Genomic DNA, 57,671 nt, shown 5'->3' with positions numbered 1-57,671 from the left:
AAAAGAAAAATGACTTACCTAATCACGCATAAGCCAGTATCCTTGCTCATCATTATTTTCTATCAGGACAAGTCCATGCTCACCCAAGATGTTACTGAAGAGCTGAAACAGATAATAGACAGCCTGCACCAACAGGGGAAACAGCCAACAACCGCGTTGATCAAAGCTCGCCTGTCATCGCCAGTCCCCATGCCAGCGATTATTGCAGCGGTAAAAAGTTGGAAAAACACCAAACATGTCCCCAAGGTTGAGATAGCCCGTCAACAGGGATCGGAACAGGAACGGATTCAACAACTGGAACAGCTGGTGCAGCAGCAGGCAGAACAGATACAGGCACTCAGTACACGAATTCAGGCGCTGGAAGAGAAATGACGATGAAGATATGGGTTGATGCCGATGCATGCCCGAAAGTAGTACGGGAAACCCTGTTCCGTGCCGCAGAACGAACCGGAGTTGAGTGTACCTTTGTTGCCAACCACTTTATCCCCGTTCCCTCCAGAGCTAATATCCGCAGCATTCAGGTACAGGCTGGGTTTGATATTGCCGACAACGAAATCGTACAGCGCTGCGAAGCCGGGGATCTGATTATCACCGCCGATATCCCGCTGGCCGATGAAGTCATTAGCAAAGGGGCACTGGCACTCAGCCCGCGCGGTGAACTCTATACCCGAGAGACCATAAAATCCCGTCTGAATATCCGCGACTTTATGGACACCATGAGAGCCAGCGGAATCCAGACCGGCGGACCGGCAGCTCTGTCGCAGACCGAACGCCGGGAGTTTGCTAATCATCTGGACAGAATTCTGGCTAAGCGGAAGTAAGCCTTTTTCTATTTAAGAAAATCCCAGGACAGGTTGGATACGATCCGGCACTGGTCACACTTAAAATGAAAAATATCGTGAATGGGCTGTTCCAGTGCCCATTCACCGCCACATATCGGACAGCAGCGTTGCTGTTCATCCCACAGGCTGGTGCCTCCTACCCGGTACAGATAATAGTAGGTCGGGATCTTGGTAATATATTCAATACGTCCCCGTACATCCCAGCCACGACGAAACAGATCACTGTCAACATCAGCAATCTCCCGCAATGCTGCATGTTCAGCTTTACAGGCACCGGCCATCTGCAATTCATCACACGCCTGCCATTCCGTCTGCCATTTAATCACCGTCTTATGGTCACCGTTCAATGTCGGCGGATTACGGTACAGAGGAATCGGCAGCAGAGTCTCCCCGCTTCTTAACGGAGAGCAGGTATGCACATACGTGGTATAAAGCACCTGCCATTCCGGCAGCTCATCCTCAGCAGCCTGTTCCGAATTCAAATCCCGCCCTAGCAGGCGTACTTTCGGAGCCAGCAGACAGGCATCCGACAAATTTTTCAGACAAAACCTCACATAATCCGAATGATTATCCGGGTGCAAAGCATCCTCTTCAGGGCAAACTGCCCGTACACTAAATACACCGTCCCCCATCACCACAGGAAACTCTCTTCCCAGCACTTGTCCGTTATAACGCAAAGCCTCCATCAGACCGTTGATACTCTTATCTACCGCGCTGATCGTGGTATCATCAAAACATTCAAATACGATTTCAACTACGTACATCGCCTTATACCTCTGGTTCCAGTCCGGTCAAAAAATCACTTACTGAGTCTGCCAGCACCTCTCTTTGCGATGTCCCCAGACGCTCAAAAATCACCTGCCCGGTCAGATTACAGATAGAGATTACATCCAGCTCAGCCTCAGTCGCTGCAATGAATACCGTTGGTTTCAGCTTCAGTCGCCGCTGGGTGATCAGATGACCCAGAATATTTTCCTGCAAACGGATAAAATCCTCATCATTCCAGACCTGTAACAGAGTCAGTGCATTACCTTTCCAGCTGCCTTCCATGTCCGCAGAATACTGACTACCAAAAAAAGCTTTAATATCATCATGCAGGGTCAGTTCTATGCCCCGCTCCAGATTGGAAAAATCAGCCAGAACCGGACGAACGACCGGGTGCCAGTACACTTTCCCATCTTTTGACTCATCAACACATACTGAAGGCAAACCGGCAAGTTCTTCACTAGCGGGAAGCGTCTGATACGCATCCTGCCATGCCTGCTGATAGCGCATAGAAAAAGAGTGTAAAGCCTGTACAGCAGACTGTGTCATAAGTGGCTCCTGACAAAAGGGTTAATGACAGCGAATGGGCTATTCAGTAAAATTCCGCATATTCTAATCGATCTTTGAAAAAAGCATGAGCAAATATTCCAACGCCAAAGAACTGTCCGGACTGACTCTGGGACAAAAAACCGAGTACCGAAATCAATACGATGCCAGCCTGCTGCAGCCTGTACCGCGCAGCCTGAACCGGGATGATCTTCACCTTGGCGGGGAACTTCCGTTTCAGGGATGTGATCTCTGGACCCTTTACGAGCTATCATGGCTAAATGAAAAAGGGCTGCCACAGGTTGCCGTCGGTGAAGTTTCCGTTCCGGCCACCAGCCAGAACCTGATTGAATCCAAATCCTTTAAGCTGTACCTCAACAGCCTGAACCAGACCCGCTTTTCCGACTGGGATCAAGTATGCGAAATACTGAAAAATGATCTTTCCGCCTGTGCTGGCGCTGAAGTCAGTGTCGCAATCTGGCCGGTCAACCATTATACCGGCAGTACGATCGCCGATATGCATGGCGAATGTATTGATGAGCAGGACATCCATATTACCGATTATGCCTTCCACCCGGAATATTTGCAGCAGGCAACCAGTGATGAGATAGTCACCGAAACGCTGCACAGTCACCTGCTGAAATCTAACTGTCTGATCACCAGTCAGCCGGACTGGGGCAGTGTGGAAATCGCATATAGCGGCAAAAAAATACACCGGGAAGCGTTACTGCGCTATATTGTCTCATTCCGGGAACATAATGAGTTCCATGAACAGTGTGTCGAACGCATCTTTACCGATATTCAGAAATACTGCCATCCAGATAAGCTGACTGTATATGCTCGTTATACCCGCCGTGGTGGTCTGGATATCAACCCGTATCGTTCTTCTGAACAGATGAATCCGGAGAGTAATGCCCGGCTGGCACGCCAGTAACTGACTAAACAAGGAATCGTTGTTGATGAGTATGTTCCGGCCTTTGTTAAAGAGGCATCTGAAACCATGGACTGGCAGGTTGTATCAGGCTCTTTTCCTGCTTGCCGTCTCTTTTACCGTGCAGGCAGAAATTTTTGCCTCTCCGGTACTGAATGAGGCGGAAAAACTCATCGACATCACTCCTGCCAGAGCCAAGGAAATTACCCAAAGCTATCTTTCTGCCCGTAAACTGGTCGCGGATGCCAAAGAAATCAGTGCATCCAGAGAAAATGCAGAAAATACCATCCGCACACCCAATACCACAGTAATGGCACTGCAAATTCTGGCCAGAGCCAAACTGGCTTTAAAAGATTCACACGGCGCACTGAATACAATAGATGAAGCCGCCGCGCTGGCTCTCAGATACGGTCTGGACTATGCACACCTACAAAGCCGGATCATAAAAACGGACATCGTATGGACGCTGTTTGCCGATCCGGAGAAAATCACTCCGGATCTGAAAGCCCTGCAACAGGATATACAGAAAAACGGTCTGTCCGACGAATCCCGACAAGCACTCCGCTATCAGTTAACGATGCTGCAGGGCAATATTGCCTCACTGTCCGGACAACAGGAACAGGCCGATACCTTTTTCACTAAAGCCGGCAATTACGCCACTGCATCCACTGTTCTGCCAGAAATGTTTATCCAATACCGGATCACGGTAGGAGAACATAATCTGCGCCACCAGCGTCTGAACCGAGCCTTATATGACCTGCTGGCTGCCTATTGGTCAGCGATTGAATCCAATAATCTGGTGCTGCTGGCCAAATGTAACCGCCTGCTGGCTACTGTTTTCTACCAGAGACAAGCCCTTGACCGGGCTATCGAACATCTGCTGCAGGCAGCTGATTTTTATGACAACTACAGCAACTCCATCATTCTGCCTCAGGTACTGAAACAGATGGGGGATATCTACAACCAGCAGGGCAAATATAATCTGGCTCTGGTGCACTATTTCAATGTGCTGGATGCGGAAAACAGCGACAGCAATATCGAAGAGGTCATCAACCTGCGTCTGGATCTGGCCAATACCTATATCCAGTTGTATAACTACCCTCTGGCGGAACAGTACCTGAACCGGGCACATAACCTGCTCACTTTTACCGAACTGCCACGCCAGCAGGCGAAATCTGTCCTGCTGGATGCTGATCTGGCTTATCATCTGGGACGCTACACAAATGCTATCGCCCGTGCGACAGAAGCACTGAAAGCCGGACAAAAGTACGCTGACAGTCACATTCAGATCCGCGCCCATGCCCTGCTGGCTGACAGCTATGAACAGACGAAAGATTTTCAGCAAGCCTATGAACACAGTAAACGCTATGACCAGTTGCTGATGCAGAAAAAAGACACCCTGCTGTCTATCTCCGAGGATGATTTTACCCAGCAGAAAACCTTTATCGAGAAATCGCTGCACTATCAGAATCAGCAGGATAAGCTGACAGAAACCCGGGCTGAGCTGCATAAGTACCAGAACACCCTGATGACACTGTTTGTCCTGTCATCCTTGCTGCTGTTTTTTGCCCTACGCAAAAGCTCGGTCAATCACCGGCTGAAAAAAGAACTCTCTGCCCTGTATGAAGACCACTACACCCACCCGCGTTCCGGTCTCAGAAACCTGCGGCTGCTTAACCTCAAGCTGCCCGGGTCTCTGGAGCGTAGCAGCGCCAACTATGAGCAGTGGCAAACCGGTGAACTGATTAATGAACCTCTGCATGACCGGCTGCGTTTTATCATGATCGACCTGCCCTTCCTGCGTAATATGTATCTGAACGGCGGCTACAAAGCCGGTCTGGAGCTGGAAAGCGAGTTCGGCGCATTTATCAAGCCCAAGATCATCAAACCGGCAAGACTGTATCATATCTCTGATGCCCTGTTTTTGTACGTTGAACCCAATACCAATCCGGATAAAGAACCGGAACAAATTTTTTATAAAATTCGCGGCTGGATAAACGAATTCAAAACCGAAAAAAATATTGATAAAAGCATCAGAGCCGGTATCGCGGATTACCCGTTTTTACCCCGGGCTTACACAGCCATCAATGATAAAGAACTGATCGATATTTTGCTGATGGCTTCGCACATGGCCAGAGACATCAGTCTGGAATATGGTGGCAGCCAGTGGGTTTGTCTGAAAGCGATAAAAAATGCCCCGGCGGCCAGTTTTGCCGGAGACAATATTCGAGCGGCCTGCCGTGATGCCATCGAAAAAGGGTTAATAAAAATACTCTCTTCACGCAAAAATGGGGATGAAATCAAAAAATTCACACTTAGCGAGTGAAATACAATCATTCGCACCGAAATGGCCGTGACGTTGTTACATAATTTGGTATTATCACTCTATTGTGCTTTTTGTTAATGCGGCTTAGCTAAAGTCTGCTTGAGTTCTGCCTCTTTTGCTTTGAGATATATGAGTGATACCGCTTTAGTTGTTCAGGAAGATTTGATTTCTGACCTGAACCAGTTAAAACTACAGTTAGAACAAGCGAAAATGCGCCATCGCAACGCTTCGTTCAAATTTACCAGAGAACAGCGGGTTCTGAAGCGGGTAATTGCTAAACTGAGCGAAACCTGTCTTGGTTACCACGATGAGCTGGATAAATGCGTTTTGACATTAAAAACGGCATTAGAGCAACAGCACGATATCAGTAGGCTACTACCGCATATGGCGGTACTTGAGCGACTGCTCAAAAAAAATACATATAAAATGGAAAAACAGAAAAGTCATCTAGATGAGCGAGTCAGGCAGAGTGGTGAAACTCTGCAACGAATTCCCGGGCTACCCGCCCAGCTCAAACGCGACTTAAGAAATTTACTGAGTTTCCCCTCAATAAAAAACAACAAGCAACTCGATAATGCGATCCGCCTGCTGGGTATCTATGAGCGGGCCATCAAGATTATTATGTCGAACTCGGCACATACCCTAAACCATGGGATGGCCGGTATCAGCAAAGAACTTCAGAACCGGCTTTCCGAAGAGCTTCAGAGCCTGATCAACGAACTCGATTTTTCTGGAGAGTCCGGTGATCTGCTTGCCGATATACGAATCAAACTGCTTTCGGGGATCAATTTTGAAGAGCTGATCGATATCACGCTGCAGATCTTAAAACTGGTGATTCAGGGAACGCACTTTGAGAGGAAAACCTCAGAGCAGTTCCTGAATAATGTCAATGACTCCCTTTCCGGAGCCATAAAAATCAACAATCAGTGTCTGGAGCAAAGTGCTTCTTACGCTGGTCATCGGCGTGAAATGCATCAGGAGCTCACATCTCTGGCCAGCACCAGTCAGGATTATCTGCACAAAGCGACGAGCATAGAAGAAGCCAAAGCTGCGACAAAACCGCTGTTTGAGCAGATCGCAATGCTGACAGAACGACTGCAGCATAACGAACAGAGAGAATTAGCTCTGCTGGATCGGATGCGGTACAGCAAAAATCAGCTTGAAGCTCTGTTTGAACTGACCCATGACTACCGACGCCGACTGGAAGATCAGTCTCAGCGCATGCAACTTGACCCACTAACAAAGGTACTGCACCGCACCGCCTTTATGGAGTATCTGGAAACTGAATACCACCGCTGGATCCGTGCACAGCATCCGCTGCACATTATTCTGCTGGATATGGATAACTTTAAATCCATCAACGACAGTTTTGGCTACTCTGCCGGAGATAAGGCACTGAAAATCATTGCCAGAACCCTGACTAATGTTATGCGTGAACAGGATATTTTGGCTCGTTTCTCCGGGGAAGAATTTATCGCCATTCTTCCGGACATTAACCAACCGACTTGTCAGACCCTGCTGAATACTCTGCAAGGCACCATCAACAAACTGCCATTTAAGTTCAGAGAGCAGAGTATCACTGTCGGCGTATCCATTTCAGCCAGTACGTTTAAAGACTCCGATACACCAGAAGAAGTGATGGAGCGCCTGAACCTCGGCCTGAAAGAGGCCAAACAGAAAGGCTACAATCAGATCGTGTGGAAATAACCCGCAGTAAGGAGTTTTCATGATTACCCATATCAGCCCTGCCGGCAGTATGGATCTACTTTCCCAACTTGAAGTACAGCGCCTGAAAAAAGAAGCCTCCAGTGAACTGTATCAGTTATACCGGAACTGTACCCTTGCCGTGCTTAACTGCGGCAGTCATACCGATAACTCCAATGAATTGCTGGACAAACACCGGGAGTTCGATGTCAACGTCGTCACCCGTGAACGAGGACTTAAACTGGAACTGAGCAACCCGCCTCAGGAAGCGTTTGTCGACGGTAATATCATCAAAGGTATTCAGGAACACCTGTTCTCCGTGATGCGCGATATCATCTATGTCAATATGCGCCTGTCTGAGATGCATACAGAACAGCAGGATGATTCCGCCCATATCACCAACCTGGTCTTTGCGATCCTGCGTAATGCCGGTGCTCTGCATGTCAATATTGAACCGAATCTGGTCGTTTGCTGGGGAGGCCACTCCATTAACCCGGTGGAATATCAGTACACCCGGGAAGTCGGCCATGAACTGGGGCTGAGAGAACTGAATATCTGCACCGGTTGTGGTCCGGGCGCAATGGAAGGCCCGATGAAGGGAGCCGCCATCGGCCATGCCAAACAACGTTTCTACGAACAACGCTATATCGGCCTGACGGAACCGTCCATCATTGCCGCCGAACCACCGAACCCTATCGTCAATGAATTGATCATCATGCCGGACATCGAAAAACGCCTGGAAGCCTTTGTACGCATGGCACACGGTATTGTGATCTTCCCCGGAGGACCGGGAACGGCAGAAGAATTACTCTACCTGCTGGGGATCATGATGCATCCGGACAATGCCGATCAACCAATGCCGATTGTACTCACCGGTCCGGAAGAGAGTGCCGATTACTTCCGCTCTATCGACCAGTTTATTGCCGATACGCTGGGTGATGAAGCCAGAAAGCATTATCAGATCGTGGTCGGCAATCCGGCACTGGCCGCCAGAATCATCAAAGAGGGGCTTCCGGAAGTGCGCGAGCACCGTAAAGCCACTCAGGATGCCTACAGCTATAACTGGTCACTGACCATCGACCCGGTTTTCCAGAAGCCGTTCCAGCCGACACATCAGAACGTAGCAACACTGAATCTGAATATGGGGCAGAAACCAGACATTCTGGCAGCCAACCTGCGTCAGGCATTTTCAGCTATCGTGGCCGGTAATGTAAAGGCCGAAGGGATCAGAGAGATAGAACAGCACGGCCCTTTCCGTATCGACGGCGATCCTGTTTTGATGCAGAAAATGGACCGCCTGCTGAACGACTTCGTCAAACAGCAGCGAATGAAGCTGCCCGGCTCAGAATACGTTCCCTGCTACACCATCGCAGAACGCAGATAATTCCGTTAGAATAAGGGCTTAGTGTTAAGCCCTTATTATGTTGGATCCCTATGTCTGCTATACATCTGGTTATTATCGATGCCCTAAACCTGATCCGTCGCGTTCATTCGGCTCAGCCGGATCCGGCCGATATTCCCCGCACCATAGAAACCACACAGAGAACCCTTAACCGCATCCTTGCTGAATCTCAGCCAACCCATATTATCGCGGTATTTGATCACCACAGTCAGGATCGCGGCTGGCGCGCCGAACTGCTGCCCGACTATAAGCAGAACCGTAAACCCATGCCTGAGCCACTGCTTAACGGCCTGGAGGAGATTCAGGACGCGTGGTGGAAAATGGGGATCGATTCCCTGCTTTCTGAAGGCGACGAAGCGGATGATCTGGTCGCCACTCTGGCCGTTAAGGTAGCCAGTCACGGAGCAAAGGTTACCATCGTCTCCACCGACAAAGGATACTGCCAGCTGTTATCACCGACCCTGCAGATCCGGGACTACTTCCAGCACCGCTGGCTGGATGCCCCTTTTATCGAAAAAGAATTCGGCGTAACGCCTTTACAGCTGACCGATTATTGGGGGCTGACTGGGATCAGTTCCAGTCAGGTGCCGGGTATTCCGGGAATAGGGCCGAAAGCAGCCAAAGCGATCCTGACTCAGTATACCGATATTGAGCAAGCCAATGCAGCAGAGGATCTGGCAGAAAAATACCGTAAGAAGTTTGCAGAACATATAGAAATGGCAAGGATCTGTAAGCAGGTTGCCAGCCTGAAAACGGATATCGAACTGGGGTTTAACCTGCAGGATATCCGGTATATACCGCCGGAACTGATAACAGATTAAGGCGATTTCAGGAACAAATCCCCATTCCCACGCAAAGCATGGGAACACGCAATAACCGGGTTATACTCAAGCAACCTCAGCGGCTTGAGTATATTAATGTGGAGAAATGTTCGACAAACACTGAACATGGACGGTGATCTCCTCACGGTCATGGTACAGATGCTTCGCCTGCAATTTATATTTCACGTCATTATCATTCAGAAAGTATTTCAGATTCTCAATATCTTCCAGCACTTCGTCATAACGGCCTTTCATCGGCAGCTTCAAATTAAAAATAGCTTCTTTAGCCCAGCCACTGATGATCCATTCACCCATCAGCTGTGCCACGCGAGACGGTTTTTCTACCATATCGCACACCAGCCAGGTCACATTCTTTTTGGCCGGTTCGAATTTAAAACCATCTTCCGTATGATGCTTCACCTGACCGGTTTCCATCAGACTATCGGCCATCGCACCATTATCCACAGCATGCACAAACATAGAACGTTTTACCAGCTGATAAGTCCAGCCCCCCGGACAAGCCCCCAGGTCCACGGCCCACATACCGGAGGCCAGACGGGTCTCCCACTCATTTTTCGGGATAAACACGTGAAAGGCTTCTTCCAGTTTCAGGGTAGAACGACTCGGTGCATCTGCCGGGAACTTCAGCCGCGGGATCCCCATAAAGAAAGGCGAGTTATTGTCCGTATACGAATAACCTGCATAACAATGACCCGGAGCAATAAAGCACAAGTGCAATACCGGCTTCTTCGTATTATCCTGAGCAAACAGCAACCCCTTACCACGCAGAGCCTGACGCAGAGGCACGGTAAACTTCCGACAAAATTTCAACAGCTCTTTGGCTTCATTTGTATCAGGAGTTTCTACCCGTAAATCACCACAGCGGGGAAAACCGTCTACCGCCGAAAGAGCCGCCAGAATCGGTGAAATCCGGTCATCTTTCGGCAACGCCGTACACTCCGCCGCAACAGCAAACATCTGCCGGGCAAAAATCAAAGCCTGAAAATCAATCTTCCTGATCAGAACATCCGCATCCCCTTCCTGATAACACTCAAACAGAACGTAGCCAGAATTATTTTTCACCCGAGGAAAGCCATAGATTTCCAGTTGAGTTGCTTTGTCCTGAATTTCACCGGCACACTCTTTTTCAAATCCGGAGCGGCAGTAAAGCATTACGTGTTTCATGGGGTCACCTTATCTGTTCGGGGTGCTGATAATAATAGAATTGCAATCTGAGTCAATAAAGCCAGCTATATCACATCCGGCAGAGCTGACACTTTTCGCTCTTCAGCCGCCTTAGCCAGCATCCAGTCACGAAACGTGGCAATACGCCCTGTCTCCGCCTGTTTATCATGGCATACCACATAAAACGCATTATCGGTCATCAGTACCTGTGAAAAAGGAGAGACCAGACGTCCGGCCTCCATTTCCGGCTGAGCCAGCACATTATTTCCCAGAGCGATACCCTGCCCGTGTATGGCCGCCTGCAATACCATCGTCGAGTGACTGAAAATCGGCCCGTGGTTCACATTAACCCCGTCAATGTCATTCTCTTTGACATACTGTTTCCACTCTTTTCGGGAAGTATCATGCAGCAAGGTATGATGTTTCAGATCCCCTAATGATTCTAATGGTTTCTTCCCCAGCAACAGTTGCGGGGAACAGAGCGGCACCAAAAATTCCTGATACAGCTTATCGGCTTTCAGACCCGGCCAATTGCCTCTGCCATAATAGATGGCAACGTCTACATCATCCGTCAGAGAGCCTTCATCCATATCAACCGCTTTAATCCGCACATCGATATCCGGCTCCTGTTCGTTGAAATCAGCCAGTCTGGGAACCAGCCACTGAATAGCAAAACTGGGCGGTAAACTGATGGTTAACGCGCCTTTTTCACTGCGTTCCAGAACTTTGTCCGTGGCTTCTGCTATTGAAGTAAAGATATCTTTTATATCCAGAAAATAACCCTGCCCCTCTTCCGTCAGTAACAAAGAGCGATTTCTGCGACGAAACAGCTTGAGGCCAAGATATTCTTCCAGTGCTTTTATCTGGTGGCTTACCGCAGCCTGAGTGACAAATAACTCTTCTGCGGCGCGGGTGAAACTCAGGTTCCGGGCTGCAGCCTCAAAAACCTTCAGTGAGTTCAGCGGGGGTAATCGTCTGGACATCTGTATTTCCAAAAATTATAGCATTAGTTTTTTTTATCCGAAACATTATAAATTGTCGATTGTCCAACGGCCAGATAAATTCTATATTTCCCCCCGCAACGCTGGCCTGAACGGCTTGATTTTCCTGAATCAATTGGCTCAGATGTTGCGATGTTGTGTTTGCAAAACTCAATTTTGAGTTAGGTAGTTTTCTACCACCCATGTTCTGCATCATCACCTGATGCATGACATATACTTCCTGTATTATTTTGACCTGTCTGTCAAAACATTCTTGCACTGCCAATTTGGCGGTGCTTTTTTTTATCCGGAAGTTAGTGTTAAAACTGGTAGGCATTCCCACGCAGAATGCGCGGGAATGACGAATGGAGAAAGGGTATTTACGGACGGTATACTTTAACGTTATTAAAACCTTGCTCTTTCAAATACAGTGCCTGCAGACGGCTCATTACACCACGTGAGCAGTACAGCAGATAGGTTTTTGACTGATCCAGATCGCCGAACTTAGTGGCCAGCTTATAGAAAGGCAGGTGCAGCACCTCAACACCGTCGATGTCCAGCGGACGCTCATCTTCCTCATCCGGGCTGCGAATATCCAGTACAATAGCGTGCTCGTGTACTGCATCCACCAGTTCCACTTCCGGCGCTTCCTGTTCACTCTCTTTGCCAATCTCACGGATATCCATAACCCGAGCGTTATATACCACCTGCTCCAGAATAGAAAAATCAAACTTGGCTTCTTCCGCTTCCAGTTTAGCCTTCACCGCTTTTACCGTTGGTTTTCTGGAGATCACACCACAGTATTCCGGCATCGTCTTAGCAAAATCTTCCGTACCGATTTCACGGCACAGATCGATAATATCTTCTTTATCCCAGTTGATCAGAGGGCGTAGGATCAGAGTATCCGTTACACCATCAATATGACGCAGGTTTGTCAGGGTCTGGCTGGAAACCTGTCCCAGCGCTTCACCGGTCACCAATGCCTGAATACCGAATTTCTCAGCCAGCATGCCTCCGGCACGCATAAACATGCGCTTCAGAACGACCCCCATCTGGCCATCATCCACTTTTTCCAGAATCTCAGCGACTACAGGTTCAAAATCAACCGCAATAAACTTCACCTTAGCCGATGAGCCGTAACGCTCCCACAGATAATGCGCAACCTGCTTCACACCGATTTCATGTGCCGGACCACCCAGATTAAAGAAACAGTAATGGGTTTTAGAACCGCGTTTAATGTGCAGATAACTGGAGACACCGGAATCGAAGCCGCCGGAAATCAGACTCAATACATCTTCCTGCGTTCCCAGAGGGAAGCCCCCCAGCCCTTTATGCCGGGCCAGGATCTGATTCAGCTTATCACCGGACACTTCCAGATTGACCGTCACTTCCGGGTTACGCAGCTTCACTTTCGCACTCTCTACGGCCTGATTCAGTCCTCCCCCCACGTACTGCTCAAGTTCGATGGAGGTAAAATCATGCTTACCGCGTCGCTTCACCCGTACCACGAAGGTTTTATTCTCAATCTTACTGCCGCTCAGCGCCAGTACCTGCTCGTAGATATCGTGTTTATCCTTAAACTCAGACTGCTGTACTTCCAGCACATGATGGATCCCCGGAGTACGGGTCATGATCGCCAGTACTTCAGGGTAGTACTGGTCACTCTCAGAGGTCACTTCGATATGATCCCGGCGATTGAATACCGCCACCGACTCGGTTTTATTTTTGATAATGTTACGGATATTACATTCCAGAATTCGGATAAAGCGTTTACGAACCGAATCACTCTTAACAAAAATTTCCGGATGTGGTTTAACGATAAATTTCATGCTGGCTTCGCTGATCTGAGTAGAAAATAAGGCGCAGAATTATACATGATATTCAGTGAGAGAGAAAAGCAGAGAGGTATGAAAGAGGTGAAAAAAGAAAGGGAGAGGCATTACTGCCCCTCACCGACACTGACTTCATCACTAAACTGTGGTTTACCCTGCAGGATACCAATTTCAACCCTGCGGTTACGGGAACGCTCTTCCAGCGTTGTATTCGGATTCAGCGGCTCAGTATCCGCCATACCCCGCACACGCAGCCTCAGGTGGTCAAAGCCTTTTACCTTTTCCATTTCCTGTGCCACGGACACAGCCCGCTGTGAAGAAAGATCCCAGTTGGAACGATACAGTTCCGAATCCAGCATCTGATCATCAGTATGCCCAGAGACACGCACAATTCCCGGGACATCCTTCACCAGATCGGCTATCTGCCGAACCAGAGGGCGGAATTTCGGCTGCAAAAATGCAGAACCGGCCGGAAATGCGCCCTTCTCACGAATACGGATAATGATCTCCTGCCCCAGATTTTCCACTTCAATAGCACCCTGATCAATCTCCCGTTCCAGGGCTTTTTTCAGGCTCTCTTCCAGCGTTTCCATCTCTTCAGACATGGCTTCCGACTGCTGCTGTTCCTGTGGCTCTGTCTGCTCCTGAACCTGCTGTGCCTGCTGTTCTTTATTCATCGTGGTAGAGGTTTCCGGAGAGCGTCCCCCAGCCTGCTTACCATCATCGCGCTGCTTACCACCGGCACTGGAGGATTCCCCTTCGTGAAAATCCAGCGTCTGCTGAGTGATATCGATGGTTTGCTGCATGATCACTTCAATGGGGGTCGGCTCCGGGCGTCCCGGACGAAACTCCTGTGCAATCACACTGGTACCTTTGGGAATGTCTTTAACTTCCAGCTGGTTCTGTACCCCGAAAGCGAATTTCATAGAACCGGCGATCTGCTTAAACTTCAGTACATCCATCTCAGAAAAAGAGAGCAGCAGTACAAAAAAGCACATCAGCAGTGACATCAGATCTGAGAAAGTCCCCATCCACGCCGGAAGACCGGGTGGCGGACATTTGCAATCTTGTTCTTCCATCAGCCGAACTCCTGGTTACTCTTTATCGACATCAAGAGCACGTTTCTTCTCATTCAGGTAATTTTTCAGATAACCGTCAATAACCCGAGGGTTCTGACCGTCCTGAATAGCCAGAACACCATCCATGATCAGACGCCGGTTCAGTTTTTCCTGATCCTTACGCAGCGACAACTTATCGGCTATCGGAAAAAACAGCATGTTTGCCAGCACCGCACCGTACAGAGTTGTTAACAGCGCTACCGCCATCGCCGGTCCGATAGATTTAGGGTCATCCATGTTAGATAACATCGCAACCAGACCAACCAGCGTACCTATCATGCCCATCGCCGGAGCCACATCCGCAAAAGCCCGAAATGCCTCACTGCCCTGACTGTGACGCTCATCGGTTAACGCAATATCTTTTTGCAGAGCGGCACGAACCACTTCAGCATCGTGACCGTCCACCAGCAAATCGATTCCCTTCTGCATAAAACTACTGGAAATCTCCATCTCTTCCAGAGCAAGAAAACCACCTTTACGGGCAGCATCAGCCATCTCTACAATCTTGGCAATCAGCTCTTCCGGATCATCCGTTTTATACATAAAAGCCTTACCGGCTATCTTAAAGGCACCGAAAAACTGACCCAGCGTAAATTTCATCATGACCACACAGGCAGAACCACCAACAACGATCAGTACTGATACCGTATCCATGAACATACCCAGACTGCCGCCGAGTATCATCGCCATGATGACAAATGCGAAACCACCAATTAACCCTATTAATGTCGCTAAATCCACTTTCTCACCTCTTGTGCTGATTTACTGCAATCAGTAGGAATACTCCATCTATCGGCCATAACCTTAGATTTTTTAGCTTATTTTATGGTTATTTGACCGGATATTTGCGGCATCCCTTCACATTTTACCGCATCCTCCCACAGCATAAGCCCTGATACCCGAATTGCCAAGCCACTTCGGGGGAAGGGATATGTACCCATCCCCGTGATTTTTCCTCTATCAAATTTGACCATTCCACCCGCCTGAGGTAACTTGCCAGCACTTTCCTGATATACCCATCGAGAGCAAAATAATCATGGCCGGTAAAAAACCTGAAAACATGTCTTTTGAAGATACACTGCAAGAACTGGATACGCTGGTCAATCAGCTGGAAAATGGTGATCTTGCACTGGAGGACGCACTGAAAAAGTTTGAGCGGGGTATCGGTTTAGCCAGAGCAGGTCAGTCTAAACTCACAGAGGCAGAACAGCGTGTTTCCATTCTGCTGGCAGAAGACGATAATGCAGAACTGACTGAATTCAAAAACGAACTGACCGATGAAGAGTAGTAGTTGATGGTAGCCACCCTAGCCTTTTATCAGGAGCGTAATAATACCCGACTCAGTCACTGGCTGGATACCTTCTCACCGCAGGAACAGCCGTTGATTCAGGCCATGCGCTATGGTCTGTTGCTGGGCGGGAAACGGGTACGTCCCTATCTGGTGTACATTACCGGTGAGATGCTCGGCTGCGCCTTAGAAGAGCTGGATACACCAGCAGCTGCAATTGAATGTATTCATGCCTACTCGCTGATCCATGACGACTTGCCGGCCATGGACGATGATGCACTGCGCCGCGGTCAGCCGACCTGCCACGTGCAGTTTGACGAAGCCACCGCCATCCTGACCGGTGACGCACTGCAAACACTGGCCTTTACCATTCTGGCGGAAGGTTCATTATCCGCAAAGGCTGAGAGTAAACGGGTTACCATGATCCAAATGCTCGCAAAAGCATCCGGTGCGCAGGGGATGTGTCTGGGGCAGGCTCTGGATCTGGACGCAGAAAACCGTACGGTTTCTCTGGCCGGTCTGGAACATATCCACCGGAATAAAACCGGAGCACTGATAAAATGTGCCATTCGTCTGGGAGCACTGGCTGCCGGAGAAAAAGGACTGGAGATTCTTCCGCAACTGGAGCGCTATGCCGATGCCGTGGGACTGGCATTTCAGGTTCAGGATGACATTCTGGATATCGTCAGTGATACAAAAACACTGGGAAAACCGCAGGGCTCTGATGAAGCTCAGCATAAATCAACCTATCCGGCCCTGCTCGGTCTGGAAGGTGCAAAGCAAAAAGCGCATACTCTTTTACTTGAGGCACTTCATGCTTTGGATTCGATCCCTTACAATACACATTTACTTGAAGAGTTCGCCCGATATGTCGTCGAGCGCAAGAATTAACACTATAAGAAAGCGCAATCTATGACTCTTGATATTTCCAAATATCCGACACTGGCTCTTGCTGATACTCCGGATGAATTACGTACCCTGCCCAAAGAGGCACTGCCGGGCTTGTGCAGCGAGCTGCGAACCTACCTGCTGAATTCCGTCAGTCAGTCCAGCGGGCACCTTGCCTCCGGTTTAGGCGTCGTTGAGCTGACCGTTGCGCTTCATTATGTGTATAACACACCATTTGATAAGTTGATCTGGGATGTCGGTCATCAGGCCTATCCGCATAAAATCCTTACCGGACGCCGGGATCAACTGCCGACTATCCGTCAGAAAGACGGCCTGCACCCATTCCCCTGGCGGGAAGAGAGTGAATACGATGTACTCTCTGTCGGCCATTCATCCACATCGATCAGTGCCGCTCTGGGTATGGCGATTTCTGCCGAAAAAGAGGGGTTGGATCGAAAAGTCGTCAGTGTGATCGGCGATGGAGCCATTACCGCCGGCATGGCCTTCGAAGCCATGAACCATGCAGGTGATATCCACCCGGATATGCTGGTGATCCTGAACGATAACGAGATGTCGATCTCTGAAAACGTCGGCGCACTGAATAATCATCTGGCACAGATCCTGTCCGGCAGCCTGTATACCTCTATCCGTGAAGGTGGTAAAAAAGTGCTGTCCGGTGTACCGCCAATCAAAGAACTGGTACGCCGCACCGAAGAACACCTGAAAGGGATGGTCGTACCCGGCACTCTGTTCGAAGAATTCGGCTTTAACTATATCGGTCCGGTAGACGGACACGATGTAAACGAACTGGTGAAAACACTGAAGAACATGCGTAACCTGAAAGGTCCGCAGTTCCTGCACATTATGACCAAAAAAGGGAAAGGTTACGAACCGGCAGAAAAAGATCCAATCGGCTATCACGGCGTCCCCAGATTCGATCCCAAACACAATTGTCTGCCGAAAAGTACCGGCAGTAAACCGAGTTTTTCTCAGGTATTCGGCGATTTTCTCTGTGATATGGCCGCCGATGATCCCAAATTAATGGCGATTACCCCGGCCATGCGAGAAGGCTCCGGCATGGTACGCTTTTCCAGAGAATATCCGGATCAGTATTTTGATGTTGCCATTGCAGAACAACATGCCGTCACCCTGGCAACAGGGATGGCTATTGGCGGCCATCATCCGATTGTTGCTATCTACTCGACATTCCTGCAACGGGGCTATGATCAACTGATCCATGATGTCGCCATTATGGATCTGCCGGTGATGTTTGCCATCGACCGAGCCGGTATTGTCGGTGCCGACGGCCAGACCCATCAGGGCGCTTTCGACCTCAGCTTTATGCGCTGTATCCCGAATATGCTGATTATGGCACCGAGCGATGAGAATGAATGCCGTCAGATGCTGTACACAGGCCATAAGCACACAGGCCCAAGTGCGGTACGCTACCCGCGAGGCTGTGCAACCGGCGCAGAAGTTCAGAAAACCATGACCGCTCTGGAGATTGGTAAAGGCCGCATCGTTCGTCATTCTGTTTCCCCGACAGGAAACACCCGGGTGGCCATTCTCAGCTTCGGAACCCTGCTGGCCAATGCCCTGGAAGCCGCAGAACAACTGGATGCCACCGTTGCGGATATGCGTTTTGTAAAACCGCTGGATGAAACACTTATCCGGGAGCTGGCTGAAAGTCATGATGTATTGGTAACGCTGGAAGAAAACGTGGTAGCCGGCGGTGCAGGCAGCGGCGTTCTCGAATTTATGATGCGGGGCAAACAGATAAAACCGGTACTGACTCTGGGGCTTCCGGACAGTTTTATTCCTCAGGGTTCGCAGGCAGAAATTCAGTCTGTACTCGGACTGGATGCCGCAGGTATAGAAAATGCCATCCGGAACTATTTAAAATAAATACACACATCCTTCCCTTTTCCCACGCGTTGCGTGGGAAAATATCTTTAATTTAAATCACCTGAAAAAACAGAAAAATACTCTATAGCTCCGGATATATTCTGGAGATTTCAAGCTCGCCTGAAACATCACAAATTTACTGAAAAATATTTGTATTTATCCACGATTAGGTCTACTTTTTATTAGCATATGCTTATAAAGAGCACGGTATAAAGGAGTATAAATATATGAGTTGTGACACGGGCTTAACGCCCATTAAAAGTAAAAAACCAGAATCAACAACATCTAATGAACCAACAACGGAGAAGGTTAGCATGAGTTCAACAATGGTTCGCCGCGAAATGCCAGAATTCACAATGGATGCGTTCGACGCAAAAACCGGCCACTTTACAACCGTATCAAGTTCCGATTACAAAGGTAAATGGGCCGTAGTTTGTTTCTATCCGGCTGATTTTACTTTCGTTTGTCCAACAGAAATAGCCGCTATGAACGCCAAATATGATGAATTTCAGGCTCTGAATACTGAAATTCTGGCTGTCTCTGTCGATTCAAAATTCTCACATAAACGCTTTGTTGAAACTGAACCGTTATTAAAAGGATTAAAGTTGACTATCGGTGCTGACTCCAATCAGGAAGTTAGCCGTATGTTTGGTGTGTTAATTGAAGAAGAAGGCGTCGCATTGCGTGGTCGTTTCCTGTTTAATCCAGATGGGATCTGTGTGGCTCAGGAAGTACAGGCAGACTCCGTAGGCCGAAATGTGAATGAGTTCCTGCGTCAGGTTGAAGCATGGCAATACGCAACCAAAACCGGAGAAGTGTGCCCTGCTGGCTGGCGTCCGGGTAAGAAAACATTACCTGTTAATACGGATGCTGAGAAAATGGCTGGTCATGTCGGTGATTACATTACCATCGATGAAATCATGAGTTAATTGCTCGCTTTTATCCCTTATCCTTGGGTTGAAATTCCCACGCGTTGCGTGGGAATTAATCGCTGTAAATTAGATTAGCTTACTGGGGCTTACTTACTGGGAGCTTAAATAAAGCTTACTATTCCCCATAGTACAGCGGCGGCCATGATCCCGGCGAGTATATCATCGGCCATAATGCCCAGACCGCCGTGAACGCGTTTATCTACCCAGCCGATAGGCCAGGGTTTTAGAATATCGAACAGGCGGAATAGTACAAAGCCGGCTATGATCCATGTCCAGTTATAAGGATTCAAATCCAGAGCCGGTATCACCAGCATAGTGATCCAAAGCCCGGCAAACTCATCCCAGACAATCGAGCCATGGTCATGCACGCCCATTGCATCAGAGGCTTTCTGACAGATTTTCACCCCGATGATACAGGTAAAGACCACCGCTGCGATATAAGCCGGCAGAGGTAACTGTACCAGTAAAAGGTAACACGGAATGGCTGCCAGTGTGCCGAATGTTCCCGGAGCAAATGGCGACAAACCACTGCCGAAACCGGTCGCCAGCAGGTGCCAGCCATTAGACATTGAAAGTTTTTCCAGCGGATTACTCATGCCTGTCCCTCAAAGTGATCATACCCGTGTAGCTGCCATTTTGCCTGCTGCTCTTCACTCAGTCTATTGCCGTCTTTCAGCAGTTCAAACGTTCCTTCGGCACGGATCTGTCCGATACAGGTAAGCGGTGTTCCGGTGTGTGCCAACGTACTTTCCAGCATACCACGGAATGCTTCCGGAATCGTAAAGCAAAGCTCGTACTCCTCCCCGCTGGTCAGTGCCAGTTGTTGTGCTTTTTCCGTGCTGCCGCAAAAGGCAATCAAGGGTTCAGAAAGTGGCAGTGCATCAATATCCACACAAGCTCCTACAGCAGAACGCTTGAGGATATGCTGCAGATCAGCCAACAGACCATCTGAGATGTCCACACAGGCAGAAGCCAGGTTCAGCAGCGCCTGACCCGCCAGGATCCGGGGCGTTGTATGATAGTGACGCTCTTCCAATTTATCGGCAAACGGTTTATCCCGGCATACCGGATCCAGTATCACCGCTAACCCGGCTTTACTCTCCCCCAGATTACCCGTGACATAAATCCAGTCACCAATTTTAGCCCCATCCCGGCACAACGCCCTATCCTGCGGCACAAATCCCTGTACCGTCAGAGTAATACTCAGAGGCCCCTTGGTAGTATCTCCGCCAATCAGTTGAACGCTGTAATAATCGGCCAGAGCAAAGAATGCATCGGTAAACGATTTCAGCCATGCTTCATCCGCTTCCGGCATAGTCAAAGCCATAGAAACCCAGGCAGGTGTCGCCCCCATTGCAGCCAGATCACTCAGATTAGAGACCAGAGCCTTATGCGCCACCCATTCCGGCTTTGTATCCGGCAGAAAATGGGTGCCAGCCACCAATGTATCAGTGCTGACAGCGATGCGTACATTATCCGGACAGCGTACCAGCGCACAGTCATCGCCCTGAGCCAGATCAACATCTTTACGCTGCTGCTGACGGTTGGAAAGGTATTTTTCGATCAGGTTAAATTCACCGGACATATGGATTCTTTTCTTGCTATGCCATTCTGATAAAGTTTCTGCCTATCTGAATGGATATGATGAAACAAAAAAGGTCAGCAAATGCCGACCTTTTCTACTCGTAATTCAATTATTTTTTACGCACATGGGGTGCGGCTTTATCCAGCACACCGTTAACGAATTTATGGCTGTCTTCGGCGGCAAAAACTTTAGCCAGCTCGATAGCTTCGTTAATAACAACCTTATAAGGCACATCGTCACGGCGAGTCATTTCATACATCGCCATACGCAGCAGTGCCAGCTCCATCATATCCAGATCCTGCATCGGACGGGACAGATAAGGACGCAGCTTGCTGTCCAGATCAGTGTGGCTTAATACGACACCGCTCAGCAGGTCACGAAAATAATCTACATCGGTTTCTGGTGCAGCAAGAGAAGGTTCTGTCGCATGATGCTCTTCTTCATCATACTTACCACCAGACAAAAACTGCTGTTCGATAGTAGCAACATTTTCTTTAGTAATTTGCCATGAATAAATTGCTTGCAGAGCAAATTGACGTGCATTACGACGTGCGGCTGGTTTCACACTGGCCCCCATTAGGAATCGATTTCAGAAAGAACGTTGATCATCTCAAGTGCGCTTAGTGCAGCCTCTGCACCTTTATTACCAGCCTTGGTTCCTGCGCGTTCGATAGCTTGATCTATGGTATCTACAGTCAGAACACCAAATGCAACCGGAAGACTGTATTCCAGAGACACCTGAGCCAGACCTTTATTCATTTCACTGCAAACATAGTCAAAATGAGGCGTACCACCACGGATAACCGTCCCCAGAGAAACGATAGCATCAAACTTTTCAGTCTTCGCTACACGCTGAGCCACCAGAGGTAACTCAACCGCACCGGGACAACGCACCACTGTGATGTTATCTTCAGCAACCTGACCGTGACGTTTCAGGGTATCGATCGCACCGGACAGCAGACTTTCGTTAATAAAACTGTTAAAACGAGAAATAACGATCGCAATCTTTGCGTTTGGTGCCGGGTAACCACCTTCTATCACTTGCATAAGCTTTCCTTATAACTATGTTCACTCAGTGAGAATCGCCGGATTCTAGCACAATTCTGTGAGCGATATCTAGAAAAGAATCGGCTGACACCGGCGCTGAAATACGAGCAGTAACGGAGATACTGGTCGCTATTCGCTGATATATTCCACTACATCCAGACCGAAACCAGACAAGGCATGATAACGTTTAGAAGCAGAAGAAAGCAGCTTCATGCGTTTAACGCCCAGATCAGCCAGGATCTGTGAGCCGACACCAACACGACGGGAAGTCCCCTGCTTTTTCGCCATTGCCGGAGCGTCACCTTTATCCTGCTGTTCAAACGTTTTGACCCGGTGAATAAGCAGCTCTGAGGACTCTTCATTACCCAGGATCACCATAACGCCACCTTCGCTGCCGATACGCTGCATGGCGGTATCCAGTGTCCAGCTGCGATCAGCATTACGATTAGAACGCAGCACATCAGAGAACACATCATGCAGATGTACACGTACCAGACAAGGTTCATCGGTGATCTCACCTTTACGTAGCGCATAATGAATCTGGTTATCGATGGTATCGCGATAAGTCACCAGATCAAATTCGCCGAATTCGGTCGGCAGTTTACATTCAGCTACCCGCTCAATGGTGGTTTCTGTGTTATTGCGGTACTCGATCAGATCAGCAATAGTACCCAGTTTGATACCGTGTTCTTCAGCAAACCGTTCCAGATCCGGACGACGTGCCATAGTCCCATCGTCGTTAAGCACTTCAACAATCACCGATGCCGGTTCCAGACCAGCCAGACGAGCCAGATCGCAGCCCGCTTCGGTATGTCCGGCACGGGTCAGTACCCCGCCATCCTGCGCCGTCAGCGGGAAAATATGTCCCGGCTGAACCAGATCCGATGCTTTTGCATCTTTCGCAACAGCCGCCAGTACGGTTTTCGCACGATCAGCCGCAGAGATACCGGTCGTCACCCCTTCAGCGGCTTCGATGGACACAGTGAACGCCGTACTGAACTGGGCATTATTGTCCTGCACCATCGGAGGCAGACCCAGAGTTTCACAACGCGCTCTGGTCATGGTCAGGCAGATGAGTCCCCGCCCGTATTTCGCCATAAAGTTAATCGCTTCCGGAGTGGCCTTTTCGGCAGCCATGATGATGTCGCCTTCGTTTTCACGATCTTCGTCATCCATCAGAATGACCATTTTACCCAAACGGATATCTTCAATAATTTCCTGCGGCGTGCTGATTGACATGGCGTCTGTTTCCTGTTGTTGGCAGCATGAACCGTTTCGTCTATGCGAAACCATTCTGCTGTAAAAATTCCATTGTAAGTCTGGATTCCGGTTCAGCGCTTGTCTGCCCCTGCAGCAAACGCTCGAGATAACGAGCCAGAACGTCGACCTCCAGATTCACTTTGCGTCCGACCTGAAATGCATCCATGGTCGTTTCTTCTGAAGTGTGCGGCACAATAGTCAGTTTAAACGCATTCTTGCGCAGACCATTCACCGTCAGGCTGATCCCATCTACCGTTACAGAGCCTTTCTGTGCCACATAACGTGACAGTTCTTGCGGCATTTGTACCCAGAATTCGATAGCCCGGCCAACCGGATTGCGCTCAATAATTTCACCAACGCCATCCACATGACCGGAAACGATATGGCCACCGAAACGGGTTGTCGGTAGCATAGCCTTTTCCAGATTGACCTTATCTCCTACCTTATATTGGGTGAACCCGGTCATTTTCAAGGTTTCGAGAGAAAGATCCGCCGTATAACGGTTTGCTCCATAGTCCACCACAGTCAGACACACACCGTTAGTGGCAATACTGTCCCCCAGTTTAACATCCGACATATCCAGCTTGCCGGTTTCAACGGTAATAGAGACATCTTCACCTTTCGGTGTAATGGCAGTAAGCGTACCTACTGCTTCAATAATTCCTGTAAACATAACTTAGTCTTTCTTTATCTGTGCGGTGATCCGCATATCGGAACCCACCATTCTGACATCGCTGAGCACCAGATCGACTGCCTGCTCCATCCGCTCCAGTCCGAGCAGATTAACGACACCCCGCCCGTCGGCACCCATCAGTTTAGGAGCCAGATAGAGGATCAATTCATCCACCAGCTCCTGCTCTATAAGCGCTGCCGCCAGTGTTGCTCCGGCCTCGACCCAGATATGGTTGATATTATGCACCTGTGCCAGTTGCTGTAACAGATCATGCAAATCCAGCCGGCCATCAGCTGAAAGAGAGACCAGCAGCGAGCTTTGTCCCTGAGCAGAAACCGTCACCACCTCGCCGCCATCCTGATACAGACGCAGCTCCGGTGTGAGCTGATGCTGCCGGTCCAGAATCACGCGCACAGGCTGGCGGAGCGCTTGCCCGGCATAGTGCTGTTGCAACGCTTCAGGCAGATCATCCCGGCGCACCGCCAGAGACGCATTATCATCCACCACGGTTCTGGCGGTAGACAGAATTGCGCCGGCTCTGGCTCGGTATGCCTGCACATCCTGCCGGGCTTCCGGTGAAGTAATCCACTGGGAAACACCGTTTTTCAGTGCTGTTCTGCCGTCCAGACTGGCCGCCATTTTCAGCTGTACATACGGCATACCCGTCTGCATCCGCTTGATAAATGCCGGATTCAACGCCCGCGAATCCTGTTCCAGTAAACCGACCTGCACGTCGATCCCTGCCTCTCTCAGCATGCGGATGCCACGTCCGGATACCTGAGGATTAGGATCCTGCATAGCACACACCACCCGAGCCACCTGAGCCTTGATCAGGGCTTCGGCACAAGGCGGGGTTCGGCCATAATGGGAACAGGGTTCCAGTGTCACATAAACCGTCGCACCGGCTGTTTTTCCGGCAGCAGCGCGCAAGGCATGCACTTCTGCGTGGGGTTCACCGGCACGGTAATGCAATCCTTCCCCGACAATCTCTCCCTCCCGGGTGATCACACAACCGACATTCGGATTCGGTGCCGTTGTATAAATCCCCTTCCGGGCAAGCTTAATGGCCCGCGCCATCATCCGGTGATCAAAAGTGCTGAACTGAGGCTGCTGGTTTTCCATCATTCTCCCTTAGTCCTCCAGTTTGGCTATCTCTTCACCAAACTCCCGGATATCTTCAAATGAACGGTAAACCGAAGCAAAACGGATATAAGCAACCTTATCCAGCTCTTTTAGCTGATCCATCACCAGATTACCGATCATCTCACTGGGTACTTCTCGTTCACCGGTTGCCCGCAACTGAGATTTAATATGGCTGATAGCCAGTTCAATCGCATCGGCACTCACCGGACGTTTTTCCAGTGCGCGGTGCATCCCACCCGCCATTTTGTCTTCATTAAACGGTTCCCGGCTGCCGTTGGATTTTATCACCTTAGGCATCACCAGTTCCGCCATTTCAAAGGTGGTAAAACGCTCATTACAAGCCAGACACTGCCGGCGACGGCGCACCTGATGACCATCGGCAACCAGCCGTGAATCGATTACCTTGGTGTCTTTTTCAGAACAAAATGGACAATGCATGTCACCTCCGGATGATTATGCTCTCAATAAATAATGGTTATGCTCTGGACAGATAGTTGGCCTTACCTACCCACTTATAACTGGTCAGCTCTTCCAGCCCCATCGGCCCGCGAGCATGCAGCTTCTGGGTAGAAACAGCCACTTCAGCGCCTAAACCAAACTGTGCACCATCGGTAAACCGGGTTGAAGCGTTCACATAAACTGCCGCCGAGCCAACAGAATTAATAAAGCGCTCAGAATTTTGCAGGCTATTGGTCATAATGGCATCGGAATGGCTGGCGTTATGCACTCGCATATGTTCAATGGCTTCTTCTACATCCGCCACCACTTTTACCCCCAGCGTATAAGCAAGCCATTCGGTATCAAAATCACCGTCAACGGCATCGCGTATCTGTTTTACGTTCCCGAGCAGCGCTCTGGCTTTCGGTTCGGCAACAAAACTCACCCGGTCATTCAGACGTTCAGCCAGCATAGGCAGAAACTCAGCAGCCACAGCTTCATGTACCAGCAAGGTATCCAGTGAATTACAGGCCGACGGACGCTGAACCTTGGAGTTTTCCACCACATCCACCGATTTAGCCAGTTCAGCACTCTCATCAATAAAAATATGGCTGATGCCGAAACCACCAATAATCACAGGGATTGTGCTGTTTTCTTTACACATTTTATGCAAACCGGCACCACCGCGCGGGATAATCATATCCACATATTCATCCAGCTTAAGCAACTGAGACACCAGTTCACGATCCGGCTTTTCGATATACTGTACCGAAGCCGCAGGAAGATCGGCTTTTTGCAGAGCCGACTGAATCACCTTCACCAGTTCCATATTGGAGAAAAACGTCTCTTTCCCGCCGCGCAAAATACTGGCATTACCGGTTTTCAGGCACAGTGCCGCGATATCAATCGTCACATTCGGCCGCGCTTCATAAATCACGCCGACAACCCCCAAAGGTACGCGCCGGCGGGAGAGTGACATGCCGTTTTCCAGCACCTTACTGTCGATCTCACTGCCAACCGGATCATTCAGGCTAATAACATTACGCACATCACCGGCAATACCTTTCAGGCGCTCAACATTCAGCATCAGCCGGTCAAGCAGAGCTTCACCTAATCCGGCAGAACGGCCTTGTTCAATATCCTTTGCATTCGCGGCAAGAATCACATCCGCGTTGGCTTCCAGTTCATCAGCAATGATCGCCAGTGCTTTATTTTTCTGTGCCGTAGAGGCTGTTGCCAGATGGAAAGCCGCCTCTTTGGCCGCTTTCCCCATTTGAATCAATTCCATTTCTCGTTTCCTATTCTTGAATAACAACCAGATCATCCCGATGAATCACTTCCGATCCGTACTCATACCCCAGTATGGTACCAATCTCTTTACTGTGTTTCCCGGTGATCCTGGCTAAATCCACACTGGAATAGCTGGCAATACCTTTTGCTATCAGCTTTCCTTCTGCATTACGTACCCGTGCCACTTCGCCCCGTTCAAAATGTCCGGTTACCCCTGTCACCCCTTTGGCCAGCAGACTGCTGCCCCGTTCAACCACGGCATGAACAGCGCCATCATCAATCATGATGTCTCCGGATGCCATCGGCCCGGCCAGAATCCAGCTTTTACGGTTTTCCAGCGCATCTTCCAACGGCAGAAAACGGGTGCCGGGAGGCTGTTCGCTCAGAGTATCCGCGATAACATTTTTAGCACTTCCTGCTGCGATGATCACTTCAATTCCGGCTCGACGGGCAATATCTGCTGCCTGCAGTTTGGTTGCCATACCTCCGGTTCCGAGCGTAGTCCCGCTGCCCCCGGCGATTTTACGCAGTGTGGCATCAATGGTTCTTACTTCACGGATCAATTCCGCATCCGGGTTACTTCTCGGATCAGCTGTAAACAATCCCGGCTGATCGGTCAGCAGCAGCAACTTATCCGCACTGCAGAGAATACCAACCAGTGCCGATAAATTATCGTTATCACCGACTTTGATTTCTGCCGTGGCAACCGCATCGTTTTCATTCACAACCGGGATAATATTGTTATCCACCAGTGCATTAATCGTATCTCTGGCATTCAGAAACCGTTCACGGTCTTCCAGATCCGCACGGGTCAGCAGCATCTGACCGATTTTTAGCCCGTAGATGGCAAACAACGATTCCCACGCCTGAATCAGCTGACTCTGGCCCACAGCAGCCAGCAGTTGTCTGCTCGCCATTGATTTGGGGAGTTCGGGGTAATCCAGATGCTCTCTGCCCGCTGCCATTGCACCGGAAGAGACCATCACCACAGAGTGGCCCTGTTTTTTCAGTTCCGCACACTGCCTTACCAGCTCAACCATATGAGCCCGGTCCAGATGGTTGGTTCCGCCCGTTAGTACACTTGTACCCAGTTTCACTACTATCGTTTGCGCAGCAGGTGAAACCTTCCCGTTTTGGTTCGTAGTCATGATTACCAGAATTACTAAAAAGATGAATAAAAGAGGATACGCTGTTTTAACAATCAGAAGAAGATTGCACAAGAAGAAAAAGGCGCATGATGCGCCTTTTTAATCTGAAACCGTCATTTCATCAGAGGTGGTCAGACAAATTCTGCAGATTCAGTATGTAAACCAAACTCCAGACCAAAACGCTCTTCCAGCACTTTGCTGAGTTTTTTCATAAATTCATTCTGAGTCCGGGTCACTTCGTCACGGACATTATCCGGAACCTTCGATTTTTCCCAGCAACCGGACTGATTGTACAGACCGATCTCAAAGTTGGCAGTGAAGCCTTGTGTCACTTCTTCCCGGACACAGGATTCCAGTTCCATCCACCACCCCCAGAACTCGCGTTCTTCCGGTGATTTCTGATCATCGACACAGACAGACAGACAATCAAACAGATAATTTCCGTCCTGAGAATCATTCTCTCTCAGGTAGGGGCCGATGGCTCTAAGCGCAGTTAACAACCTAAAATGTGTGGGATTAGCCGTTACTTCCGTCATAGGAATCTCCATTTCTTTGTAATAATTTGAAATATCAAATGTGTTTTTTGTACGAAAGAGAAACTATATTTAACCAAACATCAACAAAAGTCATCAATTTAATTCATCTTTTAGCCACTTTATTGCTAAATCGAGGGTTTGCTCATAACCGACAGAAATAGAACGTGCCGAAATCTGTTTGGCTTTTCCGCCATCACTGAACATCGCCACCAACCGGTTATCCGAATAAGGCGAAATCGGATCGCCCTCCAGCGCCACCGCCAGAATTGGAACCTTAGTTTTACGTCCGGAGAAAAAACCCTGCGACTTCAGTGACCACGCCTGCATCTGCCCGGCAAAGCTGTTCAGATCCACCGATGCTTTTCCCAGGCGAGAGACCAGCACGTCCAGATACATTTTCGATGCACCTTTCACTTTATCTGCCGTTGAAAAGAAATGATGGATAGGCGCACCAATAGAAACACACGCCTTAATTTTATCCGGCTGCATAAAGGCAAGACGAACCATCGCATTACCGCCAAAACGGTAACCAAGCAAACCGACTCTGTGGTGATCCACCCACGGCAGTTCAGGCAGCTTCTCCAGCACAGCACGGTGCAATGAACAGCTGTTTTCCGTAAGCGTAAACTGGCTGCTGTGACCGACGGAAGGCATATCCAGAATAAGCATGGCAATATTGCCCGGAGCCAGATAATCCCGGAACAGCTTCCATAAATCACTGTGCAGACTGTCCAGACCGGCACCGACAACAACAACCGGCAACGGCTCTTTCGTGTGCGGCAGGTGTAGATAAGCACGAATTTTCTTCCCTTCAAAAGGAACCTCAACCTGCTTGATCACGTAGCGGCTGTGCTTCCCGACCTCATCATAGGCCGTGCTGGCCAGTGCCTGAGCCTGCAGCGCCAGACTGTCACCTTTCAGGTGCGGATAACCGGCCAGACCAAAACACAAGCTGGCATAGGCGTATTCATCGGCAGCCGCATCCCCTTCCATGTCTGCCGCTTTTTTCTGATGCTCCATTCCCAGAGCTATCCACTCATAGGTCCAGTTTCCGGAGTGATACCCCATCACGGTATCCAGCCACTGTTCTTCCGAACGGGAATTCGGCGAAGAGGCGATTTTGGCCAGCACCCTTTCCTGCTCTATCGGATCCATACCCAACCAGATCCAATGGTAGCGGCGCAAGTTGCGGTACCAGGAATACCCTTCACGCTCCCGCTTCTCTTTCAGCAGTTCCAGACTGCTGGGCAAATAACGGGTCAGTTGGGAAGTTTCTTTCGCTTGTCTGTGTTTTTTAAACAAGGTTTCGGAGAGATTTTTACTTTGAGAGTCAGACATAGCCAGCCATAATTTGGACAATATGTTCTTATCATATAAAAAAAATGACCCGGAGTCGGGTCATTTTCTGAATTTTGCCGGTAAACAGGCAGAATAAAGCGAAGAGCTTATTTTTTATTGACAGGCTCAACAAAGGTCAATGCCATATCCCATGGTTGCTCAATCCAGGTATTCTGAGGAATATCAACAACATACTCATCAACCAGATCTACACCAGCCGGTTTGGCACATACGGTCACCAATTTTGCTTTCGGATACATTTCACGGATCTTACGTGCTGTATCACCACTGTCTACCAGATCATCAACGATCAAGAAACCTTCACCATCACCTTCAACCGCTTTCAGTACGGTCATGTCACGCTGATGGTCGTGGTCATAGCTCGAAATACAGACGGTATCCACATAACGGATACCCAGCTCACGAGCCAGAATTGCTGCCGGAACCAGTCCTCCACGACTTACGCCAATAATTCCTTTCCACTGCTCAGCTGGCATTTGGCGTTCCGCAAGTTGGCGACAATAATGATGCATATTGTCCCAAGTGATGATGAATTTATTACTCATAATATTAAAAACCTGTTCGGCTTACCGCATTCGCCATTACGCGAATGCAAATTTCAGTGCAAAAATAACAGCAAGCACCCAAACTCCAACCGGAACTTCACGGCCTTTACCGCTCAGACCCTTGATAGCTGCATAAGAGATAAAACCAAATGCAATACCATCGGCAATAGAGTAAGTCAGAGGCATTAACAGACACACAACCGCGACAGGAGCCGCTTCAGTCAGATCGCGCCAGTCGATAGCCACCAGACCAGACATCATCAGGATCGCTACATAGAATAGCGCACCGGAAGTTGCATAAGCTGGGATCATACCTGCAAGTGGCGAGAAGAATAATGCAAGTAGGAACAAAATGCCAACAACAACCGCCGTTAAACCAGTACGGCCACCACAAGCAACACCCGCAGTACTTTCTACATAAGATGTAGTGTTTGATGTACCCAGCAGCGCACCCACAGCCGTTGCGGTAGAGTCAGCCAGCAGCGCACGGTTCAGACGAGGAATTTTACCGTCTTCTTTGATCAGGTTTGCTTTTGTTGCCACACCAACCAGAGTACCGGCAGTGTCAAACAGGTCAACGAACAGGAATGCAAACACAACGGAGATCATACCCACTTCAAATACAGCAGAGAAGTCCAGTTGCATAAATGTCGGAGCAATACTTGGTGGAGTCGACATAATACCGTGGTACTGCACATCACCAAAAAGAATACCCAGAACAGTAATAGCCAGAATCGCAATCATTACCGCTGCTTTGAAGCCATGAGTAACCAGAGCAATTGTCAGGAAGAAACCAACCGCCGCAAGGATAGCGTGCAGATTTGTCATATCGCCGACTGAAACCAGTGTTGCCGGGTTATCACCGACAATACCGGCACCCTGCAGAGCGATAAACGCCAGAAACAGACCGATACCGGCAGAAATACCCATACGCAAAGACATAGGAATAGAGTTGATGATCCATTCACGGATACGGAACAGACTCAGCAGGATAAACAGCACACCAGAGCAGAATACCGCAGCCAGTGCTACCTGCCAGGTATGGCCCATACCCAGAACAACAGAATAAGTGAAGAAGGCGTTCAGACCCATACCCGGAGCCTGAGCAATCGGGTAGTTTGCGATAAAGCCCATAATAAAGCAGCCAATCGCCGCAGCAAGACAGGTTGCAACAAACACAGAGCCTTTGTCCATGCCTGTAGCAGACAGGATCGCAGGGTTAACAAAAATGATGTAAGCCATAGTAAGGAATGTGGTTACACCGGCAATAATCTCAGTGCGAACATTGGTTCCGTTCTCACTCAGTTTAAATAGCTTTTCCAGCATCGTGATATCCTAAAAATGTAGTTAAAAAGAAAAACTGTAAAGTAAACGTTTGCGCGAATTATAAAGTTATCAAAAACCAAATTCCACCATCAGACTGCTGTTCAGGGCATTTTTTGCTGCAAAAAAACAACCACCCACAGTCAAAAAACAGAAAAAACAACATAACACAATGATTAAAAAACGAAAAAACCAGACAATGGCATGGGTGTTTTTTAACCATGTAATAATACAACAGGTCATTTCAGCGAATTTTTCCGCTGCTAAACATAGCAAAAATTATATAAATGCAGTGATTTAATCCAAAGGCACAAATATAGTGCAATTATGTAATGGATTACATTATAGAAAAGAAAAAACCGCTGCTCAAAATAAGCAGCGGGAGAATAAGAACAGCGCCAGGGCTGTAAGAAATTTCCAATAACATTAGGGTGAACAACAAGTTCAAATCACACGTAAAGCAATCAATCACTGACAACCACGATTAATAACTCAAACATGTCAGGGTAAAGGTTCCGGCCAGTCGCAAAAAAAAAACACCAGACCAGAACCTTTAAAACCATTGGTTGTAAATATACCACCATGAAAATTTATTACAAGATTTTAAGTGATCTCGATCACCATTTTTTACATTATCCTGAATAAACCACATAAAAGGTAATTAAATTACATAAATATCAATTAACAGTTACATCGACTCAGGCAGACAAACTCGTATATGACTTTCAGCATGAGGATAACTAGTGGTATGATGACAGCATGCTACTATCTCATGGATTAAACAGTTATTTTCTCCGACAAAACTGAAATAACTCAGGATCTAATCTGGTTAAAAACAAAAAATAAGGAGTTTTCTGTGACAAAACCACACTCAGAAATCAGTTCTCTCTCTCCGCAACCTCTCTGGCAACTTTTTGACCAGATTTGTGCCATTCCTCATCCGTCTTATGAAGAAGAAGCACTGGCGGCTTTTATTGTCAACTGGGCAACAGAGCAGGGACTGAACGTAAAAAGAGATGCAACCGGTAATATCTTTATTAAAAAGCCGGCCACTCAGGGCATGGAAAACCGTAAAGGTGTGGTTCTTCAGGCTCACCTTGATATGGTGCCACAGAAAAACGAAGACACCGCTCACGATTTCAGTACCGATCCGATCCTGCCTTATATCGATGGTGAGTGGGTGACGGCCAAAGGTACGACTCTGGGTGCCGATAACGGTATCGGTATGGCATCATGCTTAGCGGTTCTGGCTTCTGATGAGATTAAACACGGCCCGCTTGAAGTGCTGCTGACGATGAATGAAGAAACCGGTATGACTGGCGCATTCGGTCTGGAAAAAGACTGGCTGGAAGGTGATATTCTGCTGAACACTGATTCTGAGCAGGAAGGCGAAGTCTACATGGGCTGTGCCGGAGGTATTGATACTACGCTGACTTTTACCATGCAGCGTGAGCCCCTGCCAGCAGGATTCTCTACCCGTCAACTCACCCTGAAAGGGCTGAAAGGCGGCCATTCCGGCTGTGATATTCATACCGGACGCGGTAATGCCAACAAGCTGCTGGCTCGTTTCCTTGCCGGCTGTGCACAGGAACTGAACCTGCGCCTGATCGATTTCCGGGGCGGAACACTGCGTAATGCGATTCCTCGTGAAGCCTTCGCAACCGTTGCTGTGCCGGTAGAGAATGAAGGTCTGCTGCATGAAAAATTCAACCAGTATGCAAGCCTGATCAAAGAAGAACTGGGCCGTATTGAAACCGATATTATTGCTTACTATGAAGTGAGCGAATCCGCACAAGCTCCGTTTGTTCAGGCTGAACAATCCCGCTTTATTGCCGCTCTGAATGCCTGCCCGAACGGGGTAATGCGTATGAGTGATGAAATTCAGGGCGTGGTAGAAACCTCACTGAATGTCGGTGTGATCAAAACCGAAGATAATCAGATCTCCGTACGTTGCCTGCTCCGTTCACTGATCGACTCCGGTCGTATCCAGATTCAGGAGATGCTGGCCTCCGTGGCAGAGCTGGCTGGTGCCCATATCGAGTCCAAAGGCGCTTATCCAGGCTGGAAGCCGGATGCTGATTCAGAAATTATGCATGTTTTCCGTGATACCTACGAAAAGCTGTACGGCAGAAAACCGAATATCATGGTGATCCACGCCGGTCTGGAATGCGGTCTGTTCAAGAAACCTTATCCGGAGATGGATATGCTTTCTTTCGGTCCGACGATCAAGTTCCCGCACTCACCGGATGAAAAAGTAGAGATCAGCACCGTCGCCTTATACTGGGAACAGATGATCGCAATTCTGGAAAATATCCCGGAAAAGAAATAGAGATCCGTCATCGCTACGCTTCCAGAAGCTAGATACTATAAAAGAAAAAGCCTGCTAACCGATTAAGTTAGCAGGCTTTTTTACATCAAGAATACAGAGTGCTTCGCTTTAAGCATGACGTTGAACACTCAAAGGCACGTTACCGTGCCCTATGACTAATCCTATCAGCCAATATTTACCCTGGCATTGCGGAACATCCGCATCCACGCAGAATCTTCACCCCATGCATCCGGCGCCCAAGAGTTAGCCACCGTACGGAATACACGTTCCGGGTGAGGCATCATAATGGTTACACGACCATCTATCGTTGTCAGACCGGTGATCGCATTTGGCGAACCGTTCGGGTTGTTTGGATACTGCTGGGTTGGGTTACCCATGTTATCCACGTAGCGAACTGCAACCGTACCTGACGCTTCAATCGCCGCAAGGTGCGCATCATCACGGACTTCCACACGACCTTCACCGTGAGAAACTGCAATCGGCATACGCGAACCTTGCATGCCATTAAAGAAGACAGAATCTGACTTCTGAACTTCAACCAAACTGAAACGCGCTTCAAAACGCTCAGATTCGTTGCGAACAAAACGTGGCCACAGATCCGCGCCCGGAATAAGCTCATGCAGGTTAGACAGCATCTGACAACCGTTACAAACACCAAGAGAGAAAGTATCTTCACGCTTGAAGAAGGCTTCAAACTGGTCACGCGCCTGTGCATTGAACAGAATCGATTTCGCCCAGCCTTCACCGGCACCCAGTACGTCACCGTATGAGAAACCACCACAAGCCACCAAACCGTTATATTCATCAAGAACAGCCTGACCCGTCAGGATATCGCTCATGTGGATATCGGTTGCTTCAAAGCCCGCACGGTCAAAGGCTGCCGCCATTTCGACATGAGAGTTAACCCCCTGCTCACGCAGGATTGCCATCTTAGGCTTAGCGCCGGTTGCGATATAAGGAGCCGCAATGTCTTCATGCACATCAAAGCTCAGTTTCACATTCAGGCCAGGATCCGCATCATTTTTCTTCGCTTCAAATTCCTGATCCGCACAGGCTGGATTATCACGCAACGCCTGCATCTTATGCGTGGTTTCCGCCCAGATAGTACGCAGCTCGGTACGGGAACGGTCAACCACAACATCTTCACCAGACTTAACCACCAGTTTATCAGACTGCTCTACCGCACCAATTACATGGCTGCATTCCGCAAGACCATACTGTGCCAGTGTTGCCTGTACCGCTTCGATATCGCTGTTCAGTACCTGAACCACAGCACCCAGTTCTTCGTTAAACAGAGCCGCCAGAACATCATCGCCCAGTGCAGCAATATCAGCCTGCACACCACAGTGACCGGCAAAGGCCATTTCCGCCAGCGTTACCAGCAGACCGCCATCGCCTTTATCGTGGTAAGCCACCAGCTTGTCATCTTTAACCAGAGCCTGAACCGCGTCATAGAAGCCTTTCAGCTGTTCTGCGCTGTCCACATCCGCAGGCTTGTCACCCAGTTGCTTATAAACCTGAGCCAGAGCTGTTGCACCCAGACGGTTCTTACCGTTACCCAGGTCAATCAGAATCAGGCTGGAATCGCCTTTGTCGGTACGAAGCTGTGGAGTCACAGTCTTACGCACATCTTCCACACGGGCAAACGCGGTAATGATCAGTGACAGCGGAGAAGTAACTTCTTTCTGCTCGCCATCTTCTTCCCATTTGGTTTTCATCGACATAGAGTCTTTACCAACCGGAATGGTCAGACCAAGTGCAGGACACAGCTCTTCACCAACCGCTTTAACCGCCTCATACAGACCCGCATCTTCACCCGGGTGACCCGCCGGAGACATCCAGTTTGCAGACAGTTTAATATGTTTGATATCACCAATTTCTGTCGCCGCAATGTTCGTCAGAGATTCACCGACAGCCAGACGGGCAGAAGCACCGAAGTCCAGCAGAGCAACCGGTGTACGTTCACCCATTGACATGGCTTCACCGTGATAAGTGTCATAACTTGCTGCGGTTACTGCACAGTTTGCCACCGGCACCTGCCATGGACCAACCATCTGATCACGTGCAACCAGACCGGTTACAGAGCGGTCACCGATAGTGATCAGGAACGTTTTCTCAGCAACAGCTGGCAGACGCAGTACGCGATCCACAGCGTCATTCATTTCAATGCCAGAACGGTCAATAGCCGGATTCTGCACTTTCAGCGTCACCGCATCACGAGACATCTTCGGCGGCTTACCAAGCAGAATGTCCATCGACATATCAATCGGCGTATTATCAAAATGGGAATCTTCCAGAGTCAGGTGACGCTCTTCTGTTGCCACACCAACAACCGCATAAGGCGCACGTTCACGCTTACAGATAGCGTCAAACTCGTCCATGTTCTCCGGAGCAACGGCCAGAACATAACGTTCCTGAGATTCGTTACACCAAATTTCCAGTGGACTCATGCCCGGTTCATCATTCGGTACATCGCGCAGCTGGAATTTACCGCCACGTTCGCCGTCATCAACCAGCTCAGGCAGTGCGTTAGAAATACCGCCCGCGCCCACATCGTGGATAAAGGCAATCGGGTTTTCTTCACCCATCTGCCAGCAGCGGTCGATCACTTCCTGACAACGACGTTCCATTTCCGGGTTTTCACGCTGTACAGAAGCAAAGTCCAGATCTTCAGCAGACTGGCCAGACGCCATAGAAGAAGCCGCACCACCACCAAGACCGATGTTCATCGCCGGACCACCCAGCACGATGATACTCGCGCCTACCGGGATCTCACGTTTCTGTACGTGTTCGTCACGGATATTACCCATACCACCAGCGATCATAATCGGCTTATGGTAACCACGGATCTCTTCGCCGTTATGGGAGTTCACTTTTTCTTCATAAGTACGGAAGTAACCCAGCAGATTCGGACGACCAAATTCGTTGTTAAATGCTGCGCCACCCAGAGGACCTTCCAGCATAATATCCAATGCGTTTACGATACGACCCGGCTTACCGAAATCGGTTTCCCAAGGCTGCTCAAAATTCGGAATACGCAGGTTAGAAACCGTAAAGCCCACCAGACCCGCTTTTGGCTTACCGCCGATACCCGTTGCGCCTTCGTCACGAATTTCACCGCCAGACCCCGTTGAAGCCCCCGGCCACGGAGAAATCGCTGTCGGGTGGTTATGCGTTTCTACCTTCATCAGGATATGAGCATCTTCATTGTGGTAGTTATACTGACGAGATTCTGGATCCGGGAAGAAACGACCCACTTTTGAACCTGTCATTACTGCGGCGTTATCTTTATAAGCAGACAACACATAATCTGGTGTCGTTTCGAAGGTGTTCTTAATCATCTTAAACAGGGATTTTTCCTGCTTAACACCATCAATAGTCCAGTCTGCATTGAAAATTTTATGACGGCAGTGCTCCGAGTTCGCCTGAGCAAACATCATCAGCTCGATATCGTTCGGATTACGGCCCATCTTAGTAAAGCTTTCTACCAGATAATCGATTTCATCTTCCGCTAGAGCCAGACCCAGTGCAACGTTAGCTTCTTCCAGAGCCAGACGGCCACCGGCAAGCACATCCACATGAGCAACCGGAGCTGGTTCAGCAATAGTGAACAGTGCTTGAGCCTGAGCCATATCAGTAAACACGCTTTCCATCATCCGGTCGTGGATAATGCTTTTCAACTCGCTCAACTGAGTCTCTGACAACTCGGCAGAAGTTTCGACATAGTAGGCTGTTCCGCGCTCAAGACGCTTAACCTTACTCAGACCACAGTTGCGTGCGATATCGGTAGATTTTGAAGACCAAGGTGAAATAGTGCCCGGACGAGGAGTCACCAGAAGCAGCATACCCTGCGGCTCATGCTCTTCAATCGTCGGGCCGTAGGTCAGCAACTTGGCAAGCTTTTCCGCATCAGACGCATCAAGGTCTGCGGTTAAGTCTGCAAAGTGCATAAACTCGGCATAAATGTCGGTGACAGGCAGGCTTCGTTCACGACAAAGTTCCAACAGTTTGTTAACTCGAAACTCAGATAGAGCTGGGGAGCCACGCAGTATTTCCATGTGCTTAGGTCTCTTATGCAGTTGATTAAGGTGGTATTGGAATAAATTCAACGGAATCAGCCTGATCTCGCTTAAGGATAAATTCCTGTTGTAAACTTATACCAATTTCACCTCTTTTATTGCCGGCGTATTATAGAGGAAAAGTTTTTGTGACGTAACACCCAAAGCAACCGTTTGCGTCATTTTTTGTTATTTACCCGGAACTGGTTAAAATCCCGGCCTGAATCAGAAAATCGTGACTGTTTTTCTTCCGTTGCTTTGTCCCTGACTCTCCCTCTGCTATAAAGAGCACTGAGATAAGCTTTATGATACAAAATCAAATGCATAAGAATTATTACCGGTGGTTGTGCCTGTGGGCGCTGACCGCCCTGCTGGGCGCTGGTCTTACCGGATGCCAGATAGAATCCGATCCGAAAAGTGAACTGGAAAAAGTTCAGGAGCGTGGTGTGCTGCGCGTCGGTACTCTGAACAATCAGCTAGCCTATTATATCGGGCCCGATGGCCCGACGGGGTTGGATTATGATCTGGCAAAACGTTTTGCCGACGAGCTGGGCGTAAAACTGGAAATGAAACCGGCTTACCACCTGACCGGCCTGTTTCCGGCACTGGAAAAAGGTGAAATTGATATTATTGCCGCTGGTCTGTCTCAGTCCCCCGAAAGACTGGAAAAATACCGGGCAACACCTGCTTATTATTATGTGAGTCAGCAACTGGTGTATAAAACCGGCAGTTGGCGTCCCAACAGCCTGGAAAAACTGGTCAACCGGCTTCAGGAAACCGACGATCAACTGACTATTGTCAAAGGCTCTCACTTTACAGAGACGCTGGAAACCCTGAAACAAGAGTATCCAGGGCTGACCTTTAACAGCGATTCAAACGCAGATGTAAAAGATCTGCTGGAACGGGTATCAACCGGTGAACTGGCCTTTACCGTAGCTGATTCAGTAGAAGTGGCTCTGAGCCAACGTCTGTATCCGGATCTCGACCGGGGACTGGAACTGACCGAAGATCAACCTATTTCCTGGTTTATGCGCCGTTCTGATGACGAAGCTCTGTATGCCCTGCTGATCGAGTTTTTCGGTAATATCAAACAATCCGGAGAACTGGCACAACTGGAAGAGAAGTACTTCGGTCATGTAGAATCGTTTGACTATGTGGATACCCGGGCTTTTATCCGGGCTCTGGATGAAAAACTACCGCAGTGGGAGCCGTTGTTCAAACAATATTCCAAGCAGTTTGACTGGCGTCTGATCGCCGCACTTTCCTATCAGGAATCCCACTGGAATCCGAGAGCAAAATCTCCGACCGGTGTCCGGGGCATGATGATGCTCACCCTGCCGACAGCAAAAATTGTCGGCGTAAAAAACCGTTTGGATCCCGAGCAGTCCATCCGCGGAGGGGTTGAATATCTGAACAGCATTGTTGACCGGGTTCCGGATTCCATCTCAGATCATGAAAAAATGTGGTTTGCACTTGCTTCTTACAATGTCGGCTATGGTCATATGATGGATGCCCGCAGGCTGACCAAAATGCAGGGGGGCGATCCTGATTCATGGAGTGACGTAAAAGACAGACTGCCTCTGCTAAAACGACAAAAATATTACAGCAAAACCCGTTACGGTTATGCCAGAGGCGATGAAGCCAGAAAATATGTGGAAAATATTCGCGGTTATTACCAGTCGATTATCGGCCATGTTGAAAAACAAACGGTGACGGAAGCCGAAATCAATGTGGATGATCTGCAGGTTATTGACATTCCTCTTACCGATATTGAGCAGGAAGAACTTACAGCGGCTGAAAGGGAAGAAGAGGAAGCTGCAGCAACGGAAAACGATAAATCGTCACCGCGTTCCCTTCCGATCCTCCCCGCCGTACAGGCTGGCGAAGTTGATATGCCGTAGAGCATATTGCTATTAATAAACTAATCTGTTATATACCGGCTACAGGCAGCGGACAACGTATCCGCTGCCGGAAATTACAATAACTATAGTTGGGAGATAATTTATGTTATCCAGAAAACGACTGGCAAAGCGTCTTGCCTACAAGACCGTTGCATCTAACCGTCGCAAACGTATGTTAGCGAACAACAAAAAGAAAATTATCTGGCGTCATCATGCCTTTATGTTAGACCGCTAATTGAGCACCTGATGGCAAACATCCAACGATGTTTGCCTCTGAACCCCCCTCTTCTTTCACTGATTATTGTCCTGATCCTGATTCGTTTCCTGAACCTGTTCCTGCTGCCTGAGCGCTTTCTGTTCTTTACGTCTACGTCTGAAAAAAGCCTGTAACTGTTCCCGGCATTCCGATTCCAGCAGCCCGGATTCAATAACGGCATAGTGATAAGCAGCCTGACTGGCAAACAGATCCAGTACCGTCCCTGCCGCACCGGCTTTCAAATCCGGCGCGCCATAGACAATCCGTTTTACCCGACTGTGTAACAAGGCTCCGGCACACATAGGACAAGGCTCCAGCGTGACATATAAAGTGGTATCCGTCAGACGGTAATTGCCCAGTTGCTGTCCGGCCTTTCTCAGTACCTGAATTTCCGCATGCGCCGTAGCATCATGCTCACCAATCGAACGGTTCCAGCCCTGTGCAATAATTTGCCCGTCTTTTACCAGAACCGCACCGACCGGGACTTCACCTTCCTGCTCTGCCATCGCCGCCAGCTCCATGGCTTTGCGCATAAAAAATTCGTCCTGTTCTGAAAAAGTCTGCTGCACAATCCCATCCGGTTACATATTAAAGCCAGTATTGTAACGGGGAGAAGAGAGAGAAAGAAAGCAGAAAAGACAAGGCTAATACATCATATACCGGAGACCACACCAGATTCCGGTAGCAAAGTCCGGAGGCTGACACTGCGGGTAATATCCAACCTGTCCTGCCAACTGACCGTTACTTGCACTGATTTCAGGGTTGGGAATGGATCAGACACAAACCACTGAATACGGTAACTGCCCTGAACTTCATGTCCATTACTTATTCCCGCAGAATGACTGATTACTGCAGAAGTCTTCCCGAGTTCCCCTTCCGGTACTGAGCGACTGCGGAAGAATTCCAGTTTAGCCTCAGCCAGGTACAAAGCTTCGGTACGGCAGAGGGTAGTATCCAGTTGCCGATCCATATACACCTGTAATTTGATTAAGCCCAACACCCCGACCGAAAGCAGCACAGCAGAGAGAAGCACCTCCATCAGAGCCACACCTTTATTACCCGATATCATATGCTCAGAAATCACGCCAGCTTCCCTGTATCCGGATGAATTCGAATGTACCGTCACGCTCATCAATGCGGACAGATTGAGAGATCCGAACATGGCTATAACGGGCTTCGGCACGGTATCTGCCCTCACCTTCCGGCGACAGAATGAGTTCCAGCCCGGAAGGAAGGCCGCACAAACTGAACGGTGACGGAACAGAATGGACAACCTGAAGCTGGGCATACAAACATTCCAGCCCACCTTCAGCAATCCAGAATGCCTGACGGGAAATCAGCTCATTCTGGCTGCGTTTTATCTGAAAATAGAGCTGCCGGTAACCGGTAATGGAAAGGGCCAGAGTCATCACCAGCAGCATGCTGGTCATCAGCAGGGTAATGGCTCCTTGCTGCCCGTTCATGATCCGTTCCTCGGCTGTACGCTAACCGACAGGGTTCGTCGAACCCCGTGCTCCTCACTCAGCTCAGCCGACAAACGGATCCGGATCAGCGGCTGCGCGGTTACGGAAGCAACAGACTCTATCTGTAACTCTGTCAGTCGAACCCGGCTCTGATCCAGCAGTGAAAAATAGCGGGAGCAGTCGCTGATATGCGGCAGAGAAGACTGAGTATTAATACACAGTCCCAGAACCTTCTGCCTGTCTGAATTTACATTTTCTTTCACCGCCACCTGCTCATACTGACCGTCTGCATTGTGATACACATAACTCAGCATCTGAGTACCGGTCTGAACGACATGATGTGTTCCTTTCTGCATCAGGCTGCTGTCCTGATCAGGGATATAACCGGCTCTGCGGATATCGTCTTTGATGTATCTTAATGCTCCGGAAAGCTCCTGCATCAGTAACAATTGCTTCCCCTTATCTGTTATGAGCTTCTGCCCGGAAATGAACACCGAACCGACCGATGCCAGAATAAGCAGGTTTAAACTCATTGCCAGCATCAGTTCGATCAGCGATGTACCACACTGATCCTGCCGCAGCCGGCGAGCCGCGTTCCCAGTATGTCCTCTATAGACAGGCGGGATAACCATAATAGCCACCGCATATCCGGACTCTGCCGGTAATATGATGAAAGACCAGTTTCAGCGGCTTATCTGCGGCCTCCTGTACCGCAAAACGGATGTTGCCGGGCCGGTCTGGCTTGCCGCTTACGCCGTCCAGTTTTACCGTTTCCCAGTTTATCTGTATCTGTGCTTCCTCACCGCGGCTGAGCATAATGGAATGATCCGCCGCGGTTGTGTAGGTAACCGGCATATCATCTTCTCTGAGAACCAGTATCCAGCCCCGCTGGCTGTTCCCTTGTTGTGCATAATGAATCCAGAGATCCCGGTGACGCATGACCGCTTCCAGACGCGCCTGACTAAAAAAGCCCTGCAGCTCAGCCGCCAGCCTTTTCATTCGGTACTGCTGGATCATTCGCTCAAAGCCGGGGGCTGCGCCGGCCAGAAGAACAGACATAACCAGCAATGAAATAAGCGTTTCAATCAGCGTAAATCCGCGAGGCATTTCCCAAATCCCGGTGCAACTCTGTGCAGCCTGTCAATGACACTTGCAGCCATGCTAGCAGTTACTGAAAATACTGGAAAAAGAAGAGGATAAGAACAGGAAATGCTTCGAATAAATATATGTAAATCGTACGCAGTCCGTATCAGAGGGATGACACTACTCGAGATACTGACCGTCATTATTATCATCAGTGTTGTTGCGGGAGTCGCCTATCCCGGCTACACAAAATCAGTGCAGAAAGCACACCGCTCGCAAGCTATCTCAGATATGGTCAGGATCCAACTGCAACTGGAGCAGACGTATGATGCACTAAGCGGCTATGACCTTGATTTGCTGAATACAGGGTGCCCGCAGAGCTTATGTGATACCGACGACGATCGTTACCGTTTTTCCCTGACCGGAGAAGACATCTATACCATCCGGGCAGTTCCGCAGGCTGCACAGGATTCTGACCCGTGCGGAACATTGGTCCTGAATGCCAGAGGCGAGAGAAAACCCGCTTCCTGCTGGTAGCAGAAACAAAAAAACCGGCAGGATATATACCCGGCCGGTCTGGTCTGTTATCGGATGACGAAGTAATGCCGGGATCAACCGGTCAGATCATCAAAGAATTTCTTCACGCCTTTGAAAAAGCCTTCAGACTTCGGTCTGTGCGTATTGGCTGCCTCGCCACCACAACTCTCTTCAAACTCTTTCAGCAACTCTTTCTGCCGCGCGCTCAGCTTAACCGGTGTTTCAACCACCAGCTTGACGATCAGATCACCCACCGCGCCGCCGCGTACCCCTTTCACACCTTTACCACGCATGCGGAACATGCGACCGGTTTGTGTCTCTTCCGGCACCTTCAGGTTTACCCGGCCATCAAGAGTCGGTACTTCAACTTCACCACCCAGCGCCGCCTGAGCAAAGCTGACTGGCACTTCACAATACAGGTTATTGCCGTCGCGCTCGAAGATCTGGTGCTCACGCACATGCACCTGAACATACAGATCCCCTGCCGGTGCTCCTTGCTCTCCGGCTTCACCTTCGCCGGACAGACGAATACGGTCTCCGGTATCCACACCCGCTGGGATCTTCACATTCAGAGTTTTTGTCTTCTGCTTACGTCCCTGACCATGACATGAGGTACATGGATCTTTGATGATCTTACCTTTACCGTTACAGGTTGGACAGGTCTGCTGAACCGCAAAGAATCCCTGACGCATCTGTACCTGACCATGACCATGGCAGGTCGGACAGGTCTGAGCCTGAGAACCGGGTTTCGCACCGGAACCATGACAAACTTCGCATTCAACCAGAGTCGGAACCTGAATCTCTTTTTCACAGCCCCGCACCGCTTCTTCCAGTGACAGATCCATGTTATAGCGCAGATCCGCACCGCGCTGCGCACGGGCATGACCACCGCCGCCGCGACGACCACCACCAAAAATATCACCGAAAACATCACCAAAGATATCACCGAAATCGGCACCGCCGCCGCCAAAACCACCACCACCGAAGCCGCCACCCTGCTCGAATGCAGCATGGCCGTATTGATCATAGGCGGCTTTCTTCTGTGGATCCGTCAGGATTTCATACGCTTCTTTTACTTCTTTAAACTTGTCCGCAGCACTCTCATCACCCTGATTCCGATCCGGGTGGAACTTCATCGCAAGACGCTTATACGCCTTCTTAATATCTCGCTCTGAGGCATCACGGCTAACGCCTAATACTTCGTAAAAATCACGTTTTGACATGTTTTAAACTACCAATTTATTTCCAGCAAGAAGCAGATGCTTCTCCATTTCTATATCGATCTAGATAATATTACTGCTAAGAAATCAAATTCTTAACCAAACTCAATTCTTAACTAAGCCCAGTTCTATTAAACTAAAATAGTATTATCTAGACGGACGCTGTAACTACAAACATGCGGGCGAGAGAAAAACTCTGACGCCCGCAACAAATCTGACTAAAGACTTTAAGCCGGAGAGCAGTGTCTACGGCAACAAGTTCTTACTTCTTGTCGTCTTTTACTTCTTCAAACTCTGCATCGACAACGTCATCGTCCTGAGACGGCTGAGCGTCATCCGCACCAGCAGCCTGTTGTGCCTGAGCCTGTTGCTGAGCGATTTCCATTAGTTTCTGAGAAGCAGCAATCAGCGCCTGAACTTTCGCGTCGATGGCTTCTTTATCGTTACCGTTCTTCGCTTCTTCCAGCTCTTTAATTGCAGCTTCAATCTTCTCTTTCTCGTCTGCAGGAAGAGCGTCGCCCGCTTCTTCAATCTGCTTACGGGTACCGTGGATCATCTGATCAGCCTGGTTACGGGCAGTTACCATCTCTTCGAACTTTTTGTCCGCTTCTTTGTTGGCTTCTGCTTCCTGTACCATTTTTTCGATTTCTTCATCGTTCAGACCACCGGATGCCTGAATGGTGATTTTCTGCTCTTTACCTGTTTGCTTGTCTTTTGCAGACACATGCAGGATACCATCCGCATCCAGGTCAAAGGTCACTTCGATCTGCGGCATACCGCGAGGAGCAGGGTTAATACCTTCAAGGTTGAACTGACCAAGAGACTTGTTGTACATCGCCTGTTTACGTTCACCCTGCAGTACGTGAATAGTCACTGCGTTCTGATTGTCTTCAGCAGTAGAAAACACCTGATTCGCCTTAGTTGGGATCGTGGTATTTTTCTCAACCAGCTTAGTCATCACGCCGCCCATAGTCTCGATACCCAGAGACAGAGGGGTTACGTCCAGCAGCAATACGTCTTTCACTTCACCAGCCAGTACACCACCCTGTACCGCAGCACCTACAGCAACAGCCTCATCAGGGTTAACATCGCGACGCGCTTCTTTACCAAAGAACTCTGCCACTTTCGCCTGAACCATTGGCATACGAGTCTGACCGCCAACAAGGATAACGTCAGTGATGTCGCCAACCGCGAGATCCGCATCAGCCAGAGCAACTTTCAGTGGTTCAAGAGAACGCTGAACCAGATCTTCAACCAGTGATTCCAGTTTCGCACGGGTCACTTTGATGTTCATGTGCTTAGGACCGGTCGCATCCGCTGTTACGTATGGCAGGTTTACGTCAGTCTGTTGTGCTGAAGACAGCTCGATTTTTGCTTTTTCAGCCGCTTCTTTCACACGCTGCATTGCCAGAGGATCGTTCTTCAGATCGATACCCTGTTCTGATTTAAACTGGTTTACCAGATAGTTAATCAGACGGTTATCGAAATCTTCACCACCCAGGTGAGTGTCACCGTTGGTTGACAGAACTTCGAATGTTTTTTCGCCTTCCACTTCATCAATTTCGATAATAGAGATATCGAACGTACCACCACCCAGGTCATACACAGCAATCGTGCGATCGCCGCCTTGCTTATCCAGACCGTAAGCCAGTGCCGCAGCTGTTGGTTCGTTGATGATACGCTTCACTTCCAGACCCGCGATACGGCCGGCATCTTTTGTTGCCTGACGCTGTGCATCGTTAAAGTAAGCAGGAACAGTAATTACTGCACCAGTCACTTCTTCACCCAGGAAGCTTTCAGCCGTTTTCTTCATTTTTTTCAGGACTTCAGCAGAAACCTGAGGTGCAGCCATTTTCTGGCCACGTGCTTCAACCCATGCATCACCGTTATCAGCCTTAACAATTTTGTATGGCATGATTTCGATATCACGCTGAACTTCTTCGTCTTCAAAACGACGACCGATCAGACGCTTGATTGCAAACAGCGTATTTTCCGGGTTAGTCACTGCCTGACGTTTTGCAGGCTGACCAACCAGTGTTTCGCCATCGGTATAAGCGATTACTGATGCTGTGGTACGCTCACCTTCAGCATTTTCAATTACGCGTGGTTTGTCACCGTCCAGTACGGCAACACAAGAGTTAGTAGTACCTAAGTCAATACCAATGATTTTACCCATCAGGCTATCTCCGAAAATTCAATCTATTCTTTTTTGCTATATCCCCTATGTGGGGATGTGAAGCCGGGATTCAACCCTGTACTTCAAAATAAAATGCAAAGCACTTGCTTCATCTATGCCCTTTAGATAAGGGCGCTGAATAAGTTTTCAAGGGGAAAATATAAAATTTTCCGCAATTATTCCACCGGATCAAAAAAGGCTGCACACCCGTGCAACCTTTTTCCAAGCAAGGTTCCGGAACTGATCCGGTCCCCTCAGTCGCTCAGCCAGCCTTATTTGGCAACCATCACCATCGCCGGGCGGATAACACGGCCATTCAGTTCATAGCCCTTCTGCATCACAAACATAACCGTATTGGAATCGTGATCCGGACTTTCCTGAATAGACATCGCCTGATGATATTCAGGATTAAACGCTTCCCCTTCCGGATTGATCTCTTTCAGACCGAATTTAGCAATCACATCCACAAACGTTTTATGCGTCAGTTCCACACCTTCGAGCAGAGGCTTCACCGCCTCATTCTCAGTATCTGCGGCCTGAATCGCACGCTCAAGGTTATCGATCACTGGCAACAGTTCTTCTGAGAACTTGTTCAGTGCGTACTTACGTGCCTTATCGACTTCCTGCTCAGTACGGCGACGCATGTTTTCCACTTCTGCTTTGGCTCGTAGTACAGAATCCTGTTGCTCTTTCACCTTAGCTTCACTAAGCAGCAATGCCGCTTCCAGTTGAGCAACTTTAGACGCTTCAGCGTCCTGTTCGTCGTCGTTCCAGTCGATATCCGCATCAGTACCGACAACGTCCGCGTCAATCTCTGTCTCAACTTCTGTTTCCTGCTCAGCCGCTGTTTCCTGCGTCTTCAGCTCTTCTTCGTTTACCTTAATTTCTTCGTTGGTCATGATATCTCCAGACTTCAGATTCATTGTTATATCAGGTTGTTCCGGTGACACACGCCTGTTCTGCAGGCAATTGACCTAAACTTGATATAAAAGACTCGCACATTCAAACTTGTTGCCTTTATTATGGGGACGAACATCTGTGATTCAAGCATAAAATTTCAAACTGGAATATCCGCATGAAAAAGCCGTTTAATATCATTGCTATTATAGGTAAGCCACGCAACCATCAAGCCATTCAGACCCATAAAGAACTTTTTCAGTGGTTGGATGCCAAAGGTTATCCGGTTCTGGTTGATGAACGGCTGGCCGATATTCTGGATACCATCCCCAAAGAACACTTTACCAGCCTGATCGATATTGGTGAAAAAGCCGATCTGGCTATTGTTGTCGGCGGCGACGGTAATATGCTGGGCGCTGCACGGGTACTTTCCCGCTTTGATATTTCTGTGATAGGGGTAAACCGTGGCAACCTCGGTTTTCTGACGGATCTCAATCCGGATGAGTTCTGCTCCACGCTGGAAAACGTACTACAGGGTGAATATCTGGAAGAGAAACGCTTTCTGCTGGAAACTGAAGTCTACCGTCACGGTCAGCGAAAAAGTCAAAATGCAGCACTGAACGAAGCCGTACTCCATCCAGGGAAAATCGCCCATATGATTGAATTCGAAGTGTATATTGATGACAGCTTCGCCTTTTCCCAGCGTTCTGATGGCCTGATCGTCTCAACCCCGACCGGTTCAACCGCCTACTCTTTATCCGGTGGCGGTCCGATCCTTTCGCCCAGCCTGAATGCCATTTCACTGGTGCCGATGTTTCCGCACACCCTGTCTTCACGCCCACTGGTGGTCGACGGTGAGCGCACCATAAAACTGCTGGTGTCACCGGATAACCGTGGCACACAGGAGATCAGTTGTGACGGACAGATCTCACTACCGGTTTCACCCGGTGATGAAGTGCTTATCTACCAAAGCCCCAATATACTGCGTCTGATCCACCCGAAAAATTATAGTTATTATCATGTACTCAGAAACAAACTTGGCTGGTCCAGTAAGCTGTTTTAAGCAGGTAAGACGACAGAAATCATCACTAAGATCACAAAAATAAATTGTTCACATAAAAATCACCAGCACCACTTTACTGTATAAAGAAACAGTATATACTGTCTTTCTATACAGTATTGTTTAATTACACAGGTACTCAGGATGCTGGCCCATTTAAGTGTGAATAATTTTGCGATCGTTAAATCTCTGCAACTGGAACTTTCTCAGGGAATGACCACCATTACCGGTGAAACCGGAGCAGGTAAATCCATCGCCATCGATGCGTTGGGCTTATGCCTTGGCGACCGGGCAGAAACAGGTATGGTTCGCCCCGGAGAAGAAAAAACCGAAGTCAGCGCCGCCTTTCTCTTAGACAATAACATTCATGCTACCCGCTGGCTGGAAGACAATGAGCTACTGGATGGCAACGAATGTATTTTGCGCCGCCTGATCACCAAAGACGGCCGCTCCCGTGCTTTTATCAACGGTAGCCCTGTTCCTGTTTCACAGCTCAAGTCTTTGGGACAGAAGCTGATCAATATCCACGGACAACATGCCCATCATCAACTGATGAAAAGTGACTACCAGCTTTCTATGCTGGATCAGTATGCCGGGCATGCTAACCTGACGGACAAAACCCAGAACAGCTACCAGAAATGGCGCTCAGCCGAAAATAACCTGAAAGAACTGCGGCAGAACAGTCAGGAAAATATGGCTCAGAAACAACTGCTTGAATACCAGATCAAAGAACTGAATGAGCTTGCTATCGGTGAAACTGAATTTATCGAACTGGAACAAGAGCATAAGCTGCTGAATAACAGCGGAGATCTGGCTGTTCACTGCCAGCAGACCATTAGCCTTCTGTATGAAGGAGAAGAGGTAAACGCACTCAGTCTGCTGCAATCGGCCAGTCAGTCATTGAGCCAGTTGGCCGAACTGGATCCCAAACTATCAGCTCTGCCCGCCATGCTGGACGAAGCCATTATTCAGATAGAAGAAACCAACAGTGAGTTGCGCCATTACCTGGACGGTATTGACGTAGATCCGGAAAGAATGGCTTATGTAGAAGAGCGATTCTCTAAAGTAATGTCGATATCGCGCAAGCATTATGTTCAGCCAGAAGAGCTTTATACACACCATCAGCAGCTACTGAAACAGATAGAAGAGCTGGACTGCTCGGATGAAAAACTGGATGCTCTGGCAGAAGAAACCGAAAAACGCTACCAAAGCTATCTGTCTGATGCAGAAAAACTCAATAAATCACGCATCCGTTATGCAAAAGAGCTGGATAAACTGATCAGCAAAAGCATGCATGAACTCAGCATGGAAAAAGCCAAATTTACTATTCAGGTTACAGCAGAAGCAAAACATGCCTCTCCGCTGGGTATTGACCATGTCGAATTTCTGGTTTCCACCAACCCGGGGCAACCCATGTCACCGATTGCCAAAGTTGCTTCCGGCGGTGAACTGTCGCGGATTTCTCTCGCTATTCAGGTGATTACCGCGCAGAAAGTGGATACTCCAAGTCTGATTTTTGATGAGGTCGATGTGGGGATCAGCGGTCCGACAGCCGCGGTTGTCGGCAGGATGCTGCGCACTCTGGGAGAATCCACTCAGGTATTGTGCGTGACTCACCTCCCACAAGTAGCTGGTTGCGGACATCAGCAGCTGTTTGTGTCGAAAAAAACAACCGCAGGTAATACAGAAACCCGGATGTACCCGCTCAATGAAGAGCAACGGGTCTCTGAACTGGCTCGTCTGCTGGGAGGCAGTGAGATTACCGCCACAACACTGGCAAATGCCAAAGAACTGCTGGCAGCATAAATTCGGGAATAACAGATAAACTTGCAGAGATATTTGCAACTAATCTCAAAAATTACGGTCTCATCTACAGGCTTTGGTACAGTATCTTTTTACATCGTGCCAGAGCTTGTTTATTATCAGTCAGATTTTAGATTAGAGATATAAGAAGTATCAGCTATGCAGTTTAAAAAGTGGTTAGTGGCAATCCCACTGGCAGTAACAATGCTGACCGGATGCTCGGTAGCAGAAAAACTGGTTTACCGAATTGATATTAATCAGGGCAACTATGTCGAGCAGGAAGCCGTCGATCAACTGAAATTCGGTATGACAAAAGAGCAGGTTCGCTTTGTGCTGGGCTCTCCAATGCTGGTAGAGAACGGCTACCCAAATACCTGGTACTATATTTATCACCATACTCCAGGGCACGACGATTCCGTACAGAAAAATCTGCTGGTACATTTCAGCGAACAGAATACGCTGGTCGATATTATGGGTGATTTCCAGGCCGGCAATACTTTCTTTGAAAGTATTAACTGAATCCTGATATCTGAATACGATTGAGGCTCGCTCTGGCGAGCCTCTGCTCTATCAGCCGGTCAGTCCGCTTTTTTGAACACATTAGGTTTTCCACCGGTTACCGGATCCGCTGTACCGGATACTCTGGCCTGTTCCGCCCGTCTACGCCGGATCTCTTTTGGATCCGCCTGCAATGGCCGATAGATCTCGATACGGTCTTTATCCTGAGGTTGCATATCCAGCTTGACATTACGGCTATAAATACCCACATTATTTTTACTCAGATCGATTTCCGGATACGCCTCCAGAACACCGGAACGGCGGATAATCTCTTCCACTGTAGAACCGCTTTCCACCATTTCAACAAACACTTTTTGTTCATAAGGCAGCGCATACACTACCTCGACCCGAATTGTATTCATCAGTACACCTGTTTAGCCCGCCGGGTAAAAGCGGTTACCATATTATTTGTCAGTTCATTAAATACCTTGCCAAAGGCCAGCTCTATCAGCCGACTGGAAAACTCAAACTCCAGCTTAAGCTCAACCTTGCAGGCATACTCATCCAACTCCGTGAAATACCATCCCCCCCGCAGATGCTGAAAAGGGCCATCCACCAGTTCCATCAGAATAGACGTTCCGCTCTCTAGGGTGTTGGCCGTGATAAAAGTCTTACTGATCCCGGCCTTTGACACATTCACCGATGCCAACATTTTTTCTCCGGAAAATTCCAGCACTTCAGCTCCGGCACAACCAGGTAAAAACTCGGGGTAATGCGCCACGTCATTGACTAAATCATACATCTGTCTGGCACTGTATGACACCAGTGCCGAACGCCTGATCTGCGGCATTTCAACTCCTCTTATCCCTTTGTAATCGGGCGATAATACGCTATTTTTGCTCTTCTTCGCAGAAAACGCTGACGGATGAACAAAATAAGGATTTCCAATACGAAACTAATCCGTATAATGACGCCATTATGGCAAAGAAAAAATCAAAAACCAAAGCGGGCAGCAATACCATTGCTTTAAATAAGAAAGCCCGTCACGAGTATTTCATCGAAGACGAGATCGAAGCGGGTCTTGAGCTGCAGGGATGGGAAGTCAAATCTCTCCGTCAGGGTAAAGCAAACATCGCCGAGAGTTACGTTTTTCTCCGTAATGGTGAAGCCTTCATCAGCGGCATGACAATTACTCCTCTACAACAAGCCAGCACTCATGTGGTGGCGGATCCGACACGCGTGCGTAAACTGTTGCTCTCCCGCAGAGAGCTGGACAATCTATTCGGACGCATCAACCGTGAAGGGATGACTTTAACAGCACTGTCGCTGTACTGGTCCCGTTCCTGGGTAAAACTGAAAATCGGCGTAGCCAAAGGTAAAAAACTACACGACAAGCGCACCGATATGAAAGAAAAAGACTGGGCGCGAGATAAGGCGCGGATAATGAAAGGTAAATTGCGCTAAACTTAATCATATAGAGGGAGTCGGACTGGACAGAACTGGTTTTTCTGATACCATGCTTCCTCTTACCTGGGGCTGATTTAGGATTCGACGGGAATTTTGCAGTCTAAGGTGCATGCCGAGGTGCGGTAGGCCTCGTTAACAAACCGCAAAAAAATAGTCGCAAACGACGAAAACTACGCACTAGCAGCTTAATAACCTGCTCAGAGCTCTCTTGCCCTAGCCTCCGCTTGTAGGACGGGGAATTCCAAGGGATCAAACTCAATCAAGCTGGCGTGGATTCCCCCACCTGAGGGATGAAGCGTGAGATTTAATTCAGGTTAGCTATTCATTCGCGTGTCGGTTCGCAGGTGGTAGTGAAATTAAAGATCGACTAAGCATGTAGTACCAAAGATGAATGGTTTTCGGACGGGGGTTCAAATCCCCCCAGCTCCACCAATCGCATGAAACGGGACGTCTCAAGACGTCCCGTTTTTCGTTCTAACCCCTTGCAAATACTGGCTTTGCTCGTATCAGCTTGTCTCAAGAAATTTCACTAAAGCTCATTATTGAAGTAACATTTAATGTAACACGGAACATCTAGTGCTTATTTTCATGTTACATCGATGGTAAGGAGAACTGAAATGGCTAAGACAATCAAACCATTAACACCGACAACGATTAAAACGAAAGCTAAGCCAAAAGAGAAAGAATTTTCCCTTGCCGACGGCAACGGACTTTATCTGCGCGTCACGCCGAAAGGCACCAGATCATGGATATTCAACTACATTCATCCCATCACTAATAAGAGAAAAAATATTGGCTTGGGAAAATTTCCTGATATCACGTTAGCTTCAGCCCGAGAAAAAGCTCGCTCAATGCGCCAACAAGTAGCTGAAGGTATTGATCCAAAAACTTATAGGGATAATGAAGCAGTCGCTGAACAACTTGCGATTGAAACTACTCTTTTGTCTGTAGCAAAAGAATGGATTGATGTAAAAAAGCATTCTGTAACTGACGATTATGCAACAGATATTTGGCGTTCGTTGGAACTACATATTTTTCCAAACTTAGGCCAATTACCGATCAGCGAAATTCTCGCCCCTACAGTGATTACGCAGTTGAGACCGCTAGAGAAAAGAGGTGTGTTAGAAACTGTCAAGCGTGTTTGCCAGCGTTTAAACGAAATTATGGACTATGCGGTCAACAGCGGCAAGATTCAAGCAAATCCACTCACTAACATTAGACAGGTATTTAAAAAGCCCAAAGTCGAGCATATGAAGACAATCCGCCCTAATGAATTACCTTTATTAATGAAAAGTATGTCTGAAATAAATATCAAGCTAGTTACTCGTTGTGCGTTTGAGTTTCAGCTCCATACACTAATTCGTCCCAGCGAATGTGCTGGTGCAGAATGGAGTGAAATCGATTTAAATAATAGGCTCTGGGTAATACCAAAAGAAAAAATGAAAATGAAGCGGGATCACAAAATTCCTCTGAGTGATGCTGCTCTTCAACTATTAGAGTTTATGAAACCCATATCTTCAGACCTAAAATATGTTTTCCCGAGCGATATTAACAAGAATAAGCATATCAATAGCCAATCGGTAAACGCTGTACTCAAGCGCTCTGGTATGACAGGCAAGTTGGTCAGTCATGGTCTCAGATCAATTGGCAGCACGGCTCTCAATGAACAATCTTTTAACAGAGATGCCATTGAGTTGTCTTTAGCTCATGTCGATAAAAATGCTATTCGTGCAATTTACAATAATGCTGAATATCTAGAAGAACGTCGCGAAATTATGGCCTGGTGGAGCGAATTTGTAATCAATTCATCCGAGGGATGCTACACAATAGCCAAATAACATTACAGCACGTAAATCATCCATCCTTATGGCTCTTTAGAAAATTGAGCCATAAGGAAAATCATTCAAAAATTGCAGTATTCACCATCTTTTTTAACCAAATCGCCATAAATAATATTTTTTAAAAATATATTCTAAAAAATATTTTGAATTATTTTTTTGTTACACTTCATTAACAACTAGCATTTATCGGGGGATACTTCACCCAAAAACATGCTTAAAATCAAAGCCATAAAAATTAATATTTTAAAAAAACATATTAATTTCCCTTTATAATACAAATAGTTAAAAACAAAACAACATTGACATGGTCAAATTTCCTTCATATGCTAAAAGCAGAATAAAAAGTAACCACAAGCCAAAATGTGCTCAGTGGTTCATAAAGGCAGAAACATATGACTAAAATTGAAAATTTAAAAATTGAGAGAAAAAATGATGTATTAAAAAGAGTACCTTTTTCTAAAGCCACGCTACATCGCTATATAAATCAAGGAATTTTCCCACCATCCATTTCACTGGGAGCAAGATCAGTCGGATTTCTTTCTCACGAAATCGACGCCTTCATAGCAGCAAAAGCATTAAACCAGGATTTATCTATGTTAGTTGAAAGTTTACTTAAGCAAAGAGAACAACTTTCTGCTTCCTTCCTTTCCTTCTTTCCTCACTCGGCAAATAAGGAAGGAAACTAACTATGGATCTACAGGAACTAAAAAGTGTTTATCACTCAGCCATAATACAGAAAGGCTCAGATCCCGAACGTGGTACTACATTTGAAAAATATTGGAATTGCTTTAACTCAGATTCACCGCCTCAAAACGCAACTCAACTAAAGCTCATCGCGGGCGGTGAATCAGCAAAAGCGCGGATTGCATTTGAAATAATATCAAATGCCTTGAAACCCAAAGCGGTAGCTAGAACAAAAGCTGGCTGGTATGTGGAAATGGAACAGTCGCTGTTTCACACTTTTCAGAAAAAACTAGATTCACTCTGGGATACATTTGATCGCGAAGTACAAGAACTAGCAAAAAGCCGATCACAAATAGCTGAAGGGAAAGCAAATCAACTACAGCATGAGTTAAGTGAAATCGACGCTGCTGTGGATGAATTGGAAAAAGAACTGTTATCTCAGCGCCAGAAAAATAAAGAGTTACAAGATCAAATTCAATCGTTTTCAAAACTGGAACATAAACTAGAACAACTCAACATTCGCCTCGAAGAAAAGCAACAGCAGATCGACGAAAAAAATAAGCAGATTGAAGAAGTCCACCAGCTTAAACAGGATCTAGCTCTCTGCAAAGCGGAGCTTAATTCAGTTCGCCAAGAACTTGCTTCTAATGGTACAGCTCTTGAAAGAGTACGCTCGTCATATGAAGAGCAGTTGACAAGAAATGGCAGACTAGAAGGTGAATTAAACGCATTAAAAGCCCCTTCTGATAGCGTTTATGGGGACGAGCAATTTTACGGGCAAGAGGATGATATCGATGATCCTTTTTAATCTAAAAATCATGCGCTATCGCGCATGCTCGTCCGTGAATTCTGACTTGTATCCAGTTTGTAGACAAGCGATAAGAACATGTTTCGCGAATGTGGAACGTGTTAGTAACCAGCTGCGCTTCCATCACACTTTTGCTGCGCAAAAGATGAGACGGAAGCTGCTGGCCAGAGGGTTAGCCTCTGGACTCCAAAACATCATTTACCTAGGAGGTAAATGATGAGAGCAATTCATATTTTTCATCGTCGAGTTAATTATACATCTGTTTCAGCAGATCGCATGAAATGTGAAAAATCACTAAGGCATTCGCTACGGCTAATCACTGAAAGTTCATCGGATTCAACAAAAAAGTTTGAGTGGAATAAAAAATTATCTCACAACAATATAATCTGGTACGAAGGCGGTATTTCACCGCTCGACAACTACACTACGCAAGAGAGATGGGAAGTTCTTTACGATATCGCTCCTGAACCCGAAATTAGAGATAAAACAAAGCTGCTCAACCAACAACGACAGTATCGCTTAAAAATTAAAAAGGCGATTTGCAGTGAAGAAAAAGCTGGCCACACTGAAGCTGTCAAATTATTAAAAAAAGTTATCGATACAAAGAGATTTGTTGGTTCTGAAGTACTAGATGAACTGAAACGCGCACCATTAAACAGACCTCAACAACGACTAAACATGGTTTATAAGTATCTTAATGCACATAACCGACTGATTTACCGAGTACCTTCTAATAATAATGTTTATGTCCAGGAAGGTATTTTCAAAATTCCACATCAGTGGCAAGTAACCTCTACGGTCATCGATCTAAGAATTTACATTGAGTTCACACATCAGTTTTTGACGGAACATTTTCCCGAATTTGAAGTAAAAGCGATTTTTGGCCACGACGATGAAAGACTTGAAGAACAGCAAACAGGGTTACATACACATTATTTTATCTCGGGACGAAAAAATCTTACGAACGAATACACTCTGCACAAAAAACAAATCGAGGTAGTCAATAAGTATTTATCAGATAACGGACGAACAGAAGAGCAATTACCAGTGGATGGTAAGATGACTCATCAACAGAGCCGTTTGTTTGGACGATATTTTCAAGAAATGTTTTTAGATTACACTAACAAACAGCTACTGAATCAACATGGGTTAATGGCAGAGTTCACGGATGAAACAGAGAGAAAATCATATCAATACAGAAAAATGAATGAGCAAGCAAAGCTGCCAAAAGGCGATAGAGAATTCAACTTTTATAACATGCAAATTGAAGCACTTAATCATAAGGTTGCAGAATTACAAACTGATGAATCACGCATTTTGGAACGAAGAGATGTTTTGATTCCGCTCTTGCAGCAGGCTGAATCAGATTTGAAAAGTGCAGATAGTGTCTTAAAAGATCAAAACGGCGAACTACAAAAATTGGTACGAAAACAGTCTGAACTAAAAGATGACATTGAAGCACTTGGGTATCGTTACATTTCAATGGAACATTCAATGGAGACGAAGATATCTGAATTGGCTAAGGTTGAAGAAGAACTTGCACAGGCTGAAAGCAACTTGGCAGAAGTAAATATGCAGACTTTAACACTGATGGAAAAAGTTATTGAAAATGCATTTATCGTCATTTTGGCTAAAGCTAAGAACAATCGGTCAGTTGCTGTTAAATTTCTGGAAAAGTTAGCTGAGTCGGTCAAGTTCCCTATTCCGTCGGCTCTTCGTTCCGTCATAGACAGAACTACGTTACTGGCGAATGATGATGATTTCATAGATGAACTAAT

55 protein-coding genes and 1 other RNA gene (1 of these 56 cut by a window edge) are annotated in these 57,671 nt (G+C 48.0%); 23 read left to right on the top strand and 33 right to left on the bottom strand.

Annotation, left to right across the window (positions count from 1 at the left end):
* Positions 1–75 precede the first annotated feature (75 nt).
* Positions 76–372, top strand: a complete 297-nt coding sequence (locus CSW98_RS09940) for a hypothetical protein (RefSeq protein ID WP_100800329.1) — start codon at positions 76–78, stop codon at positions 370–372.
* Between the two features lie 2 nt (positions 373–374).
* Positions 375–821, top strand: a complete 447-nt coding sequence (locus CSW98_RS09935) for a YaiI/YqxD family protein (RefSeq protein ID WP_100800408.1) — start codon at positions 375–377, stop codon at positions 819–821.
* An 8-nt stretch (positions 822–829) separates the two neighbouring features.
* Here the strand turns inward: CSW98_RS09935 and CSW98_RS09930 are convergent, their stop codons facing one another.
* A complete protein-coding gene (locus tag CSW98_RS09930) occupies positions 830–1,606 on the bottom strand; it encodes a Zn-ribbon-containing protein (RefSeq protein ID WP_100800328.1) in 777 nt (258 codons plus the stop codon).
* Between the two features lie 4 nt (positions 1,607–1,610).
* The gene (syd, locus tag CSW98_RS09925) at positions 1,611–2,156 is read right to left on the bottom strand and encodes a SecY-interacting protein (protein WP_100800327.1); all 546 of its coding nucleotides are present in this window, start codon (positions 2,154–2,156) and stop codon (positions 1,611–1,613) included.
* A gap of 85 nt (positions 2,157–2,241) precedes the next feature.
* Here syd and queF point away from each other — a divergent pair, with 85 nt between their 5' ends.
* From queF to xni, 5 genes are all read left to right on the top strand, one after another.
* Complete coding sequence (queF, locus tag CSW98_RS09920; protein WP_100800326.1) at positions 2,242–3,087, top strand: NADPH-dependent 7-cyano-7-deazaguanine reductase QueF; 846 nt, start codon at positions 2,242–2,244, stop codon at positions 3,085–3,087.
* 25 nt (positions 3,088–3,112) lie between these two features.
* Positions 3,113–5,410, top strand: coding sequence for a tetratricopeptide repeat protein (locus CSW98_RS09915; RefSeq protein WP_100800325.1), 2,298 nt, complete (start codon positions 3,113–3,115; stop codon positions 5,408–5,410).
* 129 nt (positions 5,411–5,539) lie between these two features.
* Positions 5,540–7,117: a GGDEF domain-containing protein gene (locus CSW98_RS09910; protein ID WP_100800324.1), complete on the top strand. Its 1,578-nt coding sequence runs from the start codon at positions 5,540–5,542 to the stop codon at positions 7,115–7,117.
* Positions 7,118–7,136: 19 nt separating this feature from the next.
* Complete coding sequence (gene ppnN / locus CSW98_RS09905; protein WP_100800323.1) at positions 7,137–8,498, top strand: nucleotide 5'-monophosphate nucleosidase PpnN; 1,362 nt, start codon at positions 7,137–7,139, stop codon at positions 8,496–8,498.
* Positions 8,499–8,548: 50 nt separating this feature from the next.
* Entirely contained in the window at positions 8,549–9,337 is a 789-nt protein-coding gene (gene xni / locus CSW98_RS09900) for a flap endonuclease Xni (protein WP_100800322.1), read from the top strand.
* A 93-nt stretch (positions 9,338–9,430) separates the two neighbouring features.
* Here the strand turns inward: xni and rlmM are convergent, their stop codons facing one another.
* The 6 genes from rlmM to pomA all read right to left on the bottom strand — a co-directional run bounded on the left by rlmM (position 9,431) and on the right by pomA (position 15,193).
* Positions 9,431–10,522 carry a 23S rRNA (cytidine(2498)-2'-O)-methyltransferase RlmM gene (rlmM, locus tag CSW98_RS09895; RefSeq protein WP_100800321.1) on the bottom strand — a complete coding sequence of 364 codons (1,092 nt, stop codon included), beginning with the start codon at positions 10,520–10,522 and terminating at the stop codon, positions 9,431–9,433.
* Between the two features lie 65 nt (positions 10,523–10,587).
* Positions 10,588–11,505 (bottom strand): transcriptional regulator GcvA, encoded by a 918-nt coding sequence (locus CSW98_RS09890; protein WP_100800320.1) that lies wholly within the window; start codon positions 11,503–11,505, stop codon positions 10,588–10,590.
* Positions 11,462–11,731 carry a hypothetical protein gene (locus CSW98_RS09885; protein ID WP_157810381.1) on the bottom strand — a complete coding sequence of 90 codons (270 nt, stop codon included), beginning with the start codon at positions 11,729–11,731 and terminating at the stop codon, positions 11,462–11,464. The genes CSW98_RS09890 and CSW98_RS09885 overlap by 44 nt, the downstream gene beginning before the upstream one ends.
* Positions 11,732–11,882: 151 nt before the next feature.
* The gene (gene thiI, locus CSW98_RS09880; protein ID WP_100800318.1) at positions 11,883–13,331 is read right to left on the bottom strand and encodes a tRNA uracil 4-sulfurtransferase ThiI; all 1,449 of its coding nucleotides are present in this window, start codon (positions 13,329–13,331) and stop codon (positions 11,883–11,885) included.
* Between the two features lie 110 nt (positions 13,332–13,441).
* The gene (locus tag CSW98_RS09875; protein WP_100800317.1) at positions 13,442–14,416 is read right to left on the bottom strand and encodes a flagellar motor protein MotB; all 975 of its coding nucleotides are present in this window, start codon (positions 14,414–14,416) and stop codon (positions 13,442–13,444) included.
* Positions 14,417–14,428: 12 nt separating this feature from the next.
* Entirely contained in the window at positions 14,429–15,193 is a 765-nt protein-coding gene (gene pomA, locus CSW98_RS09870; RefSeq protein WP_100800316.1) for a flagellar motor protein PomA, read from the bottom strand.
* 295 nt (positions 15,194–15,488) lie between these two features.
* Here pomA and xseB point away from each other — a divergent pair, with 295 nt between their 5' ends.
* The 4 genes from xseB (at position 15,489) to CSW98_RS09850 (ending at position 19,462) form a co-directional block, all read left to right on the top strand.
* Complete coding sequence (gene xseB, locus CSW98_RS09865) at positions 15,489–15,740, top strand: exodeoxyribonuclease VII small subunit (protein ID WP_100800315.1); 252 nt, start codon at positions 15,489–15,491, stop codon at positions 15,738–15,740.
* Between the two features lie 6 nt (positions 15,741–15,746).
* Positions 15,747–16,631 carry a (2E,6E)-farnesyl diphosphate synthase gene (gene ispA / locus CSW98_RS09860; RefSeq protein WP_100800314.1) on the top strand — a complete coding sequence of 295 codons (885 nt, stop codon included), beginning with the start codon at positions 15,747–15,749 and terminating at the stop codon, positions 16,629–16,631.
* A gap of 21 nt (positions 16,632–16,652) precedes the next feature.
* Entirely contained in the window at positions 16,653–18,533 is a 1,881-nt protein-coding gene (gene dxs / locus CSW98_RS09855) for a 1-deoxy-D-xylulose-5-phosphate synthase (RefSeq protein ID WP_100800313.1), read from the top strand.
* A 314-nt stretch (positions 18,534–18,847) separates the two neighbouring features.
* Positions 18,848–19,462: a peroxiredoxin gene (locus CSW98_RS09850; RefSeq protein WP_198517322.1), complete on the top strand. Its 615-nt coding sequence runs from the start codon at positions 18,848–18,850 to the stop codon at positions 19,460–19,462.
* Positions 19,463–19,566: 104 nt separating this feature from the next.
* Here the strand turns inward: CSW98_RS09850 and pgpA are convergent, their stop codons facing one another.
* The 14 genes from pgpA to CSW98_RS09780 all read right to left on the bottom strand — a co-directional run bounded on the left by pgpA (position 19,567) and on the right by CSW98_RS09780 (position 31,815).
* Positions 19,567–20,061 (bottom strand): phosphatidylglycerophosphatase A, encoded by a 495-nt coding sequence (gene pgpA, locus CSW98_RS09845; protein WP_100800311.1) that lies wholly within the window; start codon positions 20,059–20,061, stop codon positions 19,567–19,569.
* Entirely contained in the window at positions 20,058–21,050 is a 993-nt protein-coding gene (gene thiL / locus CSW98_RS09840) for a thiamine-phosphate kinase (protein ID WP_100800310.1), read from the bottom strand. Before thiL ends, pgpA begins: the two co-directional genes overlap by 4 nt.
* Before the next feature lie 109 nt (positions 21,051–21,159).
* Positions 21,160–21,627 (bottom strand): transcription antitermination factor NusB, encoded by a 468-nt coding sequence (gene nusB / locus CSW98_RS09835; protein WP_100800309.1) that lies wholly within the window; start codon positions 21,625–21,627, stop codon positions 21,160–21,162.
* On the bottom strand, positions 21,627–22,097 hold the full coding sequence (ribH, locus tag CSW98_RS09830) for a 6,7-dimethyl-8-ribityllumazine synthase (protein ID WP_100800308.1): 471 nt from the start codon (positions 22,095–22,097) through the stop codon (positions 21,627–21,629). The genes nusB and ribH overlap by 1 nt, the downstream gene beginning before the upstream one ends.
* Before the next feature lie 129 nt (positions 22,098–22,226).
* Positions 22,227–23,336 carry a bifunctional 3,4-dihydroxy-2-butanone-4-phosphate synthase/GTP cyclohydrolase II gene (ribBA, locus tag CSW98_RS09825; protein ID WP_100800307.1) on the bottom strand — a complete coding sequence of 370 codons (1,110 nt, stop codon included), beginning with the start codon at positions 23,334–23,336 and terminating at the stop codon, positions 22,227–22,229.
* 40 nt (positions 23,337–23,376) lie between these two features.
* The gene (locus tag CSW98_RS09820; protein ID WP_100800306.1) at positions 23,377–24,030 is read right to left on the bottom strand and encodes a riboflavin synthase; all 654 of its coding nucleotides are present in this window, start codon (positions 24,028–24,030) and stop codon (positions 23,377–23,379) included.
* Positions 24,031–24,033: 3 nt separating this feature from the next.
* Positions 24,034–25,152 (bottom strand): bifunctional diaminohydroxyphosphoribosylaminopyrimidine deaminase/5-amino-6-(5-phosphoribosylamino)uracil reductase RibD, encoded by a 1,119-nt coding sequence (gene ribD / locus CSW98_RS09815; RefSeq protein ID WP_100800305.1) that lies wholly within the window; start codon positions 25,150–25,152, stop codon positions 24,034–24,036.
* A 9-nt stretch (positions 25,153–25,161) separates the two neighbouring features.
* Complete coding sequence (gene nrdR, locus CSW98_RS09810; RefSeq protein ID WP_100800304.1) at positions 25,162–25,611, bottom strand: transcriptional regulator NrdR; 450 nt, start codon at positions 25,609–25,611, stop codon at positions 25,162–25,164.
* Positions 25,612–25,648: 37 nt separating this feature from the next.
* Positions 25,649–26,899, bottom strand: a complete 1,251-nt coding sequence (locus CSW98_RS09805; RefSeq protein ID WP_100800303.1) for a glutamate-5-semialdehyde dehydrogenase — start codon at positions 26,897–26,899, stop codon at positions 25,649–25,651.
* Between the two features lie 10 nt (positions 26,900–26,909).
* Entirely contained in the window at positions 26,910–28,049 is a 1,140-nt protein-coding gene (gene proB / locus CSW98_RS09800) for a glutamate 5-kinase (RefSeq protein WP_100800302.1), read from the bottom strand.
* A gap of 131 nt (positions 28,050–28,180) precedes the next feature.
* Complete coding sequence (gene crl, locus CSW98_RS09795; protein ID WP_100800301.1) at positions 28,181–28,585, bottom strand: sigma factor-binding protein Crl; 405 nt, start codon at positions 28,583–28,585, stop codon at positions 28,181–28,183.
* A 93-nt stretch (positions 28,586–28,678) separates the two neighbouring features.
* Positions 28,679–29,923 (bottom strand): esterase FrsA, encoded by a 1,245-nt coding sequence (gene frsA / locus CSW98_RS09790; protein ID WP_100800300.1) that lies wholly within the window; start codon positions 29,921–29,923, stop codon positions 28,679–28,681.
* A 107-nt stretch (positions 29,924–30,030) separates the two neighbouring features.
* Positions 30,031–30,489, bottom strand: coding sequence for a xanthine phosphoribosyltransferase (gpt, locus tag CSW98_RS09785; RefSeq protein WP_100800299.1), 459 nt, complete (start codon positions 30,487–30,489; stop codon positions 30,031–30,033).
* 36 nt (positions 30,490–30,525) lie between these two features.
* Positions 30,526–31,815: an NCS2 family permease gene (locus tag CSW98_RS09780; protein WP_100800298.1), complete on the bottom strand. Its 1,290-nt coding sequence runs from the start codon at positions 31,813–31,815 to the stop codon at positions 30,526–30,528.
* Between the two features lie 853 nt (positions 31,816–32,668).
* On the opposite strand from CSW98_RS09780, the gene CSW98_RS09775 reads away from it, so the two are divergent.
* Positions 32,669–34,141, top strand: a complete 1,473-nt coding sequence (locus CSW98_RS09775; RefSeq protein ID WP_100800297.1) for an aminoacyl-histidine dipeptidase — start codon at positions 32,669–32,671, stop codon at positions 34,139–34,141.
* 164 nt (positions 34,142–34,305) lie between these two features.
* On the opposite strand, the gene purL is transcribed toward CSW98_RS09775, so the two are convergent.
* Entirely contained in the window at positions 34,306–38,199 is a 3,894-nt protein-coding gene (gene purL / locus CSW98_RS09770; protein ID WP_100800296.1) for a phosphoribosylformylglycinamidine synthase, read from the bottom strand.
* Between the two features lie 320 nt (positions 38,200–38,519).
* On the opposite strand from purL, the gene mltF reads away from it, so the two are divergent.
* Complete coding sequence (gene mltF / locus CSW98_RS09765; RefSeq protein ID WP_100800295.1) at positions 38,520–40,100, top strand: membrane-bound lytic murein transglycosylase MltF; 1,581 nt, start codon at positions 38,520–38,522, stop codon at positions 40,098–40,100.
* 291 nt (positions 40,101–40,391) lie between these two features.
* Here mltF and tadA read toward each other — a convergent pair whose 3' ends face one another.
* The 5 genes from tadA to CSW98_RS09740 form a co-directional block, all read right to left on the bottom strand.
* Positions 40,392–40,925, bottom strand: a complete 534-nt coding sequence (gene tadA / locus CSW98_RS09760; protein WP_269799021.1) for a tRNA adenosine(34) deaminase TadA — start codon at positions 40,923–40,925, stop codon at positions 40,392–40,394.
* An 83-nt stretch (positions 40,926–41,008) separates the two neighbouring features.
* Complete coding sequence (locus CSW98_RS09755) at positions 41,009–41,440, bottom strand: type IV pilus modification PilV family protein (RefSeq protein WP_100800294.1); 432 nt, start codon at positions 41,438–41,440, stop codon at positions 41,009–41,011.
* The gene (locus tag CSW98_RS09750; protein WP_100800293.1) at positions 41,430–41,819 is read right to left on the bottom strand and encodes a hypothetical protein; all 390 of its coding nucleotides are present in this window, start codon (positions 41,817–41,819) and stop codon (positions 41,430–41,432) included. Before CSW98_RS09750 ends, CSW98_RS09755 begins: the two co-directional genes overlap by 11 nt.
* A complete protein-coding gene (locus tag CSW98_RS09745) occupies positions 41,816–42,451 on the bottom strand; it encodes a hypothetical protein (protein WP_100800292.1) in 636 nt (211 codons plus the stop codon). Before CSW98_RS09745 ends, CSW98_RS09750 begins: the two co-directional genes overlap by 4 nt.
* Positions 42,429–42,926 (bottom strand): pilus assembly FimT family protein, encoded by a 498-nt coding sequence (locus CSW98_RS09740; RefSeq protein WP_100800291.1) that lies wholly within the window; start codon positions 42,924–42,926, stop codon positions 42,429–42,431. Before CSW98_RS09740 ends, CSW98_RS09745 begins: the two co-directional genes overlap by 23 nt.
* Positions 42,927–43,028: 102 nt before the next feature.
* Between CSW98_RS09740 and CSW98_RS09735 the strand changes: the two genes are divergently transcribed.
* Positions 43,029–43,439 carry a type IV pilin protein gene (locus CSW98_RS09735; protein WP_100800290.1) on the top strand — a complete coding sequence of 137 codons (411 nt, stop codon included), beginning with the start codon at positions 43,029–43,031 and terminating at the stop codon, positions 43,437–43,439.
* A gap of 74 nt (positions 43,440–43,513) precedes the next feature.
* Here the strand turns inward: CSW98_RS09735 and dnaJ are convergent, their stop codons facing one another.
* From dnaJ to grpE, 3 genes are all read right to left on the bottom strand, one after another.
* Positions 43,514–44,662 (bottom strand): molecular chaperone DnaJ, encoded by a 1,149-nt coding sequence (gene dnaJ / locus CSW98_RS09730; protein WP_100800289.1) that lies wholly within the window; start codon positions 44,660–44,662, stop codon positions 43,514–43,516.
* A gap of 259 nt (positions 44,663–44,921) precedes the next feature.
* Positions 44,922–46,835 (bottom strand): molecular chaperone DnaK, encoded by a 1,914-nt coding sequence (gene dnaK, locus CSW98_RS09725; protein ID WP_100800288.1) that lies wholly within the window; start codon positions 46,833–46,835, stop codon positions 44,922–44,924.
* Between the two features lie 272 nt (positions 46,836–47,107).
* Positions 47,108–47,734, bottom strand: coding sequence for a nucleotide exchange factor GrpE (gene grpE, locus CSW98_RS09720; protein WP_100800406.1), 627 nt, complete (start codon positions 47,732–47,734; stop codon positions 47,108–47,110).
* 176 nt (positions 47,735–47,910) lie between these two features.
* Between grpE and nadK the strand changes: the two genes are divergently transcribed.
* The 3 genes from nadK (at position 47,911) to bamE (ending at position 51,114) form a co-directional block, all read left to right on the top strand.
* Positions 47,911–48,795 carry an NAD(+) kinase gene (nadK, locus tag CSW98_RS09715; protein ID WP_100800287.1) on the top strand — a complete coding sequence of 295 codons (885 nt, stop codon included), beginning with the start codon at positions 47,911–47,913 and terminating at the stop codon, positions 48,793–48,795.
* Positions 48,796–48,936: 141 nt separating this feature from the next.
* Complete coding sequence (recN, locus tag CSW98_RS09710; RefSeq protein ID WP_100800286.1) at positions 48,937–50,598, top strand: DNA repair protein RecN; 1,662 nt, start codon at positions 48,937–48,939, stop codon at positions 50,596–50,598.
* 156 nt (positions 50,599–50,754) lie between these two features.
* Positions 50,755–51,114: an outer membrane protein assembly factor BamE gene (gene bamE, locus CSW98_RS09705; protein WP_100800285.1), complete on the top strand. Its 360-nt coding sequence runs from the start codon at positions 50,755–50,757 to the stop codon at positions 51,112–51,114.
* Between the two features lie 59 nt (positions 51,115–51,173).
* On the opposite strand, the gene CSW98_RS09700 is transcribed toward bamE, so the two are convergent.
* Entirely contained in the window at positions 51,174–51,515 is a 342-nt protein-coding gene (locus tag CSW98_RS09700; RefSeq protein WP_100800284.1) for an RnfH family protein, read from the bottom strand.
* Positions 51,515–51,943 carry an SRPBCC family protein gene (locus CSW98_RS09695; protein ID WP_100800283.1) on the bottom strand — a complete coding sequence of 143 codons (429 nt, stop codon included), beginning with the start codon at positions 51,941–51,943 and terminating at the stop codon, positions 51,515–51,517. The genes CSW98_RS09700 and CSW98_RS09695 overlap by 1 nt, the downstream gene beginning before the upstream one ends.
* 128 nt (positions 51,944–52,071) lie before the next feature.
* Between CSW98_RS09695 and smpB the strand changes: the two genes are divergently transcribed.
* From smpB to CSW98_RS09660, 6 genes are all read left to right on the top strand, one after another.
* Positions 52,072–52,557, top strand: a complete 486-nt coding sequence (gene smpB / locus CSW98_RS09690; protein WP_100800282.1) for an SsrA-binding protein SmpB — start codon at positions 52,072–52,074, stop codon at positions 52,555–52,557.
* Between the two features lie 68 nt (positions 52,558–52,625).
* Positions 52,626–52,992, top strand: a transfer-messenger RNA (tmRNA) gene (gene ssrA, locus CSW98_RS09685).
* Positions 52,993–53,177: 185 nt separating this feature from the next.
* Positions 53,178–54,398 (top strand): integrase domain-containing protein, encoded by a 1,221-nt coding sequence (locus CSW98_RS09680; protein ID WP_100800281.1) that lies wholly within the window; start codon positions 53,178–53,180, stop codon positions 54,396–54,398.
* Between the two features lie 395 nt (positions 54,399–54,793).
* Complete coding sequence (locus CSW98_RS09675; protein ID WP_100800280.1) at positions 54,794–55,087, top strand: helix-turn-helix transcriptional regulator; 294 nt, start codon at positions 54,794–54,796, stop codon at positions 55,085–55,087.
* Between the two features lie 2 nt (positions 55,088–55,089).
* Positions 55,090–55,893 (top strand): hypothetical protein, encoded by an 804-nt coding sequence (locus tag CSW98_RS09670; RefSeq protein ID WP_100800279.1) that lies wholly within the window; start codon positions 55,090–55,092, stop codon positions 55,891–55,893.
* 213 nt (positions 55,894–56,106) lie between these two features.
* Positions 56,107–57,671, top strand: the 5' portion of a protein-coding gene (locus CSW98_RS09660; RefSeq protein WP_157810380.1) for a hypothetical protein. Its footprint extends 46 nt past the window's final position; the window shows 1,565 of its 1,611 coding nt (coding positions 1–1,565); its start codon is at positions 56,107–56,109; its stop codon lies beyond the right edge, outside the window.

The sequence above is a fragment of the Vibrio sp. HA2012 genome (genome assembly GCF_002812955.1).
GTDB lineage: Bacteria > Pseudomonadota > Gammaproteobacteria > Enterobacterales > Vibrionaceae > Vibrio.
The sequence above is the reverse complement of the archived record's forward strand: the minus strand, read 5'-3'. Positions and strand labels throughout refer to the sequence as shown.

Excerpts from the sequence above, each read along its gene's own strand:
- CSW98_RS09940 (WP_100800329.1), top strand. The coding sequence starts at position 76 with ATGCTCACCCAAGATGTTACTGAAGAGCTGAAACAGATAATAGACAGC.
- CSW98_RS09935 (WP_100800408.1), top strand. The coding sequence starts at position 375 with ATGAAGATATGGGTTGATGCCGATGCATGCCCGAAAGTAGTACGGGAA.
- CSW98_RS09930 (WP_100800328.1), bottom strand. The coding sequence starts at position 1,606 with ATGTACGTAGTTGAAATCGTATTTGAATGTTTTGATGATACCACGATC.
- syd (WP_100800327.1), bottom strand. The coding sequence starts at position 2,156 with ATGACACAGTCTGCTGTACAGGCTTTACACTCTTTTTCTATGCGCTAT.
- queF (WP_100800326.1), top strand. The coding sequence starts at position 2,242 with ATGAGCAAATATTCCAACGCCAAAGAACTGTCCGGACTGACTCTGGGA.
- CSW98_RS09915 (WP_100800325.1), top strand. The coding sequence starts at position 3,113 with ATGAGTATGTTCCGGCCTTTGTTAAAGAGGCATCTGAAACCATGGACT.
- CSW98_RS09910 (WP_100800324.1), top strand. The coding sequence starts at position 5,540 with ATGAGTGATACCGCTTTAGTTGTTCAGGAAGATTTGATTTCTGACCTG.
- ppnN (WP_100800323.1), top strand. The coding sequence starts at position 7,137 with ATGATTACCCATATCAGCCCTGCCGGCAGTATGGATCTACTTTCCCAA.
- xni (WP_100800322.1), top strand. The coding sequence starts at position 8,549 with ATGTCTGCTATACATCTGGTTATTATCGATGCCCTAAACCTGATCCGT.
- rlmM (WP_100800321.1), bottom strand. The coding sequence starts at position 10,522 with ATGAAACACGTAATGCTTTACTGCCGCTCCGGATTTGAAAAAGAGTGT.
- CSW98_RS09890 (WP_100800320.1), bottom strand. The coding sequence starts at position 11,505 with ATGTCCAGACGATTACCCCCGCTGAACTCACTGAAGGTTTTTGAGGCT.
- CSW98_RS09885 (WP_157810381.1), bottom strand. The coding sequence starts at position 11,731 with ATGCATCAGGTGATGATGCAGAACATGGGTGGTAGAAAACTACCTAAC.
- thiI (WP_100800318.1), bottom strand. The coding sequence starts at position 13,331 with ATGAAATTTATCGTTAAACCACATCCGGAAATTTTTGTTAAGAGTGAT.
- xseB (WP_100800315.1), top strand. The coding sequence starts at position 15,489 with ATGGCCGGTAAAAAACCTGAAAACATGTCTTTTGAAGATACACTGCAA.
- ispA (WP_100800314.1), top strand. The coding sequence starts at position 15,747 with ATGGTAGCCACCCTAGCCTTTTATCAGGAGCGTAATAATACCCGACTC.
- dxs (WP_100800313.1), top strand. The coding sequence starts at position 16,653 with ATGACTCTTGATATTTCCAAATATCCGACACTGGCTCTTGCTGATACT.
- CSW98_RS09850 (WP_198517322.1), top strand. The coding sequence starts at position 18,848 with ATGAGTTCAACAATGGTTCGCCGCGAAATGCCAGAATTCACAATGGAT.
- pgpA (WP_100800311.1), bottom strand. The coding sequence starts at position 20,061 with ATGAGTAATCCGCTGGAAAAACTTTCAATGTCTAATGGCTGGCACCTG.
- thiL (WP_100800310.1), bottom strand. The coding sequence starts at position 21,050 with ATGTCCGGTGAATTTAACCTGATCGAAAAATACCTTTCCAACCGTCAG.
- nusB (WP_100800309.1), bottom strand. The coding sequence starts at position 21,627 with ATGGGGGCCAGTGTGAAACCAGCCGCACGTCGTAATGCACGTCAATTT.
- ribH (WP_100800308.1), bottom strand. The coding sequence starts at position 22,097 with ATGCAAGTGATAGAAGGTGGTTACCCGGCACCAAACGCAAAGATTGCG.
- ribBA (WP_100800307.1), bottom strand. The coding sequence starts at position 23,336 with ATGTCAATCAGCACGCCGCAGGAAATTATTGAAGATATCCGTTTGGGT.
- CSW98_RS09820 (WP_100800306.1), bottom strand. The coding sequence starts at position 24,030 with ATGTTTACAGGAATTATTGAAGCAGTAGGTACGCTTACTGCCATTACA.
- ribD (WP_100800305.1), bottom strand. The coding sequence starts at position 25,152 with ATGGAAAACCAGCAGCCTCAGTTCAGCACTTTTGATCACCGGATGATG.
- nrdR (WP_100800304.1), bottom strand. The coding sequence starts at position 25,611 with ATGCATTGTCCATTTTGTTCTGAAAAAGACACCAAGGTAATCGATTCA.
- CSW98_RS09805 (WP_100800303.1), bottom strand. The coding sequence starts at position 26,899 with ATGGAATTGATTCAAATGGGGAAAGCGGCCAAAGAGGCGGCTTTCCAT.
- proB (WP_100800302.1), bottom strand. The coding sequence starts at position 28,049 with ATGACTACGAACCAAAACGGGAAGGTTTCACCTGCTGCGCAAACGATA.
- crl (WP_100800301.1), bottom strand. The coding sequence starts at position 28,585 with ATGACGGAAGTAACGGCTAATCCCACACATTTTAGGTTGTTAACTGCG.
- frsA (WP_100800300.1), bottom strand. The coding sequence starts at position 29,923 with ATGTCTGACTCTCAAAGTAAAAATCTCTCCGAAACCTTGTTTAAAAAA.
- gpt (WP_100800299.1), bottom strand. The coding sequence starts at position 30,489 with ATGAGTAATAAATTCATCATCACTTGGGACAATATGCATCATTATTGT.
- CSW98_RS09780 (WP_100800298.1), bottom strand. The coding sequence starts at position 31,815 with ATGCTGGAAAAGCTATTTAAACTGAGTGAGAACGGAACCAATGTTCGC.
- purL (WP_100800296.1), bottom strand. The coding sequence starts at position 38,199 with ATGGAAATACTGCGTGGCTCCCCAGCTCTATCTGAGTTTCGAGTTAAC.
- mltF (WP_100800295.1), top strand. The coding sequence starts at position 38,520 with ATGCATAAGAATTATTACCGGTGGTTGTGCCTGTGGGCGCTGACCGCC.
- CSW98_RS09750 (WP_100800293.1), bottom strand. The coding sequence starts at position 41,819 with ATGAACGGGCAGCAAGGAGCCATTACCCTGCTGATGACCAGCATGCTG.
- CSW98_RS09745 (WP_100800292.1), bottom strand. The coding sequence starts at position 42,451 with ATGGTTATCCCGCCTGTCTATAGAGGACATACTGGGAACGCGGCTCGC.
- CSW98_RS09740 (WP_100800291.1), bottom strand. The coding sequence starts at position 42,926 with ATGCCTCGCGGATTTACGCTGATTGAAACGCTTATTTCATTGCTGGTT.
- CSW98_RS09735 (WP_100800290.1), top strand. The coding sequence starts at position 43,029 with ATGCTTCGAATAAATATATGTAAATCGTACGCAGTCCGTATCAGAGGG.
- dnaJ (WP_100800289.1), bottom strand. The coding sequence starts at position 44,662 with ATGTCAAAACGTGATTTTTACGAAGTATTAGGCGTTAGCCGTGATGCC.
- dnaK (WP_100800288.1), bottom strand. The coding sequence starts at position 46,835 with ATGGGTAAAATCATTGGTATTGACTTAGGTACTACTAACTCTTGTGTT.
- grpE (WP_100800406.1), bottom strand. The coding sequence starts at position 47,734 with ATGACCAACGAAGAAATTAAGGTAAACGAAGAAGAGCTGAAGACGCAG.
- nadK (WP_100800287.1), top strand. The coding sequence starts at position 47,911 with ATGAAAAAGCCGTTTAATATCATTGCTATTATAGGTAAGCCACGCAAC.
- recN (WP_100800286.1), top strand. The coding sequence starts at position 48,937 with ATGCTGGCCCATTTAAGTGTGAATAATTTTGCGATCGTTAAATCTCTG.
- bamE (WP_100800285.1), top strand. The coding sequence starts at position 50,755 with ATGCAGTTTAAAAAGTGGTTAGTGGCAATCCCACTGGCAGTAACAATG.
- CSW98_RS09700 (WP_100800284.1), bottom strand. The coding sequence starts at position 51,515 with ATGAATACAATTCGGGTCGAGGTAGTGTATGCGCTGCCTTATGAACAA.
- CSW98_RS09695 (WP_100800283.1), bottom strand. The coding sequence starts at position 51,943 with ATGCCGCAGATCAGGCGTTCGGCACTGGTGTCATACAGTGCCAGACAG.
- smpB (WP_100800282.1), top strand. The coding sequence starts at position 52,072 with ATGGCAAAGAAAAAATCAAAAACCAAAGCGGGCAGCAATACCATTGCT.
- CSW98_RS09680 (WP_100800281.1), top strand. The coding sequence starts at position 53,178 with ATGGCTAAGACAATCAAACCATTAACACCGACAACGATTAAAACGAAA.
- CSW98_RS09675 (WP_100800280.1), top strand. The coding sequence starts at position 54,794 with ATGACTAAAATTGAAAATTTAAAAATTGAGAGAAAAAATGATGTATTA.
- CSW98_RS09670 (WP_100800279.1), top strand. The coding sequence starts at position 55,090 with ATGGATCTACAGGAACTAAAAAGTGTTTATCACTCAGCCATAATACAG.